The organism is Arthrobacter sp. fls2-241-R2A-172, from assembly GCF_030208885.1.
Lineage (GTDB): Bacteria > Actinomycetota > Actinomycetes > Actinomycetales > Micrococcaceae > Arthrobacter.
Genome location: NZ_JARVTB010000001.1, coordinates 1 through 55,687 on the forward strand (window position 1 = coordinate 1; position 55,687 = coordinate 55,687).

At 63.4% G+C, this 55,687-nt stretch carries 57 protein-coding genes (1 of these 57 cut by a window edge); 30 read left to right on the forward strand and 27 right to left on the reverse strand.

Annotated elements, in window-relative coordinates:
* Positions 1-5,624: CLIPPER-2 domain-containing protein (locus QRM57_RS00005; RefSeq protein ID WP_502868605.1), on the forward strand; the 5,624-nt coding region annotated here is incomplete at its 5' end.
* Positions 5,625-5,714: 90 nt separating this feature from the next.
* On the forward strand, positions 5,715-6,143 hold the full coding sequence (locus QRM57_RS00010; RefSeq protein WP_235520278.1) for a hypothetical protein: 429 nt from the start codon (positions 5,715-5,717) through the stop codon (positions 6,141-6,143).
* A 39-nt stretch (positions 6,144-6,182) separates the two neighbouring features.
* Here the strand turns inward: QRM57_RS00010 and QRM57_RS00015 are convergent, their stop codons facing one another.
* A complete protein-coding gene (locus QRM57_RS00015) occupies positions 6,183-6,548 on the reverse strand; it encodes a hypothetical protein (RefSeq protein ID WP_284985082.1) in 366 nt (121 codons plus the stop codon).
* 285 nt (positions 6,549-6,833) lie between these two features.
* On the opposite strand from QRM57_RS00015, the gene QRM57_RS00020 reads away from it, so the two are divergent.
* The 5 genes from QRM57_RS00020 to QRM57_RS00040 all read left to right on the forward strand — a co-directional run bounded on the left by QRM57_RS00020 (position 6,834) and on the right by QRM57_RS00040 (position 13,096).
* Positions 6,834-8,396 (forward strand): pyridoxal phosphate-dependent decarboxylase family protein, encoded by a 1,563-nt coding sequence (locus QRM57_RS00020; protein ID WP_284985083.1) that lies wholly within the window; start codon positions 6,834-6,836, stop codon positions 8,394-8,396.
* Complete coding sequence (locus QRM57_RS00025; protein ID WP_284985084.1) at positions 8,393-9,736, forward strand: lysine N(6)-hydroxylase/L-ornithine N(5)-oxygenase family protein; 1,344 nt, start codon at positions 8,393-8,395, stop codon at positions 9,734-9,736. Before QRM57_RS00020 ends, QRM57_RS00025 begins: the two co-directional genes overlap by 4 nt.
* The gene (locus QRM57_RS00030; RefSeq protein WP_284985085.1) at positions 9,733-10,323 is read left to right on the forward strand and encodes a GNAT family N-acetyltransferase; all 591 of its coding nucleotides are present in this window, start codon (positions 9,733-9,735) and stop codon (positions 10,321-10,323) included. Before QRM57_RS00025 ends, QRM57_RS00030 begins: the two co-directional genes overlap by 4 nt.
* Positions 10,320-12,161 (forward strand): IucA/IucC family protein, encoded by a 1,842-nt coding sequence (locus QRM57_RS00035; RefSeq protein WP_284985086.1) that lies wholly within the window; start codon positions 10,320-10,322, stop codon positions 12,159-12,161. Before QRM57_RS00030 ends, QRM57_RS00035 begins: the two co-directional genes overlap by 4 nt.
* 155 nt (positions 12,162-12,316) lie before the next feature.
* On the forward strand, positions 12,317-13,096 hold the full coding sequence (locus QRM57_RS00040) for an SDR family NAD(P)-dependent oxidoreductase (protein WP_257370242.1): 780 nt from the start codon (positions 12,317-12,319) through the stop codon (positions 13,094-13,096).
* Here QRM57_RS00040 and QRM57_RS00045 read toward each other — a convergent pair.
* Together QRM57_RS00045 and QRM57_RS00050 are read right to left on the reverse strand one after the other, a co-directional pair.
* A complete protein-coding gene (locus tag QRM57_RS00045) occupies positions 13,093-13,647 on the reverse strand; it encodes a TOPRIM nucleotidyl transferase/hydrolase domain-containing protein (RefSeq protein ID WP_284985087.1) in 555 nt (184 codons plus the stop codon). The two genes, QRM57_RS00040 and QRM57_RS00045, sit on opposite strands and share 4 nt — an antisense overlap.
* A 14-nt stretch (positions 13,648-13,661) precedes the next feature.
* Entirely contained in the window at positions 13,662-14,729 is a 1,068-nt protein-coding gene (locus tag QRM57_RS00050; protein ID WP_284985088.1) for an FUSC family protein, read from the reverse strand.
* Between the two features lie 133 nt (positions 14,730-14,862).
* Between QRM57_RS00050 and QRM57_RS00055 the strand changes: the two genes are divergently transcribed.
* Both QRM57_RS00055 and QRM57_RS00060 read left to right on the forward strand, forming a co-directional pair.
* Positions 14,863-15,333, forward strand: coding sequence for an SRPBCC family protein (locus QRM57_RS00055; RefSeq protein WP_284985089.1), 471 nt, complete (start codon positions 14,863-14,865; stop codon positions 15,331-15,333).
* 29 nt (positions 15,334-15,362) lie between these two features.
* Positions 15,363-15,845, forward strand: a complete 483-nt coding sequence (locus QRM57_RS00060) for a GNAT family N-acetyltransferase (RefSeq protein WP_284985090.1) — start codon at positions 15,363-15,365, stop codon at positions 15,843-15,845.
* A 12-nt stretch (positions 15,846-15,857) separates the two neighbouring features.
* On the opposite strand, the gene QRM57_RS00065 is transcribed toward QRM57_RS00060, so the two are convergent.
* From QRM57_RS00065 to QRM57_RS00075, 3 genes are read right to left on the reverse strand one after another with little or no spacing between them, the layout of a single operon-like run.
* Positions 15,858-16,271 (reverse strand): VOC family protein, encoded by a 414-nt coding sequence (locus tag QRM57_RS00065; protein ID WP_284985091.1) that lies wholly within the window; start codon positions 16,269-16,271, stop codon positions 15,858-15,860.
* Between the two features lie 9 nt (positions 16,272-16,280).
* Positions 16,281-16,904 carry an FMN-binding negative transcriptional regulator gene (locus QRM57_RS00070; RefSeq protein WP_284985092.1) on the reverse strand — a complete coding sequence of 208 codons (624 nt, stop codon included), beginning with the start codon at positions 16,902-16,904 and terminating at the stop codon, positions 16,281-16,283.
* A gap of 28 nt (positions 16,905-16,932) precedes the next feature.
* Positions 16,933-17,865, reverse strand: a complete 933-nt coding sequence (locus tag QRM57_RS00075; protein ID WP_284985093.1) for a DMT family transporter — start codon at positions 17,863-17,865, stop codon at positions 16,933-16,935.
* Between QRM57_RS00075 and QRM57_RS00080 the strand changes: the two genes are divergently transcribed.
* A complete protein-coding gene (locus QRM57_RS00080; protein ID WP_284985094.1) occupies positions 17,864-19,279 on the forward strand; it encodes an aminotransferase-like domain-containing protein in 1,416 nt (471 codons plus the stop codon). The genes QRM57_RS00075 and QRM57_RS00080 overlap by 2 nt on opposite strands.
* A gap of 190 nt (positions 19,280-19,469) precedes the next feature.
* Here the strand turns inward: QRM57_RS00080 and QRM57_RS00085 are convergent, their stop codons facing one another.
* From QRM57_RS00085 to QRM57_RS00095, 3 genes are all read right to left on the reverse strand, one after another.
* Positions 19,470-21,113, reverse strand: coding sequence for an MFS transporter (locus QRM57_RS00085; protein WP_284985095.1), 1,644 nt, complete (start codon positions 21,111-21,113; stop codon positions 19,470-19,472).
* 422 nt (positions 21,114-21,535) lie between these two features.
* Positions 21,536-21,982, reverse strand: a complete 447-nt coding sequence (locus tag QRM57_RS00090) for a hypothetical protein (protein WP_284985096.1) — start codon at positions 21,980-21,982, stop codon at positions 21,536-21,538.
* Complete coding sequence (locus QRM57_RS00095; RefSeq protein ID WP_284985097.1) at positions 21,979-22,800, reverse strand: putative protein N(5)-glutamine methyltransferase; 822 nt, start codon at positions 22,798-22,800, stop codon at positions 21,979-21,981. Before QRM57_RS00095 ends, QRM57_RS00090 begins: the two co-directional genes overlap by 4 nt.
* A gap of 236 nt (positions 22,801-23,036) precedes the next feature.
* Between QRM57_RS00095 and QRM57_RS00100 the strand changes: the two genes are divergently transcribed.
* Together QRM57_RS00100 and QRM57_RS00105 are read left to right on the forward strand one after the other, a co-directional pair.
* Positions 23,037-23,237, forward strand: coding sequence for a hypothetical protein (locus QRM57_RS00100; protein WP_211710949.1), 201 nt, complete (start codon positions 23,037-23,039; stop codon positions 23,235-23,237).
* 34 nt (positions 23,238-23,271) lie between these two features.
* Entirely contained in the window at positions 23,272-23,532 is a 261-nt protein-coding gene (locus QRM57_RS00105) for a hypothetical protein (RefSeq protein ID WP_284985098.1), read from the forward strand.
* Positions 23,533-23,569: 37 nt separating this feature from the next.
* Here QRM57_RS00105 and QRM57_RS00110 read toward each other — a convergent pair whose 3' ends face one another.
* Positions 23,570-26,086 carry an ATP-dependent DNA ligase gene (locus tag QRM57_RS00110; RefSeq protein WP_284985099.1) on the reverse strand — a complete coding sequence of 839 codons (2,517 nt, stop codon included), beginning with the start codon at positions 26,084-26,086 and terminating at the stop codon, positions 23,570-23,572.
* A 38-nt stretch (positions 26,087-26,124) separates the two neighbouring features.
* On the opposite strand from QRM57_RS00110, the gene ku reads away from it, so the two are divergent.
* Positions 26,125-26,991, forward strand: a complete 867-nt coding sequence (gene ku, locus QRM57_RS00115; RefSeq protein WP_284985101.1) for a non-homologous end joining protein Ku — start codon at positions 26,125-26,127, stop codon at positions 26,989-26,991.
* A gap of 75 nt (positions 26,992-27,066) precedes the next feature.
* Here ku and QRM57_RS00120 read toward each other — a convergent pair whose 3' ends face one another.
* From QRM57_RS00120 to QRM57_RS00130, 3 genes are all read right to left on the reverse strand, one after another.
* Positions 27,067-27,333 carry a DUF7218 family protein gene (locus QRM57_RS00120; protein WP_257370227.1) on the reverse strand — a complete coding sequence of 89 codons (267 nt, stop codon included), beginning with the start codon at positions 27,331-27,333 and terminating at the stop codon, positions 27,067-27,069.
* A gap of 86 nt (positions 27,334-27,419) precedes the next feature.
* Positions 27,420-27,932: a DUF6328 family protein gene (locus tag QRM57_RS00125; protein WP_257370226.1), complete on the reverse strand. Its 513-nt coding sequence runs from the start codon at positions 27,930-27,932 to the stop codon at positions 27,420-27,422.
* A gap of 100 nt (positions 27,933-28,032) precedes the next feature.
* On the reverse strand, positions 28,033-28,203 hold the full coding sequence (locus QRM57_RS00130) for a hypothetical protein (RefSeq protein ID WP_235520254.1): 171 nt from the start codon (positions 28,201-28,203) through the stop codon (positions 28,033-28,035).
* A gap of 296 nt (positions 28,204-28,499) precedes the next feature.
* On the opposite strand from QRM57_RS00130, the gene QRM57_RS00135 reads away from it, so the two are divergent.
* From QRM57_RS00135 to QRM57_RS00150, 4 genes are all read left to right on the forward strand, one after another.
* Positions 28,500-28,979 carry a Dps family protein gene (locus tag QRM57_RS00135; RefSeq protein ID WP_257370225.1) on the forward strand — a complete coding sequence of 160 codons (480 nt, stop codon included), beginning with the start codon at positions 28,500-28,502 and terminating at the stop codon, positions 28,977-28,979.
* A gap of 42 nt (positions 28,980-29,021) precedes the next feature.
* A complete protein-coding gene (locus tag QRM57_RS00140) occupies positions 29,022-29,978 on the forward strand; it encodes a DNA topoisomerase IB (RefSeq protein ID WP_284985102.1) in 957 nt (318 codons plus the stop codon).
* 110 nt (positions 29,979-30,088) lie between these two features.
* Positions 30,089-30,646 (forward strand): hypothetical protein, encoded by a 558-nt coding sequence (locus QRM57_RS00145; RefSeq protein ID WP_257370223.1) that lies wholly within the window; start codon positions 30,089-30,091, stop codon positions 30,644-30,646.
* Positions 30,647-30,650: 4 nt separating this feature from the next.
* Positions 30,651-31,238 (forward strand): TetR/AcrR family transcriptional regulator, encoded by a 588-nt coding sequence (locus QRM57_RS00150; RefSeq protein ID WP_284985103.1) that lies wholly within the window; start codon positions 30,651-30,653, stop codon positions 31,236-31,238.
* Positions 31,239-31,322: 84 nt separating this feature from the next.
* Here QRM57_RS00150 and QRM57_RS00155 read toward each other — a convergent pair whose 3' ends face one another.
* The 6 genes from QRM57_RS00155 to QRM57_RS00180 form a co-directional block, all read right to left on the reverse strand.
* Complete coding sequence (locus tag QRM57_RS00155) at positions 31,323-31,598, reverse strand: HPr family phosphocarrier protein (RefSeq protein ID WP_257370221.1); 276 nt, start codon at positions 31,596-31,598, stop codon at positions 31,323-31,325.
* 37 nt (positions 31,599-31,635) lie between these two features.
* Entirely contained in the window at positions 31,636-33,711 is a 2,076-nt protein-coding gene (locus tag QRM57_RS00160; RefSeq protein WP_235520248.1) for a PTS fructose transporter subunit IIABC, read from the reverse strand.
* Positions 33,712-33,713: 2 nt separating this feature from the next.
* The gene (locus tag QRM57_RS00165) at positions 33,714-34,700 is read right to left on the reverse strand and encodes a 1-phosphofructokinase family hexose kinase (protein WP_284985104.1); all 987 of its coding nucleotides are present in this window, start codon (positions 34,698-34,700) and stop codon (positions 33,714-33,716) included.
* On the reverse strand, positions 34,697-35,488 hold the full coding sequence (locus QRM57_RS00170; protein ID WP_235520246.1) for a DeoR/GlpR family DNA-binding transcription regulator: 792 nt from the start codon (positions 35,486-35,488) through the stop codon (positions 34,697-34,699). The genes QRM57_RS00165 and QRM57_RS00170 overlap by 4 nt, the downstream gene beginning before the upstream one ends.
* 461 nt (positions 35,489-35,949) lie before the next feature.
* Positions 35,950-36,153 carry a hypothetical protein gene (locus QRM57_RS00175; RefSeq protein WP_284985105.1) on the reverse strand — a complete coding sequence of 68 codons (204 nt, stop codon included), beginning with the start codon at positions 36,151-36,153 and terminating at the stop codon, positions 35,950-35,952.
* A gap of 74 nt (positions 36,154-36,227) precedes the next feature.
* Positions 36,228-36,659 carry a hypothetical protein gene (locus tag QRM57_RS00180; RefSeq protein ID WP_284985106.1) on the reverse strand — a complete coding sequence of 144 codons (432 nt, stop codon included), beginning with the start codon at positions 36,657-36,659 and terminating at the stop codon, positions 36,228-36,230.
* A gap of 177 nt (positions 36,660-36,836) precedes the next feature.
* Here QRM57_RS00180 and QRM57_RS00185 point away from each other — a divergent pair, with 177 nt between their 5' ends.
* From QRM57_RS00185 to QRM57_RS00195, 3 genes are all read left to right on the forward strand, one after another.
* Positions 36,837-37,610 carry a GAF and ANTAR domain-containing protein gene (locus tag QRM57_RS00185; RefSeq protein WP_257370216.1) on the forward strand — a complete coding sequence of 258 codons (774 nt, stop codon included), beginning with the start codon at positions 36,837-36,839 and terminating at the stop codon, positions 37,608-37,610.
* Between the two features lie 216 nt (positions 37,611-37,826).
* Positions 37,827-38,285: a hypothetical protein gene (locus QRM57_RS00190; RefSeq protein WP_235520243.1), complete on the forward strand. Its 459-nt coding sequence runs from the start codon at positions 37,827-37,829 to the stop codon at positions 38,283-38,285.
* Positions 38,286-38,324: 39 nt separating this feature from the next.
* Positions 38,325-39,464 carry a glutamate--cysteine ligase 2 gene (locus QRM57_RS00195; RefSeq protein WP_284985107.1) on the forward strand — a complete coding sequence of 380 codons (1,140 nt, stop codon included), beginning with the start codon at positions 38,325-38,327 and terminating at the stop codon, positions 39,462-39,464.
* An 89-nt stretch (positions 39,465-39,553) separates the two neighbouring features.
* Here the strand turns inward: QRM57_RS00195 and QRM57_RS00200 are convergent, their stop codons facing one another.
* Together QRM57_RS00200 and QRM57_RS00205 are read right to left on the reverse strand one after the other, a co-directional pair.
* Positions 39,554-39,955: a VOC family protein gene (locus tag QRM57_RS00200; RefSeq protein ID WP_235520241.1), complete on the reverse strand. Its 402-nt coding sequence runs from the start codon at positions 39,953-39,955 to the stop codon at positions 39,554-39,556.
* 19 nt (positions 39,956-39,974) lie between these two features.
* Positions 39,975-40,415, reverse strand: coding sequence for a helix-turn-helix transcriptional regulator (locus QRM57_RS00205; RefSeq protein WP_235520240.1), 441 nt, complete (start codon positions 40,413-40,415; stop codon positions 39,975-39,977).
* A 26-nt stretch (positions 40,416-40,441) separates the two neighbouring features.
* Between QRM57_RS00205 and QRM57_RS00210 the strand changes: the two genes are divergently transcribed.
* The 3 genes from QRM57_RS00210 to QRM57_RS00220 all read left to right on the forward strand — a co-directional run bounded on the left by QRM57_RS00210 (position 40,442) and on the right by QRM57_RS00220 (position 44,553).
* Positions 40,442-41,059, forward strand: coding sequence for an alpha/beta hydrolase (locus QRM57_RS00210; protein ID WP_284985108.1), 618 nt, complete (start codon positions 40,442-40,444; stop codon positions 41,057-41,059).
* A gap of 383 nt (positions 41,060-41,442) precedes the next feature.
* Positions 41,443-42,168: an HAD family hydrolase gene (locus tag QRM57_RS00215; protein ID WP_416403582.1), complete on the forward strand. Its 726-nt coding sequence runs from the start codon at positions 41,443-41,445 to the stop codon at positions 42,166-42,168.
* Between the two features lie 30 nt (positions 42,169-42,198).
* Positions 42,199-44,553, forward strand: a complete 2,355-nt coding sequence (locus tag QRM57_RS00220; RefSeq protein WP_284985110.1) for a glycoside hydrolase family 65 protein — start codon at positions 42,199-42,201, stop codon at positions 44,551-44,553.
* Between the two features lie 17 nt (positions 44,554-44,570).
* On the opposite strand, the gene QRM57_RS00225 is transcribed toward QRM57_RS00220, so the two are convergent.
* Complete coding sequence (locus QRM57_RS00225; protein WP_284985111.1) at positions 44,571-46,220, reverse strand: PucR family transcriptional regulator; 1,650 nt, start codon at positions 46,218-46,220, stop codon at positions 44,571-44,573.
* A gap of 128 nt (positions 46,221-46,348) precedes the next feature.
* Between QRM57_RS00225 and QRM57_RS00230 the strand changes: the two genes are divergently transcribed.
* Genes QRM57_RS00230 through QRM57_RS00250 form a run of 5 tightly spaced genes read left to right on the forward strand, consistent with a single transcriptional unit; the run spans position 46,349 to position 50,707 of the window.
* Positions 46,349-47,635 carry an alpha-hydroxy acid oxidase gene (locus QRM57_RS00230; protein ID WP_284985112.1) on the forward strand — a complete coding sequence of 429 codons (1,287 nt, stop codon included), beginning with the start codon at positions 46,349-46,351 and terminating at the stop codon, positions 47,633-47,635.
* Positions 47,636-47,645: 10 nt separating this feature from the next.
* Positions 47,646-48,587: an ABC transporter substrate-binding protein gene (locus tag QRM57_RS00235; protein WP_257370210.1), complete on the forward strand. Its 942-nt coding sequence runs from the start codon at positions 47,646-47,648 to the stop codon at positions 48,585-48,587.
* A 26-nt stretch (positions 48,588-48,613) separates the two neighbouring features.
* Entirely contained in the window at positions 48,614-49,534 is a 921-nt protein-coding gene (locus tag QRM57_RS00240) for an amino acid ABC transporter permease (protein ID WP_284985113.1), read from the forward strand.
* Complete coding sequence (locus QRM57_RS00245) at positions 49,534-50,298, forward strand: amino acid ABC transporter ATP-binding protein (protein ID WP_284985517.1); 765 nt, start codon at positions 49,534-49,536, stop codon at positions 50,296-50,298. Before QRM57_RS00240 ends, QRM57_RS00245 begins: the two co-directional genes overlap by 1 nt.
* 28 nt (positions 50,299-50,326) lie before the next feature.
* Complete coding sequence (locus QRM57_RS00250; protein WP_284985114.1) at positions 50,327-50,707, forward strand: RidA family protein; 381 nt, start codon at positions 50,327-50,329, stop codon at positions 50,705-50,707.
* Here QRM57_RS00250 and QRM57_RS00255 read toward each other — a convergent pair whose 3' ends face one another.
* Entirely contained in the window at positions 50,708-51,064 is a 357-nt protein-coding gene (locus QRM57_RS00255; protein WP_257370207.1) for a hypothetical protein, read from the reverse strand.
* A gap of 336 nt (positions 51,065-51,400) precedes the next feature.
* Here QRM57_RS00255 and srmL point away from each other — a divergent pair, with 336 nt between their 5' ends.
* A complete protein-coding gene (srmL, locus tag QRM57_RS00260) occupies positions 51,401-52,435 on the forward strand; it encodes a PheS-related mystery ligase SrmL (protein WP_284985115.1) in 1,035 nt (344 codons plus the stop codon).
* Positions 52,436-52,504: 69 nt separating this feature from the next.
* Here the strand turns inward: srmL and QRM57_RS00265 are convergent, their stop codons facing one another.
* Positions 52,505-53,296, reverse strand: coding sequence for a TspO-related membrane protein (locus QRM57_RS00265; protein ID WP_284985116.1), 792 nt, complete (start codon positions 53,294-53,296; stop codon positions 52,505-52,507).
* A gap of 111 nt (positions 53,297-53,407) precedes the next feature.
* On the opposite strand from QRM57_RS00265, the gene QRM57_RS00270 reads away from it, so the two are divergent.
* The gene (locus QRM57_RS00270; protein ID WP_257370204.1) at positions 53,408-53,923 is read left to right on the forward strand and encodes a MarR family winged helix-turn-helix transcriptional regulator; all 516 of its coding nucleotides are present in this window, start codon (positions 53,408-53,410) and stop codon (positions 53,921-53,923) included.
* Here QRM57_RS00270 and QRM57_RS00275 read toward each other — a convergent pair.
* The 3 genes in view from QRM57_RS00275 to crtI are tightly spaced (each overlapping or abutting the next) and all read right to left on the reverse strand, a layout consistent with a single transcriptional unit that may run on beyond the window.
* Positions 53,918-55,147, reverse strand: coding sequence for a prenyltransferase (locus QRM57_RS00275; RefSeq protein WP_284985117.1), 1,230 nt, complete (start codon positions 55,145-55,147; stop codon positions 53,918-53,920). The genes QRM57_RS00270 and QRM57_RS00275 overlap by 6 nt on opposite strands.
* On the reverse strand, positions 55,144-55,494 hold the full coding sequence (locus QRM57_RS00280; RefSeq protein ID WP_284985118.1) for a lycopene cyclase domain-containing protein: 351 nt from the start codon (positions 55,492-55,494) through the stop codon (positions 55,144-55,146). Before QRM57_RS00280 ends, QRM57_RS00275 begins: the two co-directional genes overlap by 4 nt.
* Positions 55,494-55,687: the 3' portion of a phytoene desaturase family protein gene (gene crtI, locus QRM57_RS00285; RefSeq protein ID WP_284985119.1), read on the reverse strand. 1,459 nt of this gene lie beyond the right edge of the window; 194 of the gene's 1,653 nt are visible here — the last part of the coding sequence; the start codon falls outside the window, past its right edge; it ends in the stop codon at positions 55,494-55,496. The genes QRM57_RS00280 and crtI overlap by 1 nt, the downstream gene beginning before the upstream one ends.

Consider the following 55,687-nt stretch of genomic DNA (forward strand, 5'->3'; position numbering starts at 1 on the left):
CGGGTGCTGCGGGCGAACTGCTTCCGGGCCAATCGGTGACGGCTACGGCAACGTATGCCATCACGCAAGCTGATATCGACGCCGGTCACGTAGCGAACGTTGCTACGACCACTGGTACTCCGCCCACCGGTCCCGCGGTAACCCCGCCCCCGGCTGGTACGGACACTCCGTTGACGGCCGGTCCGGCCATGGAGTTGACCAAGTCTGCTGATGCCTCGGCCATCCAGTCGCCGTCGGTTGTTGGTGACAAGATCACTTACACCTTCACGTCGAAGAACACGGGTAACGTGAAGCTCACCGGTGTGGTCATCAACGATCCCTTGGCGGGTCTGTCGGCATTGACCTGCACCTGGCCGGGTGCTGCGGGCGAACTGCTTCCGGGCCAATCGGTGACGGCTACGGCAACGTACGCCATCACGCAGGCTGATATCGACGCCGGTCACGTCGCCAACACGGCGACTACCACTGGTACTCCGCCCACCGGTCCTGCGGTAACCCCGCCTCCGGCCGGCACGGACACTCCGTTGACTCCTGGCCCTGCCTTGACGTTCACCAAGTCCGCCGACGCTTCGGCAATCCAGGATCCTTCGCAGGTTGGTGACGTCATTACGTACACCTTCACCTCGAAAAACACGGGCAATGTGAAGCTCACCGGTGTGGTCATCAACGACCCGCTTCCGGGCCTCTCGGCATTGACCTACACCTGGCCGGGTGCTGCGGGCGAACTGCTTCCCGGCCAGACGGTGACGGCTACGGCAACATACGCGGTTACACAGGCTGATATCGACGCAGGTCACGTGGCCAACAGTGCTACGACAACCGGAACGCCGCCCACTGGCCCTCCGGTAACGCCTCCTCCGGGAACGACGGATACCCCGTTGATTCCGGCTCCGGCGATGAAGTTCACCAAGTCCGCTGATGCTTCGGCTATCCAGTCGCCGTCGGTTGTGGGTGACCAGATCACCTACACGTTTACGTCCAGGAACATAGGCAACGTCAAGCTCACCGGTGTGGTGATTGATGATCCACTGGCTGGCCTGTCTGCACTGACGTACAGCTGGCCCGGAACTCCAGGGGAGCTGCTGCCCGGCGAGACTGTGACGGCTACGGCAACGTACGCAGTGACACAGGCTGATATCGACGCCGGTCACGTCGCCAATGGCGCGACCACCACAGGCACTCCGCCGGTTGGTCCGCCTGTCACGCCTCCTCCGGGAACCACGGATACTCCGTTGACCCCGGCTCCGGTCATGGAGTTCAGCAAGACTGCTGACGCTTCAGCCATCCAGGATCCGTCTGTTGTGGGTGACCAGATCACCTACACGTTCACCTCGAAGAACACGGGCAATGTGAAGCTCACCGGTGTGGTCATCAATGACCCGCTTCCGGGCCTTTCGGCATTGACCTACAGCTGGCCGGGCACGCCCGGCGAGTTGCTTCCGGGCCAGACGGTCAGCGCTACGGCAACGTACGCGATCACTCAGGCTGACGTCAATGCAGGCCACGTTGCCAACACCGCAACCACCACGGGAACCCCGCCAACTGGGCCCGCAGTGACGCCTCCTCCGGCTGGCACGGATACTCCGTTGACCCCGGCTCCGGCCATGGAGTTCAGTAAGACCGCTGATGCCTCGGCTGTCCAGGATCCTTCCAAGGTTGGTGACGTCATTACGTACACCTTCACCTCGAAGAACTCCGGCAATGTGAAGCTCACCGGTGTGGTCATCAACGACCCGCTTCCGGGCCTCTCGGCATTGACCTACACCTGGCCGGGTACCCCGGGCGAGTTGCTGCCCGGTCAGACGGTGACGGCTACGGCAACGTATTCCATCACCCAAGCTGATATCGACGCAGGCCACGTTGCCAACGCGGCGACCACCACAGGAACCCCGCCCACGGGGCCCGCAGTGACGCCTCCTCCGGGAACCACGGATACTCCGTTGACCCCGGCTCCGGCCATGGAGTTCAGCAAGACGGCTGATGCTTCGGCTGTTCAGGATCCTTCAAAGGTTGGTGACGTGATTACGTACACCTTCACTTCGAAGAACTCCGGCAACGTGAAGCTCACCAACGTCTCCATCACGGATCCGCTGGCTGGCCTCTCGGCACTGACCTACACCTGGCCCGGTACCCCGGGCGAGTTGCTGCCCGGTCAGACGGTGACGGCTACGGCGACGTACGCGATTACGCAGGCTGATATCGACGCCGGACATGTTGCGAACAGCGCCACGACCACCGGTACGCCTCCCACGGGGACGCCTGTCACGCCTCCTCCGGGAACCACGGATACCCCGTTGACCCCGGCTCCGGCCATGGCATTCACCAAGACAGCAGACGCTTCCGGTATTCAGAACCCGTCGGTTGTAGGCGATCGCATCGTCTATACCTTCACGGCCAAGAACACGGGAAACGTCACGCTGACTAACGTGTCGGTCACCGACCCGCTGGCTGGTCTCTCGGCTCTGACGTACACCTGGCCTGGAGCGGCAGGAACACTCCTGCCCGGTCAGACCGTGACGGCTACGGCAACGTATGCCATCACGCAGGCCGACATTGATGCTGGCCATGTTGCCAACAGCGCTACGACCACTGGTACTCCGCCGGTTGGACCGCCCGTAACGCCTCCTCCGGGAACCACGGATACCCCGTTGACCCCGGCTCCGGCGATGCAGTTCACCAAGAGCTCGGATGCTTCCGCCGTTCAGAACCCTGCGGTTGTGGGCGACACCATCACCTACAACTTCACGGCCAAGAACACGGGCAATGTGAAGCTCACCAACGTTTCCATCACGGATCCGCTGGCTGGTCTCTCGGCCCTGACGTACATCTGGCCGGGTACTCCGGGCGAGTTGCAGCCAGGCCAAACGGTGACGGCTACGGCAACCTACGCGATTACCCAAGCTGACATCAACGCAGGCCACGTGGTTAACGCTGCGACCACTACAGGCACTCCGCCGGTTGGTCCGCCTGTCACGCCTCCTCCGGGAACCACGGACACCCCGTTGACCCCGGCTCCGGCGATGCAGTTCACCAAGACGGCTGATGCCTCAGCCGTTCAGGACCCGTCTGTTGCAGGCGACAAAATCACCTACACGTTCACGGCCAAGAACTCCGGCAATGTGAAGCTCACCAACGTTTCCATCACGGATCCGCTGGCTGGTCTCTCGGCCCTGACGTACACCTGGCCGGGTACTCCGGGCGAGTTGCAGCCAGGCCAGACGGTGACGGCCACGGCAACGTACGCGATCACGCAGGCTGATATCGACGCCGGTCACGTCGCCAATGCGGCGACCACCATAGGCACTCCGCCCACCGGTCCGCCGGTGACGCCTCCTCCGGGAACCACGGACACCCCGTTGACCCCGAAGCCGGCCATGGAGTTCAGCAAGACTGCTGATGCCTCGGCTGTTCAGAACCCGACTGTTGCAGGCGACAAGATCACCTACAACTTCACGGCGAAGAACACCGGCAACGTGACCCTGACCAACGTATCCATCACGGATCCGCTGGCTGGCCTCTCGGCACTGACCTACACCTGGCCCGGCGTTGCAGGAACACTGCTTCCCGGAGAGACCGTGACGGCTACGGCAACGTACGCGATCACGCAGGCTGATATCGACGCCGGTCACGTGGCGAACGCGGCGACCACTACAGGTACTCCGCCCACCGGTCCGCCGGTGACGCCTCCTCCGGGAACGACGGATACCCCGTTGACCCCGGCTCCGGCCATGGAGTTCAGCAAGACTGCTGATGCCTCGGCTGTTCAGAACCCGTCCGTTGCAGGCGACAAGATCACCTACACCTTCACGGCCAAGAACACCGGCAACGTCACGCTGAAGGACGTCGCCATCATTGATCCGATGGCTGGCCTCTCGGCACTGACCTACACCTGGCCCGGCGTTGCAGGAACACTGCTTCCCGGAGAGACCGTGACGGCTACGGCAACGTATGCCATCACCCAGGCTGATATCGACGCCGGTCACGTGGCGAACGCTGCGACCACCACAGGCACTCCGCCTGTTGGGCCGCCGGTGACGCCTCCTCCGGGAACGACGGATACCCCGTTGACCCCGGCTCCGGCCATGGAGTTCAGCAAGACTGCTGATGCCTCGGCTGTTCATGACCCGTCCGTTGCAGGCGACAAGATCACCTACAACTTCACGGCGAAGAATACGGGCAACGTCACGCTGAAGAACGTCTCCATCACGGATCCGATGTCGGGGTTGTCTGCCCTGGCGTACACCTGGCCGGGCACTCCTGGCGAGTTGCTTCCGGGCCAGTCGGTGACGGCGACGGCGACGTACAGCATCACGCTGGCTGATATCGACGCCGGCCACGTGGCAAACGCTGCCACCACAACAGGTACTCCGCCCACCGGTCCGCCGGTAACGCCTCCTCCGGGAACAACGGACACCCCGTTGACCCCGGCTCCGGCCATGGAGTTCACCAAGTCGGCGGACAGCTCGGCTGTTCAGAACCCGACTGTTGCAGGCGACAAGATCACCTACAACTTCACGGCGAAGAACACCGGCAACGTGACCCTGACCAACGTATCCATCACGGATCCGCTGGCTGGCCTCTCGGCACTGACCTACACCTGGCCCGGCGTTGCAGGAACACTGCTTCAAGGAGAGACCGTGACGGCTACGGCAACGTATGCCATCACCCAGGCTGATATCGACGCTGGGCATGTCGCGAACAGCGCCACGACCACCGGTACTCCGCCGGTCGGACCCCCTGTGACGCCTCCTCCGGGCGAGACGGACACCCCGTTGACCCCGGCTCCGGCGATGACCTTCACGAAGACGGCAGACGCTTCGGCGGTTCAGTCGCCGTCAAAGGTTGGGGATCGGATCACCTACAACTTCACGGCCAAGAACACCGGCAACGTGAAGCTCACCAAGGTATCCATCACGGATCCGTTGGCTGGTCTCTCGGCTCTGACGTACACCTGGCCAGGTACTCCGGGCGAGTTGCTGCCCGGACAAACGGTGACGGCTACGGCGACGTATGCAATTACCCAGGCCGACATCAACGCTGGTCATGTTGCGAACAGCGCCACCACCACCGGTACGCCTCCGACGGGAACGCCCGTTACTCCTCCTCCGGGAGAGACGGACACACCGCTAACGCCAAACTCGGGCTTGGAGTTCTCCAAGACGGCCGACGCTTCAGGGGTGGGGGACCCCACCCACGTTGGAGACGTGATCATCTACAAGTTCACGATCAAGAACACCGGGAATGTGCCGTTGACGGGTGTCGCTGTCAACGATCCCATGGTGGGCCTCTCAGCCTTGACCTACGCCTGGCCAGGGGTGGCAGGAACACTGCTTCCCGGGGAAACGGTGACGGCTACGGCGACGTACGCGATCACCCAGGCCGACATCAACGCCGGTGAAGTTGCCAACACGGCAACCGCATCGGGTAGGCCCCCGGTGGGACCCCCTGTCACCACACCACCTGCAAGTGTTGTTGTGACCTTCCCGCCGGTGGTTCCGAGCCAACCCGGAGGTTCGCTGGCCAGCACGGGAGTTGTCCTCACCGTGTTGCCCATCAGCCTGCTGGTTGTTGGCGCGGGGCTGTTCCTGTTCCTTGTTGGACGCCGCAGGCGTTCCGAGGCATAGGACAAAAAGTGCGCGGCAATCGGGGCCCCAACCCCGGTTGCCGCGCATTTCATGAACGAATAAAACCCAGAAGAACCAGGAAGCCAGACCATGAAGAAGACAGTCGCATGCATTGCGGGTTTGCTGGTTTCGGCGGCCGCACTCGCTGGTTGCTCGTCGTCCCCGAGCAACGAAGCGGGCACATCGCCGTCGTCAACCACAACCCAAGCCGCCACCACAGGTGAGGCGAAACCTGCCAACCCGGGCGTCGGGATTATCGAGGCCACCACGATGACGTCCTGCGATACCGCGCCGGGAAAGGTGACAGCCAAAGGGACCGTCACACCTCCCGAGGGAACCAAGGGCGCGGTGAAGATCACCGTTAGCTGGGTGGATCCGTCCACCTCGGCGGTTCTGGCCCGCGGCGAGCAGACCTTCAAGGACGCGCAGCCAGGCAAGGCCCTCGACTGGGTTACCAGCAGCGAAGTGACCAAGCCTGCCGCCGCGATCAAGTGTGTTTTGGGCGCCACAGTGGTGTAGTTGGCCCCATTTATTGGGGGGCGGCCGATCAGGTACTTGTTACCTGGTCGGCCGTTTCTTTTGCCACTGCGCCGCGTGCCAGAACAGGAGGGCGGCAGTGAGCAGGACCGCAGCCAGAAGCGCATACGGCGCGTTGGAAAGCATCAGGAAGTTCAGTTGGGCGGACTCGGGCTCCTGGCTGGGTGTCGGGCTGATGATCGCTGAGGTGGCCGTGGTCAACGCCCACGCTCCGAACCACGCCAGGCCTACATTCAAAACCCACAGCGCAACGACGAATGGATTGATGGATGGGCGGGACCTCTCCGGGTCAACAGGCTCAGGTGCGTGTGGACTGATCGCCGTGACGGCGTTGCCGTGCTCGTAAATCTCGCGGAAGCCGATGCGCTCGTGAATGTGGTCCTTCATGGATCCCCCAGCCCGTGGCCGTTGATGTTCTCTGCACTCTACCCCGTCTGATCGCACTCAGGGTGGTGATCCCTCCGCGCTTCCACGTCAACAAAATCGGCCAACATTGTGCACTTCGGGTGGTGCCAAACAAAGTCAATGACGTACCCGCACGGCAAAAAACCGCAAAAAACCTCTAGAAACAGCCTTCCAAGCGAAATAGGTCACAAAAGTTTGACGGAAAGGCATACCTAAGTAAGGCTTACCTTGCTAACAAGCGCCCCAAAGCAATGGAAGGAAGCTGACGTGACGTCACCAAGTGTCGAAGAGCGGATCGCTCAGGAGCAGGATTTTGGCTCCAAAGTGGAACTGGCCCTCGCCGCCACCAACCAGCTGTTCAACGCAAGAAATTCGCCCAGTTACGTCGCGCAGGTTCTGCAAGGAGTCAACGCTGTCTCCACCAAAGTGCAGCGGACCGCCAAGCCGTTCACCGGCGTCGGGCATGCTGAGCTGAAAGCGAAGGTTGGCGCCGTCGACCTCGAACGCCCACTGCCTGATACGGCAGCGGCCCTTGAGGAACTCGACGAGCTGTACCTCAAGGACGCCATCTACTTCCACGACGCCCGCTATGCGGCCCACCTCAACTGCCCGGTCGTCATCCCGGCGCTGGTTGGTGAGGCTGTTCTCTCGGCAGTGAACTCCTCCATGGACACCTGGGACCAGAGTGCGGGTGCCACCATGATCGAGCGCCGCCTGATCGACTGGACCGCTGAGCGCATCGGCTTCACCGCCGACGCCGATGGCGTGTTCACCTCGGGAGGCAGCCAGTCCAACTTCCAGGCGCTGCTGATGGCGCGCAACCACGCGGTGGCCACGCTGCGTGTCGGTAACTCCGAGGCCCGTCTGCCGCACTTGCTTGACCGCCTCCGGATCTTCACCTCTGCCGACAGCCACTTCAGCATTCAGAAGTCCGCGTCCATGCTGGGGCTCGGCTTCGACGCCGTTGTTGCCATACCCACTGCCGAAGACCACCGCATGGACTCCACCGCCCTCGCGGCTGCTTTGGCTGAAGCACACGACGCCGGGCTGGTGCCGATGGCGGTTGTGGCCACCGCCGGGACCACGGACTTCGGTTCGGTTGATCCGCTTACCGAGCTCGCCGCATTGGTGCGGGCTTACGGTTCGTGGCTGCACGTTGACGCCGCCTATGGGGGAGGGCTCATTGTTTCGGGTCGCCACCGGCACCTCCTGGACGGGATCCACCTGGCCGACTCCGTCACGGTGGACTTCCACAAGACGTTCTTCCAGCCGGTCAGCTCAAGCGCGGTGCTGGTCCGCAATGGCTCCATGCTGGGACACGTCACCTACTACGCGGACTACCTCAATCCTGAGAGCGCCGCCAAGGCCGAGATCCCCAACCAAGTGGACAAGAGCATCCAGACCACGCGACGCTTCGACGCCCTCAAGCTCTGGCTGACCTTGCGGATCATGGGTGCCGACGCAATCGGAGCGCTTTTCGATGAAGCGATCGACCTCACCGCCCGGGTGGGTACGTTGCTGGCCGACGATGACGAGTTCGAGCTCGCTGCCCCACCGCAGTTAAGCACTCTGGTCTTCCGTTACCGCCCGGTGGTTGACGGTCTCGTCATCAATGAAGACGCAGCCGATGCGATCAATCCCGCGATCCGCGCAGCGATTTTCGCCTCGGGTGACGCTGTGGTGGCGGGCACCAAGGTGGCTGGCCGCCACTACCTCAAGTTCACCCTCCTCAACGCTGAGGCCTCCCTGCAGGACATCCAGGAAATCATCGAACTCATTCGCAGGACGGGCGCCAGCCTCCTCGCAAACACCACGGAGGCCGCCGCATGAGCACCCCAAACAACGGCAGGATTTACGACGTCGCAGGTATCGGCGTCGGGCCCTTCAACCTGGGCCTGGCGGCACTTAGCGAGCCGGTGGCGGATCTCGATTGCGTGTTCCTGGACCGCCGCGATTCCTTCGACTGGCACCCGGGCATGATGCTGGAGCCGGCACACCTGCAGGTTCCCTTCATGGCGGACCTCGTGACCCTCGCCGATCCGACGTCGCCTTTCTCTTTCCTGAATTTCCTGAAGCAGACCGGACGCTTGTACCGCTTCTATATCCGTGAGAACTTCTACCCCCTGCGCGCGGAGTACAACCAGTACTGCCAGTGGGTGGCGGGTCAGCTGGAGTCTGTCCGTTTTAGCACAGATGTGCTGGATGTGACCTACGACGACGGCGTGTACCACCTTTCCGTTCAGGGTCCCCAGGGCGTTGAGATGCTTCGCGCCCGGAAACTGGTCCTTGGCACAGGCACATCGCCCTATGTACCGGACGCCTGTGCAGGAATAGTGGACGCCGGGGGACTGGTCCTCCACAACGCCGACTACCTGTCGAGGAAGAGTGAGTTGCAGTCCAAGCGCAGCATCACGATCGTGGGCAGCGGCCAGAGTGCGGCCGAGCTGTACTACGAACTCCTTCAGGAAATTGATGTCTACGGCTACCAGCTCAACTGGGTAACCCGTTCCGGCCGCTTCTTCCCGCTCGAATACACCAAACTCACGCTGGAGATGACCTCGCCGGAGTACGTGGACTACTTCCATTCGCTCCCCGGCGAGCAGCGCGACCACCTGATCAAGAACCAGAAGAACCTGTACAAGGGCATCAACTCGGACCTGATTGACGACATCTACGATCTCCTCTACACCAAGAGTCTCTCCGGCATGGTGGACACCCAGCTGCACACGCACTCGTCGTTGACTGCAGCCGAGTGGGACGGCTCCACCGGCACCCACACACTCCAGCTTCACCATGAAGAACACGGGCGGGACTACCCCCTGGAGTCTGAAGCCGTAGTGCTCGCCACCGGCTACAGCTACAAGGAACCCGCCTTCCTGGCAGGGATCCAGGATCGAATCCGCCGCGACTCCAAAGGCCGTTTCGACGTCGAGCGCAACTACGGAACCGGCGTCGAACCCGGCGAAATCTTCGTCCAGAACGCCGAGCTCCACACGCACGGTTTCGTCACCCCGGACCTGGGCATGGCCGCCTACCGCAACTCCTGCATTCTGCGCGAAATCACGGGTCGCGAGGTCTACCCAATCGAGCGCAGCATCGCATTCCAGCAATTTGGCGCACCGGCTCCCGTGGTGGCCAGCCTGCCGGAAACAACTGGAGCAACCGTATGAGTTTCACATTTCGGCCCGTGGATCCCGTGGCCGATGCACCTGTCCTCCACAGCTGGGTCAGCCAGGAGTACGCCCGCTTTTGGGGCATGGTGTCGGCCACCGAACGGGACGTTGTGGAGGAGTACTCGCGAATAGCCGGATCGGACCACCACCAGGCGTTCTTAGGGCTCGACGACGGCGCCCCCGCCTTCCTGATGGAACGGTACCGCCCGGAATCGTCGCCTTTGGCGGACGCCTACGAAGTCCAAGCCGGCGACGTCGGAATGCACCTGCTCGTGTCCCCACCCAGCCGGGAACCGCTGCCGGGCTACACCACCGCCGTTATGCAGTCCGTCATGACGGAACTGTTCGATGACCCTGCAACCCAGCGGGTCGTCGTCGAGCCTGACGCCCGGAACCACAAGATCCACGTGCTTAACGAAAAAGTCGGTTTCCGGCCGTACGGCGTGGTGACGCTGCCCGCCGTCGATCCTGCCGAAGACCACAAAATGGGGCTCCTGAGCTTCTGCACCCGCGAGGATTTCCTCGCAACCCTGACCCCGATCCTGGCCGCGACTGCCGCGCCAACCAGAGGAGAATCCCTGTGACCACCACTGCCGATAACGTGACCACCGCGGCCGCTGCCTCGGTGTCCCACCTGACGCCCGAGCGTTGGGCCATTGCCAACCGGCACGTGGTACGCAAGGCGATTGCCGAGTTTTCACACGAACGGATCCTGGTCCCGGAGTTCATCCGGGAGGACGGCGCCGGCGTCGGCCTGTACAAGGTGGTGAGCGACGACGACACCGTCGAGTACCGCTTCCGGGCGCGCGTCCTGCAGTTGGAGCACTGGTCTGTTGCCGCGGACTCCATCGTTCGGTTGCGGGATGGCCAGGAGGTTCCGGTGGACGCCTTGGATTTCATTGCCGAATTCCACGAAGCACTGGCCATCCGCCAGGAGATGCTGCCCGTGTACCTTGAGGAAATCAGCAGCACGCTGGCCAGCCACGCGTACAAGCAAGGCAAGCCGTTCTCCTCCGCGCAATTGGCGGCAGGCGTCACCGGAGGCGCGGATCGTGCCGTTGACTTCCAAGCCATCGAGCACAGCATGACTGAGGGTCACCCCTGCTTCGTGGCCAACAATGGCCGGCTGGGATTCGGGATCGCGGACTACCATGCGTTCGCGCCGGAAACCGGCGCCACTGTGAAGCTGCAGTGGATCGCCGTGCATCGCAGCAAGGCAGTATTTACCTCGAGCGCCGGGCTGGATTACCGCACGCACTTCGAAGCTGAACTCGGGCCGGCCACGGTGGCTTGGTTCAACGCGGAGCTTTCCGCGTCAGGGCTGGATCCGGAGGACTACCTCCTCATGCCCGTCCACCCATGGCAGTGGGACAACAAGCTCACCGTGACGTTCGCGGCAGAAATCGCCCAGCGCCACATCGTGAACCTTGGCACCGGTGAGGATTCCTACCAGGCACAGCAGTCCATCCGGACGTTCTTCAATACCGACCACCCAGAGAAGGCCTACGTCAAAACGGCCATGTCCGTGCTGAACATGGGCTTCATGCGTGGGCTCTCGCCGCAGTACATGAAGGCAACGCCGGCCATCAACGATTGGTTGCAGGAATTGATCGGCAATGACCAGGAGCTCCAGAACCGGGGCCTGGCCATGATCCGTGAAACAGCGGCCATCGGCTATCACAACCACTACTACGAGGCAGCGTCGGCCAAGGGTTCGCCCTACCGAAAGATGCTCTCGGCCCTGTGGAGGGAAAGTCCGCTGCCGTTGCTCAAGGACGGACACCAGCTGGCCACCATGGCGTCGCTGCTGCATGTTGATGGCACTGGCCAGTCCATGGTTTCCGCCCTCATTGCGCGATCTGGACTGGCTCCCACCGAGTGGCTGCGCCGCTACTTCGAGGCGTATCTTGTGCCGTTGCTTCACTGCCTCTACCAGTACGAACTCGCGTTCATGCCGCACGGCGAAAACGTCATCCTGATCCTTGAGGACGGTGTGCCGGTCCGGGCGATCATGAAGGACATTGCCGAGGAAATCGTGGTGATGGGGGACCGGCTGGAACTGCCGGAAGAGGTTTCGCGCATCAAGGCCGAAATCCCGGCTGAGGAAATGGTCCTTGCCATATTCACCGATGTTTTCGACTGCATCTTCCGCTTCCTGGGAGCAATCCTTGTGGAGGACGGGACGCTGGGGGAGGACGGGTTCTGGGGCACTGCCGCAACTGTTGTGAAGGAATACCAGGAGCGTCACCCGGAGCTCGCGGACCAGTTCGCCATGCATGATTTGTTCGCTCCGGACTTCGAACTCTCCTGCCTCAACCGGCTCCAACTGCGGAACAACCAGCAAATGCTGGACATCTCGGATCCATCGGGCGGGCTGCAGATGGCGGGGCGCCTGGCCAACCCCTTGGCGAAGTTCGCCTGACACCCTGCGAGGGGTTAGGTCTCGGCACTCTCGGCGTGGGCAAGGGGGTGGGAGCTAACCCCTCGGCGTGGGCAAGGGGGTGGGAGCTAACCCCTCGGCGTGGGTAAAGGGGGTGGGAGCTAACCCCTCGGCGTGGTGGCGGCTAGTCTTGGCCCATGACGACTCGAGCCAATGAACTCACCGCCCTGGTCACCGGTGCGACGGCGGGGATCGGTGCTGAATTCGCCCGCCAACTCGCCGAATCGGGGCACCACCTGGTGCTGGTGGCCCGTGACGAGCAGCGCCTGAAGGACAAAGCCGCGGAGCTCGAACGCGACTTCAGTATCTCGGCGGAGGTCCTGCCCGCAGACCTGACAACCGACGTCGGCGTTTCGGCAGTAGCGGATCGTCTCAGGGATGCCGAAAGGCCCGTGGACGTGCTGGTGAACAACGCCGGACTGGGGCTCCTGAAGTCGTTCGAGCGCAACGATTTGGAGGAAGAACGCCGGCATCTGAGACTGCATGTCCAGACGCCCATGGAGTTGTGCCACGCTGCCTTGGAGGTGATGTTGCCACGCGGAAGGGGCAGGATCATCAACGTTGCCAGCGTTGCCGCGTTCGCTAACCGGGGCACGTACTCGGCCGCCAAGGCATGGCAGGTGACTTTCAGTCGCTGGGCCAACCTCAGCTATGCGAAGTCCGGAGTCCAGGTCACTGCCGTGTGTCCGGGTTTTACTCATACCGAATTCCACGACCGCATGGGCATGGACAAATCCGTGGCTCCACGGTTCTTGTGGCTGACCGCTGAACGCGTGGTCCGTGTGGGGCTGGAAGACAACGCAAAGGGCAAAGGCGTTTCCATCCCCACCAAACGCTACAAAGTGGTCAGCTTCTTCGCGCGCATCTTGCCGGCAAGGCTGACGTCCGGCCCACCGCGGAAGCCGCTGGAGCCCTAACTTTCACGCGTGAAGGCTTCAACGAGCTGCGCGAGCGGTTCGGGCGCTTGCCCCGCAGGTAAAGCGTCCACCAGTAACGGCGCGTATCGGATCTTGTTGCCGCTCCGGCCGCCGAAGAACCGGCGCAACTGTGCAGGCTCCGGTTGCCCGCGCTGCGATGGTTGGCGTTGGAGGAGCCGGAACGACGCAAGCTCGCCCTGGGCGTCAATGACGTCCAGCACGGCGTCGACGCCGAGGCTGCGAATGAGTTCATCCTCCAGATCGGCCCGGCAAACATGGAACCCGAGCTCGTCCAGTGGCCCGGATCCGATCCCGGCCTTTTCCAGCGCGCGGGCGATGCCCCACGATTCACGTTCATCACACAGGCCCAAGAGCCGGTGGTTAGCCCCACGCGGACCGTAACGGTCCAGGAAGTGGACGATGCTGGTGGCGCCTCCCATGGGAACCACCGTGACCCGCTCTGAGGCCAGGTCATGACCGCAGCGACGAGCGAGCGACTCGACCGCGAGCCGGTCACTTTCGCCTTCGACCAACACCGTTGTCGCCTGCATGGAACCAGTATGTCTTATGTCCCCTGCGCGGCGGGCTTGGCCTGGGGCGCCCGCACAAGGACGGCGACGGCGATGCCCACCACGGCCCCGACGAACGTTTCGATGGCACGCTCCATCACCAGGACGCCCGGATCCATGGGCGACGCGAGTTGGGCGATCAGCAGGATCACCGGGGTGAAGAACACCATCGCCCAGCCATAATGCCGGGCCATGAACAGCTCCGTGGGGAACTGGCACAGGACCACCACCGCCGCCAGGACCAGGGTGGCGTGGCCGGGAAAGTACTGCAGGGGCGACAGCGGACTGGGGAAAAGTACGACGGCGACCACCACCAAACCGAGGAACGTCCCCACGATGCGGTGGATGCCCCGGTGGACGCGGCTGGGGAGATCGGCCCCGGCGAGCGGCACCGCCGCCGCAGCCATGGCCCAGTGGGGGTGGCCACTCACGCTCACCACACCGATGGCCCCAGCCGCGCCAACCGCCAGCATGTAGCGGGTGGCGTGCACGAGTGCCGCTTGGCGCAGGGGCCCACTGAGCATTGGAACGTCGCGCGTAGCGCCGGCCACCCAGGCCCGGTGCCGGAACCAGCCGGCAAAGCCGACCACCAGGGAGAAGGCGGCGGACGCGGCTCCGATGAGTATCGCCGTCGTGAACGGGACGCTGGTTGGCACCGAAGCGCAGGCGCCCAAGGCGAGGATGCCAAAGAACGGACCAATTGGCTTCAGCCGCACGGCATCGGCATACAACGAGCCGAACCCTGCGAAGAGGGTAGCCACGAGCACCAACCACCACGAGTGGATGTGGTTCACGGACAGGACGACGCCGATGCTCAGCCCGCCCACCAGGATCAGCGCAGCCTGTGCTTGGTGCTTGAGCCGTAGCTGGTGGGTTTCGTTGCGGCCGTACATTCCGGTCAGCGCACCGAAGACTGCGTACATCATGAGGTCGGGACGTCCGATGAGGACCAGGACCAGCGCAGGCACGGCAACGCTGAGCGCAACGCGAACGGCTGAGAGGCGATCGTTGTTGGCCGGGCCAAGGCGGTGGAGTTCACGGGCGTGCGTCAAAAATGCGGGCACAGGGGAACACCACCAATCTTCCACGGTTTGCTTTCGAAATTATCAGGGCGGGCAAGCGTACCGCTATAAGCGCGGTCACAACACGTGGTGAGCTGGCGCGCTCTGAGGCGGAAAGGTCTGGGAAGATCAACGTATGCCTGTTGCTTTCGTTTGCCGCACCCGATCCACCATGCCGCCGCAGGAGCTGTTCGATCTTTCGCGGAACATCGACGCCCACGTGGAGTCGATGACCAAGAGCCGCGAGAAGGCCGTTGCAGGCGTCACGACGGGTCTGATCTCGGAAGGCCAGACCGTCACGTGGCAGGCATGGCACCTCGGAGTCCGGTTCCGCATGACCAGCCGTATTGTGCGGATGGAGGCCCCGGCGTCGTTCTCTGACGAACAGGTGAAGGGCCCCTTCAAGTACCTCCGCCACACCCACCAGTTCCGCCCGGACGGCAGCGGAACACTGATGGTGGACACGATCGAATTCGCTGCGCCTTTCGGCCCGTTGGGCCGCTTGGCGGAAAAACTGGTCCTCGCCCGGTACATGCAGAACCTCATTGAAAAGCGCAACGAATTCCTGGTGGCACAGGCACCGCCCGCGCTGGACGCACGGCAATGATCCGGCTCGCCCACGCCGATGACCTGCTAATGATGCAGGATATTGAGCGCGCCGCGGGGGAAGTTTTCCGGCAGCTTGGCATGGACCCGATAGCTGATGATGAGCCGTTTCCCGTGGAGGTATTGGGCGCCTACGCCGCTGCCGGGCGGGCGTGGGTGTACGTTGACGGGCTCGATTACCCGGTGGCGTATCTCCTGGCTGATGTCGTGGACGGCGAGGGCCACGTTGAACAGGTCAGCGTCCACCCCGACCAAGCCCACCAGGGCATTGGCCGCGAGCTCCTCCACGCCGCCCGCGTCTGGGCCAGGGGCCACGGAATGCATCGGCAGACCCTCAGTACGTTTCGGGATGTGCCCTGGAACGCTCCGTATTACCGGCGGCTCGGTTTTGAAATGCTCGACACCGGTAGCTGGGGTCCGGAGCTCACCCGCCTTATGGAACACGAGGCGGAGTTAGGCCTGACCCGCTGGCCGCGGGTTGCCATGTGGCGCCCGGTGGTCCCGCCCACCTAGCCGGCAGTACACCTAGTCGGCGGCCACCAGCTCAACCTCGTAGCTGTCGGTGTTGATCAGGTAAGCGGCGTAGTGGTCCGGGCCGCCTGCGTGCGGGTACTTGGATTCGAACATTTCGTACCAACCCGCGTCCGCTCCGAGCTCGCGGATGCGGTCCACGTTTTTCCGCGTGCCAGCGTGGAAGGCGACGTGGTTCACCCCCGGATCGGTGCGGCGGTGAGCGGTGCCGGTGATGGCATCGGAGCACTCCACCACGACGTAGGTCCCACCAAGTTTCCAGCTGCAACCAGTGGGCCACTCCTGGAACGGCTCATAACCGAGCTCGCCCAGCAGCCACCCCCACTCTGCCCGTGCACGGTCCAGGAACGGCACCCAGATTTCGAGATGGTGAACGGCCCCCATGGACCCAGCTGCAACCTCACGCATGCGCCGAGTCTACGAGGTCCGGGCCCTTTCCACATCGGCGGCGCTCGCAGAATCTCCACGGGCCCGAAGCCCGGCGACGACGCCATCCACGTCGTCGGCCGAACGGTCTTGGCTGAGTTTCGTTTTAGCCTCCACCCGGCTGATGACAAGTTCGACGCCGACGATCGCCCGCAGTTGCCCGGCAATGAACCGCTCGGGTGCTTCGTCCACTGTCCAGGGTTTGGGCATGCCGGCCTCGTTCCGGTCGGACAGGCGACGGACATGCATTGCCAGCCAGTCGGCGTCGTCATGGATGATCAACTGGCCGTAAACATGCGCAGTGGAGTAGTTCCAGGTGGGTACCACCCGGCCGTGTTCGGCCTTGGAGGCGTACCAGGACGGCGAGATGTAGGCGTCGGCGCCCTGCACGATCATCAAAGCCTCACCGGTGACAGGCAAGGACCACTGCGGATTGTTCCTGGCCATATGGGCTTGCAGCGCACCATGCTCCCCGACTGAGGGGTCGTACACAAAAGGCAGGAGGGTTGCCTGCAGTCCCTCCGGGGACATGGTGACCAGGTTGGCGGCGCTGGTCTGCGTGAGCAACGAGTCAAGTGCTTCAGGTGATGCGGCGAAATGCGCGGGGGTGTACATGCGAGGTGTCCTTTCGGGGTGGCGGGTCTTAGGAAGCCGACGGCGGGTTGAGCCTGACGCGGACTGCAGCACCTGCGCAGAGAATCACCGCAAGGCCGCCCACCACGGTGGTCCAGTTCAGGGATTCGCCCAGTAACAGTGCAGCCCATGCGATGCTCATGACAGGCTGGACCAGTTGGATTTGGCTGACCTGGGCCATGGGGCCGATCGCGAGCCCCCGGTACCAGGCGAAGAAGCCGAGGAACATGCTCACAACGCCAAGGTATGCGAAGCCCAGCCATTGAACGGGCGTGGCTGAGGGCAGTCCTGATCCCACGGACAGGGCCGTCAGCAGGATCATCACGGGCGATGCCACAACCAAAGCCCAGGAGATGGTCTGCCAGGCTCCGAGTTCGCGGGCCAACAAGCCGCCCTCCGCGTAGCCCACAGCCGCGGCCAGCACTGCGCCAAGAAGCAGCAGGTCGGCCCAGTGCAGTGAACCGAAACCGCCGGACTGGACCAGTGCGAAAGCGAGGGCCGCGATCACGCCTACTGCGGTGAGGACCCAGAACAGGAGGCGGGGCCGCTCCCGTCCCCGAGTGACCGCTACCGTGGCGGTGGCTGCCGGAAGGAGTGCAATGACCACCGCTCCGTGGCTGGCGGACGTGCTGGTAAGGGCGAAGGTGGTGAGCAACGGGAACCCCGCAACGATGCCTCCGGCTACTACGGCCAACCTGAACCATTGCCGGCCCCGGGGAAAGCGCTGCCGGGTCACGGCCAAGGCCAGTGCCGCCAGAAGGGCTGCCACTACGGCCCGGCCGGCACCAATGAACAGGGGCGAAAGTCCCTCAACGGCCACGCGGGTGAAGGGGACGGTAAAGGAGAAAGCGACGACTCCCAGGAGGCCCCACCAGATGCCGGTTGAGGTCTTGGGGGATATCACTGGCCGCGAAAGAGTAGTAGCGCTACTATGTTGACTCATGAATAACGATAGCAGTTCCCGCATCGCTGTGGGACTGAAAGAGTGGATTTCGGAAGCCGCTCCGGGATCGAAGCTGCCATCAACCCGCCACCTCGTGGCCGAATACCAAGCCAGTCCGGTCACGGTCCAGAAGGCCTTGAGAACGCTGACTTCCCAAGGCTTGATCGAGAGTCGTCCGGGCGTGGGAACATTCGTCCGGGCGTACCGCACGGCGAGGCCATCGGACTACGGCTGGCAGACGGCTGCCCTCAGGTCGGCCCAGGCCCCGCGGCCCCTGAACTCGGCTGCCATGCGCAGCGCTTCCAACAATGCCATCGCTTTTCATTCTGGATATCCCGACCGCGAGCTTCTCCCGGAGCGGCTGGTCCGCGCCGCCCTCACGCGGGCTGCCAGGGGAGAAGCCGCCCTCTCAAGGCCGCCGGCGCAGGGCATCCCTGAGCTGCAATCATGGTTCGCGCAGGAACTGGGCGCCTCCACGCCGGTTGGCGTCACGCCGCCCCAGCCGAGCGACGTCGTCGTTCTTCCCGGGAGCCAAAGCGGACTCAGCTCCATTTTTCGCGGACTTGTGGGCCACGGCCAACCACTGCTGGTGGAATCGCCCAGCTACTGGGGCGCGTTGCTGGCCGCGGGTCAGGCCGGCGTGAACATCATCCCCGTACCGAGCGGCCCCGAAGGTCCCGATCCCGACGAGCTGGACAGGGCCTTCGAGGAATCCGGGGCCCGGCTCTTCTACGCGCAGCCAAACTTCGCCAATCCCACGGGAGCGCAGTGGTCGGCAAAGCGTGGGGAAGAGGTGCTGCGGATCGTGCAGCACCATGGCGCTTTCCTTGTGGAGGATGACTGGGCCCACGATTTCGGGATCACGGCGCCTTCCGCGCCGGTAGCTGCCAAGGACGATTCCGGCCACGTGGTCTACATCCGCTCGTTGACCAAAAGCGTGTCGCCGGCCGTTCGGGTAGCGGCGATTATTGCACGCGGACCCGCCCGGGAACGGATCATGGGCGCACAGGCCGCCGAGTCGATGTACGTCAGCGGATTGCTGCAGGCGGCAGCGCTCGACGTCGTCACGCAGCCCGGGTGGCAAACCCACCTTCGCGGACTCAGCCATCAGCTGCAGTCACGCCGCGACCTCCTGGTCTCCAGCCTCGCGGAACACGTCCCAGAAGCCCACCTCAGCAACCTGCCCAAAGGCGGCTTGAACCTGTGGCTGCGGATGCCGGACGGGTTCGACGTCGAGCAGCTCACCAAGGATTGCGAAGCGGCGGGGGTGCTCATCGCAGCAGGGACCGAGTGGTTCCCAGCAGAGCCGGAAGGGCCGCACATCAGGCTCAACTACGCCGGCCCCAACCCCGGCGCGTTCCCGGAAGGTGCGCGGATCATCGGGGAAGCGGTGCGGAGGTTGCTGTCGTCCTAAGGGCCCGTTGCAGGCCCGCAGTTCCGTCGTTGGCCAACAACGAAACAGCGGGTGAGCAACGTGCAGGTGGTGCCTTAACGACCGTAGCCACCAACCTCAAGGAGAGCGCCTTGGGGTTGGTGGCTACGTTGGGCGGCGCTTGGCCGCGAACTATCCGTGTCGCGTTGCAGAAGTTGCAGGCAAAGAGTTCCTAAGCGGGGGTCAGGTCCTTGTTGCCTTTGCCGAACACTGCGTCATCAATGGGCTGGCCGTCGAACGGCATCTCGTCCAGGTTGATGAGCGGGTTGGTGTCCTGCGTTGCGACGAGCTCGCGCGCTTCAGCCTGGGTGTCCACGCTGGGCATGGAACCCGGCAGCGGCCGCTGGGCGGATTCACGCAGGAAGAAGATGGCAATCGCACCGACGATGGACGTGGCCATCAGGTAGTACGCCGGCATCATGTCATCGCCGGTGCCCTCGATCAGGCCCTGCACGATGAACGGCGTGGTTCCGCCGAAGATCGCTACCGAGAAGTTGTAGGCGATACCCATGCCGCCATAACGGCTGGACGTCGGGAACAACGCGGGGAGGGCCGAGGCCAGGTTGGCGATGTAGAACGTCACTGGGAAAGCGATCAGTGCCAGGCCGGCCAGCGTGGACCAGATCTCACCGATGCCGATCAGCATGAAGGCCGGAACCGAGAAGACGATGGTGCTGCCAGCGCCGATCCACAGGACGGGACGGCGACCGATGCGGTCCGAGAGCTTACCGGTCAGCGGGATGCACACGGCCATGATCATCAGGACCGGAATGGTCAGCAGGGTGCCGTGGACGGGGTCGTAGCCCTTGGAATCCGTGAGGTACGTGGGCATGTAGGAGGTCAGTGCGTAGCCAACGGTGTTGGCTGCGGCTGCGAGGATCATGGCCAGCACGATCTGGCGCCAGTAGGCCTTGACGATGCCGATGGGTCCCTTGGCGACGGCAGCATCCTGCGAGGCTGCATCCTTGGCGGAGGCTTCCTGGGCGTCCAGGGTTGCCTGGAACTGCGGGGATTCCTCGATCTTGCTACGGAAGTACACGGCAATCAGGCCCAGCGGGCCAGCGATCAGGAACGGAATCCTCCAACCCCAGTCCTCCATGGCTGCCTGTCCCAGCGTGAGCTGCAGGACTGAAACCAGGGCGGCGCCGAGGGCGAAGCCGATGTAGCTGCCCATGTCCAGGAAGCTGGCAAAGTAGCCGCGTCGCTTGTCAGGGGCGTACTCGCTGACGAAGGTAGTGGCACCGGCGTACTCGCCACCGGTGGAGAAGCCCTGGATGAGCTTCAGGATCACCAGCAACGCGGCGGCCCAGATGCCGATCTGCGCGTAGCCGGGAAGGAGGCCGACGGCGAACGTACTTGCCGCCATGATCATCAGTGTTGCTGCAAGTACCTTCTGGCGGCCCACCTTGTCGCCGAGCCAACCGAACACGACGCCGCCGAGGGGGCGCGCGATGAAGGTTGCGGCGAAGGTGCCCAGCAGGAAGAGTGTCTGGACGGACTTGTCCGCTTCAGGGAGGAACACAGGTCCCATGGTGGTGATGAGGTAGCCGAAAACGCCAACGTCGTACCATTCCATAGTGTTTCCGACGATGGTGCCGCCGAGAGCTTTCCTCAGCATGGGCTTGTCCACCACGTTGACGTCGGACTCCTTGAGCCGGCGCTTCGGGCGAAGCTTTGTTTTCTTCGCCGCGTTCTTTACTGCGTTCATTGCGTTTGCTGCGTTTGCGGCGGCCGGGTTGCGGCCTGCCGGTACCTGCTGTCCGGTGGCGTTCCTTGCGCCATCCGGAGAGACGGTGTTGCTTTGGTCTGTGGGCATTTGGGCTTCTCCTAGGGAGGTCATTTGCTTGCGACTTCTGCTGCCCCGCTCTGGGCAGGCCTTCAATTTTACGCGGTTTTGGCCCAAAACCCGAGTTGAGATCCGATTTTTGGACCGTCTGGGGGTGCAAATTGCCTAGTTGTGTTGCATCTCATTGCCCGCTCTTGCCCCGCAAACACGCGGATTTCGGCCCGGTTTTGCCCACAAAGCACGTTGTTACCAAATTGTTTAGCCAAGCCCACCAAAAGGGGCGGAAACGGAGTCAAAAACTGACGGATTGCTTGGTCATCGTGGTGCTCATTGCGTGGCGGAATGGCGCTAGCCACCCTCTCAGAAATGGGGGTGAAAGCGACCGCCGATCGAGCGGGCGTCATCGACAGCTGCAGCCGCCCCTCCTACACGGTGGCCGATCATCTGATCATTCAGACTTCGGCACAGGCACCTCTGGATACGGAGGGGTGCCCGAAGAGGACGAAGTGGGTTCCATCCTTTTCTTTCACTGCTACATAGCTGGGCTGGTAGAGCTGAACTGCGGACTCGCAAATTGCTATGGCAGTCTTCGCTGCATCACTGTCCGCTGCTCCGCGTGGGTCAATGAGTGTGGTGTCGATGCTGAGCCTGCCTGGTTCCGTCTCGGTCACGGCGGTGATGCTACCTGCCCAAGCCGCAGAGGCGTTTGCCGTCTTAAAGTCTGCAGTCTTGTCGACCTCGCCAGATGCGGTCGGGACAGCCTCAGTGGCTACTGCCGGCTGGCTGGCCTCCGTCTTTGTTACAGGCGCGCTGGGCGCGGATCCGGCTTGGGTCGCGGCTGATGAACATCCCGCGAGCAGAAAGCCGGCAACGGCGAGTGGGATGAGTTTCTTGTTCATTGTTGTCCAATGTCCGAAGGCCCCAGGTGAAGTGAACCCAGCACCACGGTTGCCCCGAGCGACTCATCCGAAACCACTGTGGCCGCGAGCCCCGCACCCACCATGATCGCGGCCGTTTCGGATGCCTGTGCCGTGGAGGTCTCGATCAGCAGGGCACCACCCGGTGCCAGCCACTCAAGTGCCCCGGACGCCACCCGACGCTGCACCGCCAAACCGTCAGCTCCGCCGTCGAGCGCCACCATCGGCTCGTGCAGCCGGGCCTCCGGCGGCATCATCCCGATGGACCCGGTGGGCACGTAGGGTGCGTTGGCCAGGAGCACATTGACTCGGCCCCGGAGCCTGCGGGGGAGTGCCTGGTAGAGGTCACCTTGGTGGACGTGGCCGCCGCGGGGTTCCACATTGCGCCGGGCACACTGGACCGCGGCCGGATCGATGTCGGCAGCGTGCAGCTCGAGCCCACCCATCAGTTCAGATAAAGCTGCGCCTATCGCGCCGGAGCCACAGCAGAGGTCGACGACGACGGCGCGGCGCCCCTCGGTTGACGGCCGGACGATGGCCGCTGCCTGCCGGACCAGGAACTCCGTACGACGCCGCGGAACGAATACGCCGGGTCCCACAGCCATCCGCTGCCCGCAGAAATCGACCCACCCCACGATGTGTTCGAGCGGGAGTCCACGGACCCTGTGATCAATCATTCGGGCCAGCTCGTCCGGGGTACTGGCCGCGCGGATCAGGAGCTGGGCTTCGTCTTCGGCGAAGACGCAGCCCGCAGCCCGCAAGGTGGTGACGATCGAAGCGATGCTGGTCACGGGAGCCATGCTAGCTGAGGGGTTCACAAATGTGGCGGAACTTGGTTAGGGTATGACGCATGGGAACACTGATTTTTGAGTAGACCGGCAGTGCCCGCCATGGTGCACCTGCTGCGTTTCAGAAGACAAAAATCCACGCCTGTTGAGGCTTGCCTCCATGCCGTTCCCGTTGTCGACGCCCTTTTCTTGAACCGCAACACACGGGATACGTGTCTCTTCAGGACTCACACACTTTAGGAGTCCATATGACCGCCAACCCTTCAGACAACAAGAACCAAGCCGCATCGGGCGGTATCAAATCCAAGCTCACGGACGCCCAGCGGGCGATGCTCGCCAGCAAGTCCGGTGGCGGAGCGCCAGCAGGATGGCAGAGCACTGGCAAAGGCCACAAGCCCACGTCCGCCAGCGGTAAGCAAGCCAAGACCGAGAAGAAGGTCCGCTGGTAAATCCATCGGACAGGCACACTGAAAGGGAAGAACCATGACTGCGAAGCATTCAGCAGAAAACATCAATCCTGAGGTTGCGAGCCACTTGGTGGAGTCCATGGACATGGCCCCGATGCCCGAACCTGCTGCCATAGCGTTGGCGCTGGGCGCGGATCAAAGCCAGCAGTGGCCGGACGGTTACGGCAAGCGCCGTCACCCGAAGGACCGCGACCAAGCCCACGGGCGCATGGGCCAGGGGGCCGCAGTGTCTGCGATCCACCGGACCAGCCGTCCGCAGATGCCACACTCCTCCTAGCCGCACTGCTCCGACGCGAAGCCAGCCCAACTGCCATTCAGTTGGGCTGGCTCACGTCCGAGGGGGACTTATCCGGGCGCCAACCACGCCACACCGGATGGCGCAGCCGGCCAGGGCCGGTCCAGTTGCCGAAAGTTACCTCAGCCACCAGGTCCGGGCGCACCCAGTGGGCGCCGGCCGCGTCCTCACGAGGGATGTCCGCGAACGGGGATTCGCTGGTGGCCCGTGATTCCAGTTGCCCGATAATGTCCCGCAGTTGCCAATCCTTGAACCCGGTCCCCACCCTGCCCACATAGTGCAGCTGGTCCCCGTCGGGGATGCCCAAGAGCAGCGCCCCGAAGGTTCCGCTCCGCGCGCCGGCCCCTGGCCGCCAACCGCCCACCACGACTTCCTGGCTTTGCTCCAGTTTGAGCTTGAGCCAGGCCCTGCTGCGGCGTCCCACGGCGTACCGGCTGTCCGCCTTCTTGGCCATGACCCCTTCGAGGCCCAACTCGGCGGCGCTGGACATGAGGTCTTCGACATCGTGGTCCAGTACGGCCGACAGATGCAGCGGACATCCTGCCTTCAGGCGTCCGGCGAACGCCGACAGCCTTTCGCGGCGCTCAACGTAAGGCAGTCCGATGAGGTCCGTGCCGTCGTCGTACATCAGGTCGAAAAGCATGAGCTGCACCGGAACCGAGGCCCGGGCGCGTTCAATGTCGGCAGCCTTGACCAGGTTCATCCGGAGTTGCAGCCGCCCGAAGTCAGGCCTTGAGCCCTTGCCGAGTGCCACGATTTCCCCGTCGGCAACAAAGTCGCCTTCCGGCCAGCAGGAGCGGTCGGTGAGCTCCGGATAGGTGGCTGTGAGGTCGTTGCCGTTGCGGCTCATGAGCCGGATGTTGCCCTCGGTTCCGGTGATGACGGCACGGATGCCGTCCCATTTGAGCTCGTACAGCCAGTCATCCCCGCTCAGGTCCGCAGTGGTCCCTGACGTGGCCAGCATGGGGGCGTAATCGCGGAGGGGCTGCTTGGCCGGGGGAGCGGCGGCCTTCGGGTCCTTCACCGGCGGAGTTCGGCGCGCTCCCGGCTGCTCCTTCATCAGGTGGATCAGCCAACGGTCGCCCGTATTGATTAACGCGAAACGCTTGGTGCCGCCCAGTCCACCGCCCGGTTGTCCGGTCAGGGTGGCAATGACTTCCTTGCCGTCGCGCCATTTCTCGCAGGTGTACTCGCCGCGGTCCCAAATGGTCATGGTTCCCGCCCCGTACTCGCCCTTCGGAATGATCCCGGCGAACGTTGCGTACTCCATGGGGTGGTCTTCGGTATGGACGGCCAGATTGTTCCGCTCGGGTGTTTCCGGAACACCTCGGGGCAATGCCCAGGACGCCAGGACACCGTTGTGCTCCAAACGCAGGTCCAGGTGGTAGCGCCTGGCGTGATGCTCCTGGATGACGAAGATGCCGCCGGGCGGCGGAGGGTCGCCCGGTTTTGGCTGTTCGGAGGATGTCGCGCTGGGCGCCTTCGCGGCAGCGGCCGACGACGACGGAAACGGCTCCGGGGTTTTCTCCGGATCGCGCATCCCAACATATTTGGCGAGACGGTTCTCCACCGTCACCACCCTGCCGCGCGAACCGCCCGAAGCAGCCTCGCCGTCGTCGGTGTCGTCGCCGTGCGGCGGCAGGTGCCGGTCCGAGATGGGGGCGAAATGGTCCTTGCCGGTCCGGACCCGTTCCATCACGGCGGTGTAGTCCAGATGGTCGAGCGTCGGGGAATCCAGTTCCCGCCAGGTGCGGGGCGCGGCAACCGTGGGGTGGGCTTTGCCGCGCAGGGAGTACGGCACGATGGTGGTCTTGTTGCCGCTGTTCTGGCTCCAATCCACCAGGACCTTGCCTGCGCGCAGGGACTTCTTCATGTCGCTGACCACCAGCCCCGGGTGGTCGGACTCCAAAGCGCGGGCAAGTTCATGGGCGAAGGCCGCAACCTGCTCCGACTTGAGGGTCCCGTCCAAACCTGTGTAAAGGTGGATGCCCTTGCTTCCACTGGTGACGGGAACGGGGTCCATGCCCATGTCCTGGAGGATGGAGCGGGCCAGTCTGGCCACCTCGACGCATTCAGGCAGCCCCGCGCCCGGGCCGGGATCGAGGTCCAGCACAAAACGGTCGGGGCGGAGCGGGTTGCCTGCGGCGTCAACCTGCCACTGTGGAACGTGGATCTCCAGCGAGGCGATCTGGGCCATCCATGTGAGCGTGGCCAGGTTGTTCACCATGGGGTAGTCGTTGGTGTGGTCCGAATGGTGGATGGTGGCGCGCGGTATCCATTTGGGCGCGGAGTCCTCCAGGTTCTTCTGGAAGAAAACCTGGCCCGGATGCTCGGCAGTGCCCACTCCGTTGACCCAGCGTTTGCGGGTGACGGGCCTGTTGGCCGCCGCGGGGATGAGGAACGGCGCCACGGCAGCGTAGTACTCCAGCACCTCGGCCTTGGTGGTGCCGGTTTCGGGGTAGATGATTTTGCCCAGGTTGGTGAGGGTGAGCTCGTGGCCCTCCACCACGACACGCTCCTTCTGCTTGCCTGCCACCTCTTCTCCTCTGCGTGCTTGTGCTGTTGACTGGGTTCATGAGGGCCATATGGAAGGGATCTATCGCGTTCGGTCTGGTCAACGTACCAGTGAAGCTCTACAGTGCCACGGAGGATCACGATATAAGCCTTCACCAGGTCCACAATAAGGACGGCGGCCGCATCAGGTACCAGCGAAAATGTGAAGTCTGCGGTGAAGTGGTGGCGTATGAGGACATTGATAAGGCCTACGAAGAGGAAGGCCAGACTGTAGTCCTGACGGCGGCCGAGTTGAAGTCCCTCCCGGAAGAGAGCAGCCGGGAAATCGAGGTAGTGGAGTTCATCCCTGCCGAGCAACTGGACCCCATCATGTACGAGCGCAGCTATTTCCTTGAACCTGACTCCAAGTCACCCAAGGCCTACATGCTGCTGCGACAGACCCTGGAAGACACGGACAGGATTGCCATAGTCCAGTACGCCCTGCGCCAAAAAACCCGACTGGGGGCGCTCCGGGTGCGCGGGGACGTGCTCCTGCTGCAGGCGTTGTTGTGGGGGGACGAGGTCCGGGAAGCTAAGTTCCCGTCCTTGGAGACCGACGTCAAGATTTCGGACAAGGAACTCGAAATGTCCTCAGCCCTGGTGGACTCCATGGCCCACGACTTCGATCCCGACGAATACACCGACGACTACCAGGCACAGCTGAAGACGCTGATCGAGGCCAAGCTGGAGAAGGGCGAAGCCCTGGACACGGAGGCCACCTTTGGCGTCGTGGAAGGCGAAGGCGAAGGTGGCGACGTCATCGACCTCATGGAAGCGCTCAAGCGCAGCCTCGACAAGAAACGCGGCAAGGAAAAGGCGTCCGACGACGACGCTGCCGCGACCAAGACTGCCAGCAAGCCTAAGGCGCGGGCCAAGAAAAAGGCGTGACCCGGCGTCGTCGTTCCGCACAAAAGCGGAGGCTGCCCCGCCAGGTGGCCACCGCTTTTTGTTTGCGCCTCTGAACTAGTGGTTCCGCAACATGGAGATGAGTTCAGCCTTCTTTTTTCCGGAATAGCCTTTGATGCCCAGTTCCTTGGCGCGGGCTTTCAATTTGTCCACGGTCCAATCGTCATAGTCGCCCGACTTTCCACCTTTACGGCCCACGGCCTTGCGCCCCTGCGCAGCAGCGGCGTTTGAGATGCGGGCGGCCTTTTCCTTGGATGCGCCATCCTCGCGAAGTTCTTTATACAGTTCGGGATCTTTGATGCTGGGATTCTTCTTTTCCGGCATGGTTCGTTTCCTTTCCCTGGTTAGGCGCCTGTCTTGTAGTGGGGTTCGGCAACGGACTTGCCGCGTTCGCTGAGGTACACGGAGGCTCAGCCCTCCTTTGAAGTGCCGTTGGTTGTCCCGGCCTGTTGTTGCAGCCACAGCGGCATGCCCACCACAAAAACCAGCAGGACCAGGATGATGCCGCCGCCGGCCACCAACCCCGCAGTCCTGCCGGCTGTCACGTCGAAGACCAGGGAGGCGGAGCCGGTAATCAGAAGGGCAACTCCTGCCAGGGCAAATTTGGTGATGACGTCAGCGCTGGAGACAAGGGTGGCTTTGAGCCCCCGCCGGAACAGCCGGCGGTGCACGCTCACCGGGACGACGATGAGCACAGTCGTCAAAGCTGCGGTCATGACGTTGAAGAGGTAAAGGTTCTGCTGCCAGTCGTCCAGTTCACTGAACCGGGCCTGGAAAGGGAGTGTCAGCAGGAAGCCCCCCAGGATCTGGACTCCCGTTTGGAGCACGCGCAGCTCCTGGATCAATTCCATCCAGTTCCGGTCCATCCGCTCTTCGGTGGACTCGTTACGTCCTACCCGCGGAATGTGATCCGGCTCCGTCATTGATGCACCTCGCAACTCTTGCTGGCCAATGGAAGCGACCGAGGACTGCTCCGACGCGCAGTTCCGCGCAGCGGGGCAGTCCTCAGCGGGGAACCTGGCTTCAGACCGTATGACCCCTGCGCCCTGACATGAAGCTCAGGAGCCAGCCAATGGCCGCCACTACGAGGAGGACGATTCCCACCCACAGCAGCCAGCTAAGGGCCTGGGAGAAGCCGCCCACAAGGAGAAGGACAATTGCCACTACACCAGCAATGATCAGAAGCGTATTCATGGTCAGCACATTCCTTTCTGGGGGAATCAACGGATTCCCAACTATGCATTCCGGTTTACTTCGATTTAGTTATGCCGGTACTTAGGGGCGTTCCGCCGCCCTCAAGTGCCTTTCCGCTATCCCCAACAGGTCCTCACCGTAGGATGAAGTTCGCCAGTTGTGAACAGCAACACTCCTCATTGTACTACTAAGCAACCTTATGAAAGGCTTGTTGAAGTCGTCACTTGATGATTGGGCAGTGCCGCGATAAACAGGTGGCACGTATTGGCTCGGATGAACGTCCACGAGAGGAACACATGAAAGCGTCACAGCAGCTTGCAGACAACCTTCAGATCGTCCTGACAGACCTTATCGAGCTGCAGCTCCAGGGCAAGCAGGCCCACTGGAACATTGTGGGGCCCAACTTCCGGGACCTTCACCTCCAGCTGGATGAGCTGGTGGTGGCAACGCGCGAATTCGCCGACGACACCGCGGAGCGGATGAGGGCCCTTCACGCACTCCCCGATGGCCGCAGCGCCACCGTCGCCAAGGGCACGCGGCTTGAGGAATTCCCCGCCGGCCTGGTCAACACCAAGAACGCCGTCAAGCTGGTGACCGACCGCGTGGAGCGCGCAGTCCAGACCATGCGCGACGTCCATGATGAAGTGGATGAGGAAGATCCCACGACGGCGGACCTCCTGCACGCATTCATCTCCAGGCTCGAGCAGCTCGTGTGGATGATCAACGCCGAAATCATGAACGCGGGCGCATCCGTCACGGACCCGGACGAGGCCTAGCAAGCGCCCGGACCAGGCTGATCGCGGACAAAGGAGCCCGGCATGCCACGGCTTAAGCGAAGCGACCTTTCCAAGCCCGGTATTGTCCGCCGCAAGGTGGGCAAGGGTTTCAGCTACCGCTACCCCGATGGGAGCCTGGTCAGTAAGGAGGATCGCCAGCGCATCAACGCGCTGGCGATCCCGCCCGCCTGGACTGAGGTGTGGATTTGTTCTTACGACAACGGACACATCCAAGCCACCGGCGTGGACGCGGCCGGCCGCAGCCAGTACATGTACCACCCGCGCTGGCGTGAACGTAAGGACACCGAGAAGTTCCAGCGCGCAGCGGAGTTAGGCTCAGTGTTCCCCGCAGTCCGCCGGGCCGTCACGCTTCACCTCAAGGACACCTCCTCACCCAAGCAGCAAACCATCGCAGCAGCGGTGCGGTTGATGGACCTCGGTGCTTTGCGCGTAGGCTCCGAAAGTTACATGCGCCAGAACGGCTCCTATGGGCTCACTACTCTCCGCTGCCGGCATGCCCGGGTCAAGGGCGATGTTGTGGCGCTGAAGTTCCCCGGCAAGAGTGGGCAGCTGTGGGACACCTCCATTAATGACCCCGCCCTGGCTGCGTTCCTGGAGCCTCTGTCCCGACGACCGGGCAAGGAACGCCTGCTGGCCTACAAGGTGGATGGTTCCTGGGTCTCCCTGGATGCCTCCATGATCAACGAGTACCTTCGCACCATTGCCGGGGCGGCTTACACGTCCAAGGATTTCCGGACTTGGAAGGGTACCGCGGCTGCCGCCCTCAGCCTGTTGAGTTCCGATGGCACCATGACGCGCCCCCAGGCGCTGGTAAAAGCCATGAAGGATGCGGCGGCCCTCCTGGGCAACACTCCAACAGTGGCGCGTACATCGTATGTTGACCCTCGGATCGTGGAGGCCTACTTGTCCGGGGAACTGCAGGAAGTCAAAGCCACGGAACCTTCCATTGCTGCATTCCTGATCGAAAAACAGAGCTAGCGCAACCGCGGCGGGCGGCTCCCGTTTCGTCGTCGCGTTTTATTAGTACACTCGTACTAATAAAACCCTAGGGCCGCGGCTCTTTGGAGTGCGGCGTTGAGGAGCGGTGAATGATTCTGGTTGCAATCGTGGTCTGCGAAGTGGCTTTCTGGTTGGCGATTCTCGCCGGCCTTACAGCGCGGTATGTACTGCAGCGCCGCCGCCTGGGCGGAGCCCTCTTGCTCATGGCTCCTTTGATCGATGCCGTCCTGCTGGCTCTGGTGGCCGTCGATCTGTTGGGCGGGGCAACGGCCTCCTGGCACCACGGGCTGGCGGCAATCTACATTGGCGTCTCCATCGCCTACGGCAAACGCATGGTGGCGTGGGCCGACGCGCACTTCCAGCACCGGTTCGCCGGCGGACCCGCTCCGGAACGCCTCAGCGGGACCGCCTACACGGTCAAGTGCTGGCGCGACGTACTCCTCACCGCGTTGGCGATGACCATCGCCGCTGCGACGTTGGGGGCGGTCATCCTCCTGGTGAACGATGCAGAACGAACCGCCGCCCTCTCGGAGTTCTTTCGCATCCTGGGCATCATCTTCGCCATCGACTTCCTCTGGGCTGTGAGCTACACGATCTGGCCCAAGAAGCCCGCCAGGGCATTGCCGGCCGCTACTGCCTCGCGCTGAGACCATGCCGCGGAGAATAGACACTGAGGCACGTACCGCCGCGATTGCGGAAGCTTCCCTTCGAGTCCTGGAGCGTGATGGACTGGCCGGCCTGTCCGTGCGCGGGGTCGCGGCGGAAGCCGGCATCGCCGCTGCCTCGCTGCGGAGGGCCTTTGCCACGCAGCATGCCCTTCGGGAGTATTGCCTGCAACTCATCGAGGACCGGGTCACGGCCAGGGTGGCCGCGCTTGAGCTCACCGGGCGGGCCCTTGTTGATGGTTTGCTGATGCAATTGCTCCCCCTTGACAACGAGCGACGCCTGGAATTGGTGGCGCAAGTACAGCTTGGCGTCCTTTCCCTCACTGACAGCGGACTGCGACCTGCGGCGGTCCGGCTTAGCGAGGCCGTTGATCGCGCATGCCATGCTGCCCTGCAGATCCTGGCGGAAGCAGGGCAGCTCCACCGGGAACGCGACCCGGAGTATGAAGCACAGCGGCTGCGCGCGCTGCTGGACGGAATTGCGATGAACGGACTATGGAGCGGGGAGTTGCCGGCGGAAAGTCCCATGCTCAGCATGCTGGCGCGTCACCTCGACACGCTCGCCAAGCCATAGCGGGACGCGAAAAGAGCCTGGTGCCGCCCTCTTCCGGGGTGGCACCAGGCTCTTCTTCAGTATTGGGGAGCTTGCGCGTCCCTGCTACGCGTCGTGGTCCGTTTCGAGGATCTTGACCAGGCTGTCCAGGGCCGCGTCAGCGCCCTCGCCCTCGGCGCGCAGGACCACCACGTCGCCGTGGGCGGCACCCAGGCTCATCAGGGACAGGATGCTGGCCGCATCCATGGCGTCGTCAGCCGGATCGCCCTGGCGGGCAATGGTGACATCGAGGTCAAGGTCGCCGGCGGCCTCCGCGAAGATGGCTGCAGGGCGGGCGTGGAGGCCGACGCGGCTTGCGATGGTGGCTGTACGTTCAGGCATTGGTGCTCCTTTAGGTGTGGGTGGCTTTGTGGGAAGTCTAGACGCTGGCGGTGGCCGTAGCGGGGACTGGCTCTGCTTCAACCGGCTTCCGAACGGCCCAACGCTTGAGGGCAATGACCAACAGTGCCGTGATGACTACGCCGACTGCGATCGAGAGGAAGAACAACACGAAGTTGTCGATCGCGAAGAAGACGAAGAGGCCGCCGTGGGGAGCCTTGGACGTGACTCCAAAGGCCATGGACAGGGCGCCGGTTACAGCACCGCCCACCATGCTGGCCGGGATGACCCGCAGGGGATCTGCGGCTGCGAAGGGAATGGCACCTTCGGAGATGAAGGAAGCGCCCAAGAGCCACGCGGCCTTGCCGTTTTCACGCTCGGCCAGGGAGAAGAGCTTCTTGTCCAAAACGGTGGCCAGGGCCATTGCCAGCGGGGGAACCATGCCTGCAGCCATGACTGCGGCCATGATCTGCCAAGGAGCCTGGTTGGTAACACTCGCGGCACCGAGGCCCGCAACGGCGAAGGCGTAAGCAACCTTGTTGACGGGACCGCCCAGGTCGAAGCACATCATGAGGCCCAGGATGATGCCCAGGACGACTGCGCCGGCGCCGGTCAGGCTGGAGAGTCCGGTGTTCAGGGCGTTGGTGAGGGCAACGATGGGAGCGCCCAGGATCAGGAACATCAAGCCGGACGCCACCAAGGACGCGATCAGCGGGATGATGACCACTGGCATCAGGCCGCGAAGCCAACGCGGGACATCCAACTTGCCGATTTGGTAGGCAACATAGCCCGCCAGGAGACCGCCGACGATACCGCCAAGGAAGCCTGCGCCCATGAACCCGGACACGGCGCCGGCCACGAAACCGGGGGCGATGCCAGGGCGGTCAGCGATGGCGTAGGCGATATAGCCGGCCAGCGCGGGAACCAGGAACCCGAGGGACAGGGCGCCGATCTTGAACAGCACCGCTCCGATGTAGGCACCCAGCGGCCCCCAGGCATTGTCCGGGAATTCGGTGGGCAGGTTGAAGATGCTGTTTTCGACAACGATCTTGTCCGCGAAGCTGGTGATGAGGTAGCCGCCCATGAGGAACCCGAGGGCAATCAGCAGGCCACCACCGGCAACAAACGGGATCATGTAACTGACACCGGTGAGGAGTGCGCGCTTCAGCTTCTGGCCGATGTGCTCGCCCTTCTCCTCCTCGGCACGCTCAGCCTGCTCTTCGGCACCGAAGTGCGGAACCCGGCGTGCATGCGGGTCTTCCGCAGCAGCCAGGGCTTCCTGGACCATCTTGGTGGGTTCGTCGATGCCCCGCTTGACTGGAGCATTGATGACGGGCTTACCGGCAAAGCGCTCCTTGCCGCGAACATCGACATCGACGGCGAAGATGACCGCGTCAGCTGCAGCGATCACGGCCGGGTCCAGCGGCTTGGCGCCGGAGGAACCCTGGGTCTCGACCTGGAGGTCCACGCCCATTTCCTTGGCTGCAGCCACGAGTGAGTCGGCCGCCATGTAGGTGTGCGCGATGCCCGTGGGGCAAGCGGTGACTGCAACGATGCGCTTGGCTGCCGGCGCGTTCGAGGCTTCGCCGGCGATGGGGGTCGTGCCCGCTTCGCGATGCCCAACCACTCCGCGACCCCCATCCCCGGCTTCGCTCGTCTTTGGAGCGTCACCAATGGCGCCGTCCACCAGGTCCACGATTTCCTGTTCGGACGAAGCCGCACGCAGCGCTGCCGTGAAGTCCTTCTTGATGAGTGAGCGGGCCAACTTGGAGAGCAGCTTCAGGTGTTCCTGGTCGGCCCCGTCCGGTGCCGCGATGAAGAAGATCAGGTCCGCCGGACCGTCCTTGGCGCCGAAGTCCACCTTGTGGGACAGGCGCGCCATGGCCAGGGCAGGCTCCGTAACCGCGGCTGAACGGCAGTGCGGGATGGCGATCCCGCCGGGGACGCCGGTGGCGGTCTTCTGCTCGCGGGCAAAGGCATCCGTGAAGAGCCCTTCAACCTCGGAAGCACGGCCGGCCGCGGCGACTTTGCCGGCCAGGACGCGGATGACGTCGGCGGGGGAGTCGCCCAGGTTCTGGTCAAGGGTGACCAATTGGGGTGTGATCAGCTGGGTCACTGTTAGTCCTTCTGGAGGGCCGTGATGGTTACGGCGTCGGGGGTTGTCTGGTGGACTGCCGGGACAGTGGAGCCCGGCAGCGAAGCAGCAGCGGCACCATGTGCCACGGCTTGACGAAGGCAGTCCTGAGCGGAACCACCCTGGGTTGCGGCCAACAGGTAGCCGGCCAAGGATGAATCCCCTGCGCCCACTGTGCTGACGGCCTTGATGGGCGGATGCGTGGCGAACCATGCTCCGTCCGTGGTCACCAGGACTGCGCCCTTGGACCCGAGTGTTGCGAGAACGGTGCCTACACCGCTGGCGACGACGGCGGCAGCAGCTTGGGCGGCTTTGGCCGGGTCTGCTTCCAGTTGCTCAGCTGTGTAGACGTTGGTGAAACCTGCAGCGGCTGCAAGCTCGGCGAGCTCTTCCGCGTTCGGCTTGAGGAGGTCCGGCTTTCCTGCGGCATCACCCACCAGGGCTGCCGCAAGCGGCGCCCCGGAGGAGTCGATGGCGATGCCTGGGGCTACCGTCCCATCTGCGTTCGACCGGAGCCGACGCGCGATTGTGGCGTAGAAGTCCGCGGGAACTCCTGGTGGGAGCGAGCCCGCGAGAACCACCCAGCTGGCGCCACGGGAACGGTCCAGCAGCAGCCCGATCAGGGCTTCCTGCTGTTCACCGCTCAGCTCCGGGCCGGGTTCGTTGATCTTGGTGGTGATGCCATCCGGTTCGGTGAGCGTGACATTGCTGCGCAGCGCCTGGCCGATGGGGAGCGCCGCAAACGGCACGCCGCCGTCGTGCAGTCCGGAAAGGACGGGGTCCGAGTCGGCGCCCGGAAGGACGGCCAACGTTTCGAGGCCGGATGCTACAAGGGCCCGGGAGACATTGACGCCCTTGCCGCCGGATTCCTGGTGGACGGCCACGGCGCGCTGGACTTCCCCGCGGGCCAGTGCGCCGGGGAGTTCCACCGTCCTGTCCAGGCTGGGGTTTGCTGTCAGTGTGACGATCATGCGATCACCACGTCGACGCCGGCATCGGCCAGGGCGGCCGCGAGTTCCGCGGACGGTTCGTTGTCTGTTATCAACGTGTCAACATCCTTCAACGTGGCGAACTGGACCAGCGTTTCAGCGTCCAGTTTGGAAGAATCGGCCAGGGCAACAACTCGCCGGGCAGACTTGACGAAGGCGGCCTTGACCGCTGCTTCCTCGGGGTCGGGTGTGCTCAGGCCGAAGTCGGCGTGGATCCCGTTGGTCCCGACAAAAGCGATGTCCGGACGGAGCCGGTACGCGGCCTCAACGGTGGATTGCCCGACCGCCGCCTGGGTCAGGCCGCGGACACGGCCGCCCAGGATCTGGAGTGCAATTCCGGGAGTGGAAGAGAGCTTGCCGGCGATGGGGATGGCATGCGTGATGACGACGAGTTCGTCGCTTCCGTGGGCAGCCGGCGTCCGCTGGGCCAGCAGGTCCGCGAGGGTTTCCGTGGTTGATCCGGCGTCGAGGAGGATGCTGCCGCTGGTGAGTTCCGGAATCAGTGCGAGTGCTGCGTTGGCGATGCGTAGTTTTTGGGACTGGCGCTGAACTGCACGCTCAAGGATGCTCTCTTCCCTGGTGCTCAGCCGGTCCGAAGGAACCGCGCCGCCATGCACCCGCCGCAGGTTTCCGGAAACTTCGAGGGCTGCGAGGTCGCGGCGAATGGTCTCAGTGGTGATGCTGAAACGGTCGGCGAGGTCAGTGACGCTCACCCGTCCGCGCTCGACGACGAGGGCGGAGATCAGTTGTTGGCGCTCTTCTGCGAACACTTACCCTCCATTGCGGTAAAGCCAAGAATTCAGTTCAGCCACGTCCGTGACTGCTGTCACAACGATGTGGAATTGCTTGACTCTATCTTTGTTTATGTGGGTACGTCAAGAGAAAACCAACATAAACAAAGATGGGCGTGTAGGTGCGCCGGGCGCGCCTGGACACGCCAAAGGGCATGCCGCACTCCCTGTAGTGCGGCATGCCCTACTTAGGATCCTGACTGGGGGATTTGCCAGGATCCGGTCCATGGGGTGGAGGTGCCAACGGACCGCTTAGGGTCGGGGCTCGCCTCCCGGTGCAGGCGTCGGTGGTGCGGCCGGCCCCGGCGTGGGTTCCGGAACCGGCGGTGGCCCGGGCTCGGGAAGGGGGACGGGCTCGGGGGTCGGACGCGGTTCGCGACTGGGATCCGTACCGGGACTGCGGCTGGGATCAGGATGCGGAGTGCCCTGCGGATCCATGGTCACACGCTCTTGTGGTGGGCCGCATGCCGGGGCCGAAGCGCTGGAGGCACATGGCTGGGGTAGCTGCCCGAATCCCACCCGGAGCCCGGATAATCGATGGGCAGGTTGTCCGGATCGGGCGGATCAGGAAGCTTCCGCTTCTTGCTTTGGCCGCTCTTCCCGCCGGTCACTGCGGACTCTCTTCTGGGTGGTTCTGCGTGCATGGTGTTCCTTCCGGTCGCCAGAGGGCTATGTCGCTCCGGGGCTGTGTTGTGGGGCCGAAGCCAAATGGTCGGGTTCAGTCCGGAATCTCCATGCGGAAGCCGCAGTGACATCCGAGAATCCGGGTGTTGATCAACACCTCGTACATCCGTAGCTGTCCCTTGGGCTTCAACACCAGGGGAGTCTGTATCCTGCGCAATTCGCAGCTCTTGGTCTTCATTGGTTCACCGCAGTGGAGATACTGGCCGCCGAACTGCAGCACACCCTGGGTGATGCCCGGGCGGTTGAGCACCGCAGCCACTTTCTGGACTGAGGCAGTCTGCGTGTAGGAATATCTGCAACTGCAGCATTCGTACGCGACATCGACCGTATTGGGGGCCGGTGGGTAGTGGGACTGGATGGAATTGACCAGGAGATTCCTGTCCGTGTTGCAGCGCTTGCACCACAGTGGTTCATCAGGAGGTTGGTGGGCTTCGTCCGGGACTCGGGACGCTGGCTGGGCCGGCATGGGTCTGTACCTTTGCATCAAAAAATGCGGGACGCCCGTCTGCATGAGCTGGAAAGCCTTCATCCCTCGATGGGGACGTAGCAGAATTGTGCACATAGGTGCACCGCATATGCAAGGATTTTGTTGTCATTCATTAAGGGGTGGCGGTGCAGTACCACCCCGACCCTAAACTAAGGCATGGACGAAATGAACGTAGATCTGGCGCGGCTGGAAGCCGACCCGGCGCCCGACGAAGTTTCGGTCCCCGAGCAATTGCAGGACCTCGTGATCGACAGCGAGGACGTGGGTGGATTCCTCAATGAACTCGCGGCGTTCTCGGCGTCCGCGGTCTCCCAAGCTGTGGGAGTCGATGTCCTCTGCGGCATCACCTTGAGCCGTCGTCGACGCACCGCCACCGTGGCCGGCAGTACCCACGAGGCGCGCCTGATTGACGAAGTCCAGCAGGCCTATGGCGACGGCCCCTGCCTGGAAGCCATGCGAAGCCACAAGACGGTGCACGTTCCCGACACATCCACCGAAGAGCGGTGGTCCGAGTACTGCACGGTCATCGCTGAGCGCGGCCACCGTTCAGCCCTTTGCGTGCCGCTCGAACTGGACGAGGGCGCTACCGCGGCACTGAACTTCTTCGCCCCGCAGGCACACGTCTACGATGACGCCACCATCCGCAGTTGCGAGCTCTACGCAAGCCAGGCCGAACGGTCGCTCAGGCTTGCCGTACGGATCGGCGCCAAGCAGCAGCATGCCGAGGACCTCCAGGAAGCAATGCACTCACGTACAGTGATCGACCTCGCCTGTGGCGTCATCATGGGCCAGAACCGCTGCTCGCAGGACGAGGCATTCCAAATCCTCAAGAAGGCATCCAGCACCCGGAACCAGAAGCTCCGGGACGTCGCGGAGTCCTTGGTAAAGTCCGTGGCGAACCATGCGCCCGTGGCCCACTTCGAGCCCTAAGCGCAGGCTGGCAGCCGGTCCTTGGGCTTCCCATCCCTTGTGACCCCCGCCACTGGTGAACTACATTCATACATGGGTTAAGCAGATAGCCCTTGGAGCCTCATGCCGATCGCCATCAAGGATGGTCCAAGAACTGCACTGAAGCCGTGGCCTCTATCGGCCGGCCCTCCGCGTGCATGCATGCAGGCTCCTTGAAGGAGCAAAAGGAGAATGGCAATGACGCTTGGATCCCCGATTCCCGCCCCGAAACCCCTCTCGGGGCCGGTGCCCGCAGTCGCTGATACCGACGCACGCCCATGGTGCACTGTCTGCGACACGGATTCGTACGTTTTCGTCGAAACGGTCGTAGAGTCTGCCCCCAACCAGTCCCAGTTGGTGGACGTCAGCTACACATGCAGCGAGTGCGATACCTTCTACGCCCACACCGTCCGCCTGGACGCGCTGGTGCCGGAGATCCAAAGGGAGTTCCTGTCAACGTCCGCTGCTGGGCTCTGGTTCAGCTGCACCCACTGTGGCGAGCCCATGACGTTGGGACGCCCCACGGAGCGCGTGATTGAGGCACCCCGGACCACGGACGGTCCCGGGACCCCCAACCTTCTTGAGGTGTACCTGCAGACCCAGGTGCTCCACTGCCGTTGCGGATTCCAAATGGAGGTTCCGCGGCACGTCGGCTGACCGCCGTTCCTGAATAACTCGTCGTGGGGAGGGGTGGCCATGCGCACCTTTGGTGTCGAGGAAGAGTTGCTGATTGCCGACCCTTCGGATGGGACGCCTTTGGCTTTGGCCGCCGGGATCCTGGATGTGGCAGGCACTCCGGCTGAGGAGGCCGGCGACGACGCACCATCCTTGAAGTCGGAGTTCAAGCAGGAACAGATTGAAGTCAATTCGCTCCCTTGCCGGACAGCGTACGAACTCCGGGCCGAAATCCGCGCGGGGCGAGCCCTCGCGGATAAGGCCGCGAGGGCTGTCGGGGCCAGGGTGGCAGCACTGGCAACGCCGCCGGTCTTCCATGCGACGCCCACCGGCGGCAACCAGCGGTACGCGGCCATGGGCAATGAGTTCGGCCTCATTTCGCGCGAACAGCTGACCTGCGGTTTCCATGTCCATGTTTCCATCGAGTCGCCGGAGGAGGGCGTAGCCGTCCTGGACCGGACGCGGCACTGGCTTCCCGTGCTTCTGGCGCTGAGCGCCAACTCGCCGTTCTGGATGGGCGCCGACACCGGGTTCGCCAGCTATCGAACCCAGATCTGGAACCGTTGGCCTACGGCTGGTCCCATGGATGTCTTCGGATCCGCCGAGGGCTACCATGCCATGGCCTCAAGCCTCCTCGCCACGGGTGTACCCCTTGATGAGGGCATGATCTATTTTGATGCGCGTCTTTCCAGGGGGCATCCCACCGTTGAGTTCCGGGTTGCCGATGTTTGCCTTTACGCCGAGGATGCGTTGACCATTGCGCTGATCGCGCGGGCCCTGGTGGAGACCTCGGTGGGCGAGTGGCGCGAGGGGGTCCCGCCGTCGGGCGTTTCCACCCCGGTCCTGCGAATGGCCAACTGGAAAGCCAGCCGCTTCGGCGTTGACCAGCAGTTGCTGCACCCGCTGGAACAGACGCCCTATCCCGTGGCCGACGTCGTGGCTGCCCTCCTACGGCACGTCCGCCGGGCCCTGGTGGAGGCCGGGGACCTGACCGCTGCACGCGCGGGGGTGGCAAACATCCTTCGCCGGGGAACGGGCGAACGGTTGCAGCGCGAGGCCTACCGTCGTCGGCACCGCTTGTCCGACGTCGTTTCCGCGGCCATCGCCTCCACTCATCAGGACGGCGATTTGTCGGACGCCAAGTACCTGCTTGGCCGCTGACAGGACGCGGTACACAGCAGGAGAAGTACGACGGCGAATGGTCACCGTGGGTGCCCAAGGTAGCCTCCCGCCGTCGTACTCCAGGGGCCTTAGCCCTGGTTGATGCGGATCATGTTGCCCGAAGGGTCGCGGAAAGCGCAGTCGCGCGGACCCCATGGCTGGACGATCGGCTCCTGCAGGACCTCGGCACCGGTGGCGCGGAGCTTTTCGAAAGTTTCGTCGAGGTCGTCGGTGCTGAACACGAGCATGGGCATGACGCCCTTGGTGAGGAGTTCCTGGATGGCGTCGCCGTCTGCCTGGGAGCGGCCGGCATGCGGTGGGGACAGGACCAGTTCAAGATCCGGCTGGGCATCGCTGCCGAGCGTGACCCAGCGTTGGCCGTCCGAGCCGACATCGTTACGGACCTGCAAGCCCAGGCCATCACGGTAGAAGGCCAGGGATTCATCGACATCGTTGACAGTGACGTGTGCGTACTTCAGTGAAATGTTCATAACGCCCACGCTATTTCAGCTACGTGGCGGGCGCTTCTTCGATCCTGCTCAGGTTGTTGCCACCCTTGCGGTCGGGGCGGGTGTGTTGCTTGGCGATGCACGTGGGCATGGCTTTCACGGCGTGGTGTTCGCGGGAGCGGTACTCGCTGGGAGTTATGCCCACGATCTCGGTGAAGCGTGAGCTGAACGAACCCAACGATGTACAGCCAACCTCCATGCAGGCATCCGTGACGCTGGTTCCTGACCGAAGCAATGCCATGGCCCGCTCGATCCGCCTGGTCATGAGGTAGTTGTAGGGCGATTCACCGTACGCAGCCTTGAATTGCCGGGAGAAGTGCGCCGGGGACATGAGCGCGCCGGCGGCCATGGTGGGAACGTCCAGCGGGCGGGCGTACTCACGGTCAATGAAGTCGCGCGCTCGCCGCAGATGGGCCAGGTTGGCCAGTTCCTGCGGAGTCATGCGGCAAGTCTACTAGTCTCAGTTCCATGGAATCAGTGGTTTGGTCGAAGCCTGAAAACGAGCGAGCAGGCACCCCGTTGCTGGTGATGTTGCACGGTTATGGGACAAGCGAGCAGCGCATGGAGAAGCTGTTCCCGCATTTGCCTGCCGACTTCAGCTGCGCTGCGCTGCGCGGGCCTAAAGTCATTGGCGACGACTACGGTTGGTTCCTGCTGGACTACTTCCTCACCAACGACTTTGCGGATGTCATTGCCTCCACCAACCGGGTGTTCGACTGGATCAACTCCGTCAAAGGGAACCACAGCAGCGTCAGCCTGCTGGGCTACTCCCAGGGCATGGCGATGGCCAGCACGCTCCTGCGGTTGCGTCCCCAGGAGTTTACGGCCACGGTGGGCCTGTCCGGATTCGTGCTGGACAACGACCTCCTTGCCCTCAGCGAGTCCTTCGACAGTCCGCCCCCGTTCTTTTGGGGCAGGGACAAAGCCGATCCGGTCATCAACGAGGACGCGATCGCGCACACCGAGGATTGGCTGGAGGCGAACGTCGCGCTGACAGCGCGGACCTATCCGGGGATGGGGCACCGGATTGAGCCGCAGGAACTGGTGGATGTCAGCGCGTTCCTTAAGTACTACGTGTTGCGGTAGTTCGCCGGATTAGAAACCATCCAAGGTCCAAAATCAAGACGCCGGTGAGAGTCGCGTCACAATTTCGAGTTCGGCTGTACTCTCTTGAATGACAAAATTGTAAGCGCTTACACTTTGGGCTGTTGGCCGACGTGGGCTTGCGAAATGTTCCGTGGGACAATGGAGGTATCGATGGCGAACACGTGGCCTGGCAGGCAACCCAACACCTGCGGCGCCCCGCCCACGGCAGTGTTCGCCCGTAACGACCAAGCGGCTCCGGGGCGTTGGCTACGCTCCGCGACGACGGGCCCGTCTGTCTCCCAGTACGTGGCCGGAACTGGCCCCATACCCAGCTCATCGAACGCAAAACCACGCGCTACAAGCGCTGAAACGGAATGACGCACATGACTGATCTTCGTAATGCCTGGAGCGGCGCCTCGGCGCTGCTGTTCGACCTCGACGGCGTGCTGACGCCAACTGCCGTGGTGCACGAGCATGCGTGGCAGGAACTGTTCGACGACTACCTCGCTCGGACGGGCCATTCCCAGGGCTACCAGGAAAGCGATTACTTCGATCACATCGATGGCAAGCCGCGATTCGATGGAGTCCGGGATTTCCTGGCCTCGCGCGGCATCACCCTGCCTGAAGGTCCTGTCCACGACCACCCGGACAACCAAACCGTGCAGGGCCTGGGCAACAGGAAGAACGCCATCTTCAACGAGATCGTGAACTCCCGTGGCGTCGAGCCCTACCCGGGATCAGTCAAGTTCATCAACGCCGCGGTGGAGCTGGGACTGAAGGTCGCCGTCGTGTCTTCATCCCGCAACGCACCCGCCGTGCTCAAGGCCGCCGGCCTCGACCACCACTTCGAGGTGGTGGTGGACGGCCAGGTGGCTGCCGGCGTCGGACTTCCCGGTAAGCCGGACCCGGCAACCTACGTTTACGCGGCAGGCCTGCTGGGCGTGCCGGTTGAGGAATGCATCGTGGTGGAGGACGCCGTTTCCGGCGTGCAGGCCGGCGCGGGGGCCGACTTTTACGCCGTGATCGGCGTGGACCGCGGAGCGGGCCGCCAAACCCTGCTGGACGCCGGGGCCACGCTGGTGGTCGACGACCTCAACGATCTTCTCTGACCCTACTTTTTCGAAGGACCTCTTTAGCCCATGGCACTCATCAGCTCCGATCGGCTGCGCTTCCCCTGCGAGCCCTGGAAGCTCGTGGAAAACATCCACGTCCCCGGCGACGAGGGGACCCTGGAGACACTGTTCGCGCTCGGCAACGGCCACCTGGGCATCCGCGGCTCACATTCGACCGCGGGCGACAGTGAGCTCCCTGGTACGTTCATCAACGGTTTCCACGAGATCTGGGACATCAAGCACGCCGAGAATGCCTACGGTTTTGCGCGTACCGGCCAACGGATCGTCTACGTGCCGGACGCCAACAACTTCACTGTTTCCATCGACGGCGAGGCGCTGAGCCTGGCCGAGTCCACAGTGTTGGACTACTACCGCTCCGTGGACTTTTCCACCGGCGTCTACGAGGAAAGCACCACGTATGCCTGCCGGTCCGGCGCGACTGTCACCACGGTTGAGCGCCGCGCAGTGGGGTTCGACAACCGCGGATGCCTTGGCCTGGAGCTGTCCGTTTCGGCTGACCGCGACGTTTCCGCGGACATTATCTCCGGCGTCGTCAACCGCCAGGACCAGCCTGTGGAGGACCACTCGGTCCACGACCCGCGCCGATCCGGCCGCCACGCCGGGCGCGTACTCCTGCCGCTGCACCTCCAAGGTGCCGACGGATCGCTCCGCATGGCATGGGAGACTTCCGAATCGCGCCAGCGCGTTGCCATGGCCGTGGATCACTGGATCTCCGCCGAAGGCCAGCCGTTTGAAACGCTGGTGGCGGAAGACGAATCGTCCGTCCGTTACGTTTTGGCGATTCACGCCGGCGAGGCTTTCCGTGTGGAGAAGGCGGTCAGTTACCTGGTGGCCGGTTCCAGCGACGCCGAGGACCGTGGCGAGAGCCTGGCCGCCGATGCCGAAGCCAACCTTGTGTCGTTCTCCGAAATCCTTGCCCAGAGCAAAGCCCACTACGAGCAGTACTGGACCACGGCGGATATCTCGATCGGCGGCCAGCCCGAGATGCAGCAGGCCGTCCGGTGGGGACTCTTCCAGCTGGCGCAAGCCACTGCCCGCGCCGGGGTGGCCGGCATCCCCGCCAAGGGCGTCAGCGGATCCGGTTATGAGGGCCACTATTTCTGGGACCAGGAGATCTACCTCCTGCCGTACCTGACGTACACCAACCCGTGCGGTGCCCGAAAAGTGCTGGAATCCCGCCACGCCATGCTGCCGGATGCCCGTGTCCGGGCAAAGGAGCTCAGCGTTGACGGAGCACTGTTCCCGTGGCGGACCATCAACGGCCTGGAAGCCAGCGCCTACTACGCCGCAGGGACGGCCCAGTTCCACATTGCTGCCGCCATCGCTTTCGCCGCAAACCGCTACCAGTGGGCCAGCGGGGATGACTCGTTCCGGGCAGAACTGGGGGCGGACCTGCTCATTGAAACAGCCCGGATGTGGGCGTCGCTGGGCTTCTTCGGCAAGGACGGCATGTTCCACATCCACGGCGTGACGGGCCCCGACGAGTACACAGCCGTGGTCAACGACAACCTGTACACCAACGTCATGGCGCGCTTCAACCTGCGGGCTGCCGCAGCGCTGGAGCACGAGGGGATCGCCGATACCGAGCGGATGGTGTGGCGGCAGGCAGCCGAGCGCATGTCACTCCCGTACGATCCCCACCTTGAAGTTTTCAGTCAGGACAACGACTTCATGACGCTGGAACCGTGGGACTGGAACACCCCCAAGTCCAAATACCCTTTGCTGCTGAACTTCCACCCCTTGGTGATCTACCGGCACCAGGTCCTCAAGCAAGCCGATACGGTGCTGGCCATGTTCCTCCAATGGCAGGACTTCACAGCCGAACAGAAGCAGCGGGCGTTCGACTTCTACGACCCCATCACCACCGGCGACTCCACCCTCTCCGCGTGCGTGCAGGGCATCATGGCGGCCGAAGTCGGCTACGGCGATGTTGCGCTGCAACACTTCACCGACGCCCTGTTTATCGACCTGGACAACTCGCACGGCAACACGATCGACGGCGTCCACATCGCCTCCACCGGCGGTATTTGGAGCTCCCTGGTCTGCGGTTTCGCGGGTATGCGCGACCAAGGCGACGTGCTGCGCTTCGACCCGCGCCTGCCTGGCGAATGGGAAAACCTGTCCTTCAAGCTCAAGGTGCAAGGCCGACTCCTGTCCGTGGAACTCGCACAGGGCTCCATCGTGTTGGCCCTCGAATCCGGGCCGGATTACAGCGACGAACCGTTGCGCATCACGGTGCGCGACTACGACGTCACCGTCGGGACGGAAACGGTCACGGCGCCGCTGGACAGCGTTCCCGTGCCGCCGCCGTCGATCTTCCCCAGCGTCTTCCCGACGGCGGGACTTCCCATCATCCGTTAGGGCGCGTTTGGGCGGGGCTACTTAGCGGCCAGTTCCATGGTGGTTACCCGCAGCCACAACCACAGCCGTTTCTGCGGGTCCGCCAGGTCAAGGTTGAAGTCCTCGGCCAGGCGGGCCACGCGGTACCGGACGGTGTTGTTGTGGACATGCAGTTGGGCGGCCATGGTGGAAATGTTGCCGTTGAAGGCCAAGTAAGCCCGGAGGGTCTCCAGGTATTCCGTTTGCTGCTCGGCGTCCCTGGCCTGGATCCGGGAAATCTCGTCAGCTCCGGCAAGGCCGTTGTCCTCGATGAACTCCCCAATCCTCAGCAGGTTCAGCGGAACCTGGAAGTCCTCGAAGAGCGCAACGCCCGGCACTTTGTTGTTGCCCGGGGACTTGCCCTGGCGTGCCTGCAGGTTCAAAAGATGGTGCAGCGTGCGCATGGCTTCGGACCGGGACCGCGGCAGCTCGTCGATGGTCGCTGCGATTCCACCCACTGTCGCAATGACCGGGAACGAACTGATGGTGTGCGAATAGGCCTCGATCTCCTGGATGATCCGGGCATGCAGGGCCCGCGGGGACGGGCCATTGCCGGGCAGGAGTGCGTAGACCACTGAGCCGATCAGGGCGCTGTGGCCGGAGCCGAACTGGACGTTGCACACGGTGGTCACCAAGTGCAGAAGCCGGTGGATTTCCCGGACGGACTCCAGGCTTCCCGTCTCCGGGCGGACAATCGAGAAGGCTGCCACGGCCAGCCCGTTGGCGGTATCGAGGCCCAGCTGCGCGGCGGCGAAGGAGGCGTGGGGAGTGTCATCCATGAGCGTGCGGATGAGGTCTGCATTTCGTCGCTCCCCGAAGTCTGAGGCCGAGCGGGCATGGAGCATGTGCAGCCCTGCCAGGGGCGCCATCCGATCCAGCGCGTTCAATGCCGTGGCGCGCTTTTCTTCGCCGGGATCGATGATCCAGATGGACCCGAGCAGTTCTCCGCCTGCCCGTACGGCCAAGGCGAGGCGGGCCATTCCGTCGTCGGGCGCCGGGACCAGCACAGCGCCCGGCGCAGCGTAAACCGCCTTGAAGTCCTGGTCGAATGCCGGCTGGATCGTTTCCTGCAGGGTCAGGGTTGTGATGCGCCGGAGTTCGTCGATGGGCTGGCCCGGAAGGGTGGAATAGCCAAGGATGCGGCCCAGTGGGTCCACAATGCTGGCTGCGCCGTTGGTGATGGACGCTGCGGCGTTGGCAAACGCGTAAAGGTCCCCCAGCCGCACACCTGACACCGAGTCCGCGGCAGCGCCCACAACCGATGCCCGTGCCAGGGCAACCAGTTGCGTCCAGTCCGCGTCATCCGGGGCCACGAGGACCGAGAGGGTATGCCGAACCGCCGCGGAACGCAGTTGTTCCATCTGGGCGCCATGGGCTTTGACGATCACCGCTGCGGCGTTGCTGTTCGCTGCCCGGTGGAGGAGCTGGTCGAAGTCCGGTGAACCGTATGTGCACCCGACCGCGAGGATGATCCGGTTGTCCACGCTGGACCAGGTATCCAGGGGGTCGTACATGAGGACGTCCGATACCAGGTGGCCCAGGTTCTCGGGAGTGGGGTTGGCGTGCACCAGGTCGGCCTGCATCAACTGGATGCAGTCCGAAAGGCGGACGGCCGATTGCTGTATCCCTGACTGCGCCACGGTATCCATGGTTGGACGTTATCACAGGCGTATAAGCGATCTTGTGGAGGATTTTACATATGGAGCGAAGGAGATCTGCGTCACTATTGGGAGTGACGCCGGGCAGGTGAGCCCGTCAGGAACACAGAGGACACACCATGAAAATCAAGGACATCAGGGCGCTTGCCTCGGTGCAGGGACCAGCCCGATCCACCGCTGAGCGGCTCTCCCGGAAGTGCTACAGCGTTGAGGACATGCGGAAGCTGGCAGCCAAAAGGCTCCCCAAGAGCATTTTCGAATACATCGAAGGCGGCGGTGAGGATGAGGTCTCGCTGCGCCGGAACCGGTCCTCCTTCGATGACTGGTCATTCCTTCCCAAATGGGGATCAGTGGACAACCTGGACCTCAGAACCACCATCCTTGGCGGCCCGTCGGCGATGCCGGTGACGCTCTCGCCGACGGGCGGAACCCGGCTGTTCCACCCCGAGGGTGAGTCCGCCGTCGCCCGCGCAGCGCTCGCCGCCGGTATCCCCTACGGACTGGCGCACCTGAGCACCACCACCATGGAAGCGGTCAGCGCTGCGGCGCCGGGACTTCGCCGCTGGTTCAACCTGGAACCGACCTCGGACAAAGGGCTCCTGCAGGCTGTTCTGGACCGGGTGTCCAAGGCTGGTTACGAAGCCCTCCTGGTCAACGTCGACTGCAGGGCCATCGGGCACCGCGAGCGCGATTACCGCAACGGCTTCACCGCCCCACCGTCCATCAAGCCAAAGACGGTGGTTGAGGGGATGTTGCACCCCGCATGGGCCCTGGGATTCCTGGCCAACGACGCGATCGCTTTCCCCAACCTCGATGCCCAAATTCCCGATGGTCCGCTGGCCAGCTCGCCCGATATGTGGCGGACGCTGCTGGCCGGTTCCTACGAACCTACCGACTGGGACGACATCCGGGACCTGCGGGAACGCTGGAACGGTCCGATCGTGCTGAAGGGCGTGGTGAACGTGAACGACGCCGCGCTGGCAGCTTCCATGGGTATCGATGCGCTCCAGGTCAGCAACCACGGCGGACGGCAGCTGGACCATATGGCGGCACCCCTTGATGTCTTGCCTGAGATCGTTGCGAAGACCGCCGGTCGGATGGAAATCATCGTCGACGGCGGCATCCGCCGGGGTTCCGACGTGGTCAAGGCGCTGGCCCTCGGCGCGGACGCCTGCTCCATCGGACGCCCCTACCTGTACGGCCTTGCTGCCGCCGGCCAAGCCGGCGTGGAGCACGTGCTGAAAATGTTCACAGCCGAAATGACCCGCACCATGATGCTCCTCGGAGTCTCAACCATCGAAGAACTGCGGGCGGAAGGCCGGGACCTGATCCGGCACCGCAACGAAGCATTCGTCCGCAACCAACCAACCCGTATCCCCGAGGCCCCTTTGGCCTTGCAGAAATGAGGAATCCGACATGAACAATCCAACAGCGGTCCTCCGCGCGAAACCCGTCTTATCGGCCGTCGTCGCCACTGCTGCGCTGATGTTGGCGGTGACGGCGTGCAGCCCAACTGGGAACGCATCGGCGTCGAACCCGTCCGGCGACGCTGCCGCAGCGGGAACCGGCGTCCCCGCGCTGGCAGTCAACCAGGCCGCCGTCGACCTTCTGCCCGAATCCATCAAGGCTTCCAAGGTGCTGCGCGTGGCCATCCCCACCAACGAACCTCCTACGCAGTTCTACCGCGAAGGCACGCAGGAAATGACCGGAACCAACCCGGACGTGGCCCGTCTCATCGGTGAGGCATTGGGTGTCAAAGTGGACATCCAGGTGGCCAACTTCGACTCCATCATTCCCGGCCTCGCAGCCAACCGCTACGACATGACCGTCTCCTCAATGACACCCACGCAAAAGCGCATGGAAGTGCTGGACTTCGTGGACTACATGCAGATCGGCAACGCCATTGCCGTCCCCAAGGGAAACCCCGGCGGCATCAAGGACGAGAACGCGCTCTGCGGCAAGAAGGTGGGGCTCCTGACGGGTTCGTACCAGCTGACGGTGAACGTGCCTTCCTATGACGAGGCCTGCACAGCCGCCGGCAAGGAAACCATCCAAAGGAGTGAATTCCAGGACACCCGGCAAGCCATATCCGCGCTGACAAGTGGTCGGTTGGATACCGTGCTGGCTGACTCGCCCATCCTGAACTTCGCGGCTACCCAAAACCCCGGCATCGAGGTGGCCCGGACGTACGAGTTCGCGCCGGTTGGTGTGGGCGTGCCCAAGCAGTCCGGGTTGGTGAAGTCGGTCTCCGCTGCCCTGGACGCTGTGATCAAGAGTGAGTCCTACACCAAGGTCCTCGCGAAGTACGGTCTTGAGACCAGCGCCATCACCGATGCCCGCGTCAACTTCGCCCAGTAATGCATTCGAGTAGAGAGGTGACGGCTGTGCAGAAGCAACCCTCAGTCCCCGGCACCCGGGAGCCGGCCACAGCGTCCGGTGATTCCATTCCCGTGGTACCGCTGAAGCACCCGGTCCGGCTGGTCCTTGCAGTGGTGCTCATCCTGGTAGCACTCAGTGCCGCGTGGGACGTGGCGGTGAACCAGCGCTACCACTGGGATGTTGTGGTGTCCTACCTGTTCGCACCGCAGATCCTGGCCGGCGCGGGTTTGACGCTGGTTTTGACCGTGGTTTCCATGACTGTGGGCATCGCGCTGGGCACACTGCTGGCGATCATGAGGCTCTCAGACAACCCGATCCTCAGCACCATCAGCCGCGCGTACATCTGGTTCTTCCGGGGAACGCCGCTCCTGGTCCAGCTGATCTTTTGGTACAACATTGCGGCGCTCTACCCGGTGATCGCGTTCGGACTGCCCTTTGGGGGGCCGTCGGTGGTGCTGGGATCAGCGAATGTGTTGATCTCCCCGTTGGGTGCAGCGCTCCTGGGCTTGTCGCTGAACGAGGCCGCGTACATGGCCGAGATCATCCGTGGTGGCATCGGTTCGGTAGACAAGGGCCAGTACGACGCTGCCCGGGCCCTGGGAATGAGCGGTGGCAAGCTCATGAACCGGGTGATCCTGCCCCAGGCGATGCGCGTGGTTTTGCCGCCCACCGGCAACCAGGTCATTTCGATGCTGAAAGGCACGTCCCTGGTGAGCGTCCTCGCGATCTCGGATCTGCTCTACTCGGCGCAGATCATCTATGCGAACAACTACCAGACCATTCCACTGCTGATTGTGGCCAGCCTCTGGTACCTGCTCATGACCACCGTCCTGAGCTTCTTCCAAAACAAACTCGAACGCCGGTACGGCCGCGGTTTTGACTCAGCGCCGCGACGGATCCGCAAGCCCAAGACAAGGACAGCATGATGACTACTGCCATGGTGGAAGCCCGGGGAGTCCGGAAGAACTTCGGCGTTATCGAAATCCTCAAAGGCATCGACCTCAGGGTTGAGAAGGGTTCCGTGACCTGCCTGATCGGCCCGTCCGGTTCCGGCAAAACCACCTTCCTGCGCTGCATCAACCACTTGGAGAAGGTGGACGCTGGCCGGCTTTACGTGGACGAGCACCTGGTGGGCTATGCCGAACGCAACGGGAAGCTCTATGAAATGAAGGAACGCCAAACAGCACGCTCGCGGCTCAACGCAGGCATGGTGTTCCAACGCTTCAACCTTTTCCCGCACATGACAGTGCTGGAGAACATCATCGAGGCGCCCGTGCATGTGCTCGGCCGGCCCCGGCGTGAGTTGGTGGTGGAAGCGCAGGCACTCCTGGACCGGGTGGGCCTGGGCAACCGCGGACACTCCTACCCCCAGGAGCTCTCGGGCGGGCAGCAGCAGCGCATCGCGATTGCACGGGCGCTGGCCATGAAGCCCAAGCTGATGCTGTTCGATGAGCCCACGTCGGCGTTGGACCCCGAATTGGTGGGTGAAGTCCTGGACGTCATGAAATCCCTCGCAGAAGCGGGGATGACCATGGTGGTGGTGACGCACGAGCTCGGCTTTGCCCGGCAGGTCGCTGACCAGGTGGTGTTCATGGACGGCGGCGTGGTGGTCGAAAGCGGCCCTCCGGAGGACGTCCTGGACAACCCGCAGCAGGAGCGCACAAAAGCTTTCCTCTCCAAGGTCCTTTAGCAATTTCCATCGCAACGAAAGGCATTACATGTCCCGCCATCAAGTCGTCACCAGCCTCGCCCCCAGCCCGGCCGGTCCCTATTCCCAGGCCATCGTGGCCAACGGGTTCCTCTTCACCGCAGGCCAGACGCCCCACGATCCCGTGACCGATGAACGGGTTGGCATCACCATTGAGGAACAGACCATCCAGGCCATGACCAACCTCGGTGAAGTCCTGGGCGCGCACGGACTGGATTTCTCTCACGTGGTCAAAGCCACCGTCCACCTGCACCACCCCGGGCGTGACTTCGACGGCTTCAACAGCATCTACGAAAAATATGTTGTAGCCCCGTACCCCGCACGAACCACCGTGGGATCGTTCCTGGGCGACTTCCTGGTGGAGATCGATGTGGTTGCGGCTCTCCCGTAGTCAGTTGCTGCTGGCGCTTTCCTGCCCGGATTTTGCCAGTAAACGACGCCGTTCCAACTCGCAGTTGATCAGCTCCAGCAGCGCTTGGGCCGGCTCTGACAGATGGTGGGTGTCCGGGGAGCCCAGCTGATCGCAGTGCAAGAGGACGTGGCGGATCCGTTCCAATTCCCGTGATGGCACCAAAGGCCAGCGGTGGAACAGCTGCCGGACGGCTATCGCTCCAAGCAGGGCGTCGGGTTTGTTGGCCGCGCCATGCGTGCCATGGTTCGCGGCTGCTCTTCGTCGAGCAACGCTGGCCGCGGAAGGAGGGACACCGTGGGCCATGAGGATCTCGGCCTTCAGCGGATTGGGGGCCATGGGGACCTCCCTGTGTAGAGCAAGGTAAGCCGTCTGCGTGACTTGGAATTCAGCTTACAGAATGTGAGTTATGTCATGTCAATCGATTCGCGAGTAAACCGCCGTCGTGATTAATAGTCTCGACCCAAAGCGCAAAGGCGCCGTACACCCGCGCGGGTGTACGGCGCCTTTGCGTCTCCTGTATCCAGGGGTATAGTCGGCCCATGCTCTCCCTGCGTCGATTTACCTGCCCCCGACCGGCCTCCGGTCGCGAGGGCTGTTTGGCGCGCGCCTAGGTCCTGGCACGGAGTGAGTCGGGGGAGGAAACCCACTCATTCCAACCCTTAAGGACCAGCCATGCCCTCTTATCCCAGCCCCGACGAGCTTCACGACGCTCTGACAGTCCGTGACCTGTCCAACCCGGACCACGGTCCCCACGCAATGCAAACACTCCTTCGCGACGTGATGGACGCCCTCCATGCACTGTGGGGAGTGCCCGAACGGACGGTCCGGCACAGTCCTCTGGTGAGTGTCGCTGACAACTACGACCGCCTGGGTTTCAGCGAAATGGACGTCACCCGCGACCAAAAGTACTCCCGCTACGTCAGTCCTACAGTCATGCTGCGCAGCCACACCTCGGCTTCCATCCCGTCACTGTTGCGGAACGTGGTCCCTGGGGAGTCAATGGACGAACTGTGGGCTCTCCCGGGCCTGGTCTACCGACGTGATTCCATCGACCGGACGCACGTGGGGACGCCCCATCAGGTGGACTTGTGGCGGATCAGCTCACGGATATCGCTCGACGCAGGTCATTTGCAGGAAATGATCGGCGTCCTGGTGGCTGCCGTATTGCCTGGTGCTGAGTGGCGGGCGGTGCCTTCAGCACACCCCTATACGCAGGAGGGCTTGCAGATCGATGTCCTCATGGATGGCGAGTGGCTGGAGCTCGCGGAGTGTGGGCTCGTGGCTCCGCACCTGCTGGTGGACGCCGGACTGGACCCCGGGAAGTGGTCGGGCTTGGCGTTGGGGATGGGGCTGGATCGCGCATTGATGCTTCGCAAGGGAATCCCCGACATCAGGTTGCTGCGGTCCTCGGACGCCCGGATCCAGCAACAGATGACCAACCTCGATCCTTGGAAGCCGGTGTCCCAGATGCCACCCATCAGCCGGGACCTCTCGCTTGTGGTTGCAGCAGATATGGATGCTGAATTGCTCGGCGACAAGGTGCGGATGGCACTGGGCGACCGCGCTGAGGACTTGGAAAGCGTGGAGCTGCTCGCCCTCACGCCGGGCGAGTCCCTTCCTCCGGCTGCCCGGCAGCGCCTCCGCATTCTGGCCGGCCAGTCGAACGCCTTGGTTCGTGTGGTGATGCGTCCACTAGCGGAACCATGACGGACCCCCAGGCCAACAAGGTCCGGGATGACATCTACCTGGCCCTGCACGAAGGCCCGGTGAAGGAGCTCATCGCGGGATAGTCACCAGCCGGACCCGCACCGTGATCGCAGCACCGAGCACCAGGGCAGCAGCAACGGCTGCGGCAATCGCCGTCGGGAAGGACTCGGGTGCGTTGGAGCTGCGGCCGACCGTGATCCAAGCGAGGCCCCATGCGATGGCTGCCGCCAGGGCGAGGCGTCCGCGTCCCTTGATGGCCAACGCGATTCCGACGACGGCCACCACGGCCAGCACCGTGACGGACCAGATCTCGGGTCGCAGCCCCCAGCCCGCAAAGCCTGAGGCCTTGAGGGCCGCGGCGATGTTGGCGCAGACGGCCACGCTGGTCCAGCCCAGGTAGAGCCCCAGCGTTCCATCCACCACCACAGACTCAACCCATGAGCCGGCACGGCTTTGGCTGTAGCGCAGGAACGCCAGTACCAGGGTGGCCAGAAGGGCCAGGATCACCAGAACGCTGACCAGGAGCCAACCGGCCTGAACGGACAGGATCCACGCAGCGTTCAGGACCATGGAGGCGGCGACGATCCAACCAAGCGATCGCTGCCGCTCAGTTGAACGTTGGGAGGGCAGCCACTGCCACACGGTGAAAGCAACCAGCCCGGCGTACACCACGGACCAGATGGAGAAGGCCGGTGTCGCTGGAGCGAGGAGAGTGGAGTCGGCGGCCAAGGCACCGCCGGCGGCCTGCGCGATGGGGGTCCCGCCAAAAACTCCAACGCCGATCATTGACCCCACAATGCATATCACCAGGCTCGCGGTAACGGTCGTCTGCCGGGCCAGGTCTGAGCTTCGAGATGCCATGTTTCGAGCCTCTTTCCTTGGGAAATGTGCGGAGTCCTGCATTCGCGGGTCGGGTGACTTAGTATCAAAATGCTAGTGAAACAAGCTTTACGTTTATCAAAGGAACATCGGATGGACTCGGAAGGCCACGCACACGGCTACTGGTACGGGAAAGACCCGGGGCAGAAGGCCATTGCCGTTGACGTCCTGAACGCGCTGCGGGACTACCGTGCCTCCGAACAAGCGATGCGGCGACGGACCCGTTCGTCCATGGGGATGGGTGAGAAGGACCTGCTGGCCCTCCGGTATTTGTTCGAAGCCGAGGCTGCAGGCAAGTTGATGAAGCCCAAGGACCTTGGCGACAAACTCGGCATAACGTCCGCTTCCATGACCACGCTGATCGACCGTCTGGTGGAGTCCGGCCATATCCGCCGTGAGCCGCACCCCACCGACCGTCGGGCATTGATTTTGAAGGCAACCACCGGTTCAGACCAGGAAGTCCGGCATACCTTGGGCGGAATGCATCGTCGTATGCTCGACGCGGCATGCGCATTGAGCCCGGAAGAGTCGCAGATCGTGGTGAACTTTTTGCAGCACATGCGCGAAGCGCTGGACGCCATCGATGAAGAGGAACCGCCCCACTCATGAGGTGAGGCTCCACTGCAGAATGAAGATGAGCGTCACCAGGAATCCTGAACCGTAGTTGAGCCAGATGAACCGGCGCCACGCAACGTTGGTGCGTGCCGCCGTCGTATCCGTGACGTTCCAGTACGGGGCGCAGTTGATGATGTACGGGACGGCGATGATCGCCGCCAGCGGGCCGGGCCACGGCGTGGCCAGCATAGCGAGCCCGGCAACAAGCCACAGTACGACGGCGAGCCGCACCGTTCGGCGCGCACCGATGACTGTTGCTATGGAGCCGATGCCTGCCTGCCGGTCGGGCTCGATGTCCTGGACGGCGCCGAACGCGTGGGCGGCCATGCCCCATAGGAAGAACGCGGCCAGCAGGATCAGCAGCCCGGGCGTCACGTTTGCGCCGGCCAGCGCCAAACCCACGACGGCGGGACTGACGAAGTGCGTGCTGGAGGTCAGTGAGTCCAAGACAGGGCGTTCTTTGAAGCGGAGTCCGGCCACGGAATAGGCCACGACGGCGAAGGCGCTCACCGCCAGGCTGATCCACGCTGCAGGCCCTCCGGCGAAGGCCAGGATCAGCAGGAATGGCACGTTGGTGATCGCCGCCAGCCACAGCATGGGCCGGTGCAGGTGGGGCTGCAGGAGCGCGCCTTCTATCCCGCCTTTTCGCGGGTTTTTGAGGTCCGATTCGTAGTCGAAGACGTCGTTGATGCCGTACATGGCCAGGTTGTAGGGGATCAGGAAGTAGAAGGTGCCCACGATCAGGACCCAGTCGATCTCGCGGGTTGTCAGGAGCATGGCGGCTGCGAAAGGGTAGGCGGTGTTGATCCAGCTGACCGGTCGGGAGGCGAGCAGCGCTTGTGGGACGAGGCCTTTGAGGTTGGGTTGTGGGGCGCGGCTGCGACGACGCGTCAGCCACACCCACAAGCCGGGGAGTGCCACGACGCCGGCCAACGGGTAGGCGAAGTCCTCAATCGGGGCGAGGCCCACCCTGAGCCCCAAAATGTGCGCGGGATCGTAGTGGAAGAGTTCCAGGCCGATCATGACGGAGTCGAATACTGCCGTCAGCACGGCCAGCGCAGCGAAAGCGAGGCCCACGGCTTTCCAATGCCGTCCTCGCTCGCCGGGCCCGCCACCCTTCCCGGCGAACGCTGCCCGTGCGAAGGCTGCCCGTGCGAACGCTGCTCCGGCGATGACGGCGGCGGCGATGAAGAGGAGCGCGAGCACTAAGTAGGTCACGCGTTCTCCTTCTCCCTCTCGCCCTGCCGGGCGGGGATCCGTCCCAGAATGCGCCCGGCGCCTGTGTACAGGACCATCGTGCAGAGCACCAGGAAGAGGAGGAACACCGGCTCCTCTATGGGCAACTCCGGAGCGATCAGCAGGCCAGTGGCTATGGTGCCTTCACCGCGCAGGAAAATCCCCAGCCCGATGCCGGCCAGGTCCCAGGCGAGCAGGAACAAAACCCCGACGGCGGTCACTACGGCCGCCGCTGTGGCGTCCCGCCAAAAGAACAGCCGGAAACGGTGGTCGAGCAGGAGCATGCACCCGATGCCAAACAGTAACGAGCCTAAATAGAGGACACCCATCAGCCAATCCTGCTAGCTACTGGCCTCACAGCGGTAGGGCCCGGGCTATGGTCTCCGCGGATCCGCTTCAGCACCAGCTCGGCACTGATGAGGCACATGGGGACACCTACGCCCGGAGCAGTGGTGGCCCCTGCGTAGTAGAGGCCGCGGACCCGCTTGGAGGCATTCTGGGCCCGGAACATGGCGCTCTGGC

Bases quoted from the DNA above. Each gene is read 5' to 3' on its own strand.
- ku (WP_284985101.1), top strand. From the start codon at position 26,125: ATGAGGGCCATATGGAAGGGATCTATCGCGTTCGGTCTGGTCAACGTA.
- QRM57_RS00165 (WP_284985104.1), bottom strand. From the start codon at position 34,700: ATGATCGTCACACTGACAGCAAACCCCAGCCTGGACAGGACGGTGGAA.
- QRM57_RS00215 (WP_416403582.1), top strand. From the start codon at position 41,443: ATGACTGATCTTCGTAATGCCTGGAGCGGCGCCTCGGCGCTGCTGTTC.
- QRM57_RS00025 (WP_284985084.1), top strand. From the start codon at position 8,393: ATGAGCACCCCAAACAACGGCAGGATTTACGACGTCGCAGGTATCGGC.
- QRM57_RS00210 (WP_284985108.1), top strand. From the start codon at position 40,442: ATGGAATCAGTGGTTTGGTCGAAGCCTGAAAACGAGCGAGCAGGCACC.
- QRM57_RS00055 (WP_284985089.1), top strand. From the start codon at position 14,863: ATGCCTGTTGCTTTCGTTTGCCGCACCCGATCCACCATGCCGCCGCAG.
- QRM57_RS00205 (WP_235520240.1), bottom strand. From the start codon at position 40,415: ATGACTCCGCAGGAACTGGCCAACCTGGCCCATCTGCGGCGAGCGCGC.
- QRM57_RS00280 (WP_284985118.1), bottom strand. From the start codon at position 55,494: ATGGGTGTCCTCTATTTAGGCTCGTTACTGTTTGGCATCGGGTGCATG.
- QRM57_RS00125 (WP_257370226.1), bottom strand. From the start codon at position 27,932: ATGACGGAGCCGGATCACATTCCGCGGGTAGGACGTAACGAGTCCACC.
- QRM57_RS00255 (WP_257370207.1), bottom strand. From the start codon at position 51,064: ATGGCCCCCAATCCGCTGAAGGCCGAGATCCTCATGGCCCACGGTGTC.
- QRM57_RS00220 (WP_284985110.1), top strand. From the start codon at position 42,199: ATGGCACTCATCAGCTCCGATCGGCTGCGCTTCCCCTGCGAGCCCTGG.
- QRM57_RS00225 (WP_284985111.1), bottom strand. From the start codon at position 46,220: ATGGATACCGTGGCGCAGTCAGGGATACAGCAATCGGCCGTCCGCCTT.
- QRM57_RS00175 (WP_284985105.1), bottom strand. From the start codon at position 36,153: ATGCACGCAGAACCACCCAGAAGAGAGTCCGCAGTGACCGGCGGGAAG.
- QRM57_RS00100 (WP_211710949.1), top strand. From the start codon at position 23,037: ATGACCGCCAACCCTTCAGACAACAAGAACCAAGCCGCATCGGGCGGT.
- QRM57_RS00230 (WP_284985112.1), top strand. From the start codon at position 46,349: ATGAAAATCAAGGACATCAGGGCGCTTGCCTCGGTGCAGGGACCAGCC.
- QRM57_RS00270 (WP_257370204.1), top strand. From the start codon at position 53,408: ATGGACTCGGAAGGCCACGCACACGGCTACTGGTACGGGAAAGACCCG.
- QRM57_RS00245 (WP_284985517.1), top strand. From the start codon at position 49,534: ATGACTACTGCCATGGTGGAAGCCCGGGGAGTCCGGAAGAACTTCGGC.
- QRM57_RS00145 (WP_257370223.1), top strand. From the start codon at position 30,089: ATGATTCTGGTTGCAATCGTGGTCTGCGAAGTGGCTTTCTGGTTGGCG.
- QRM57_RS00150 (WP_284985103.1), top strand. From the start codon at position 30,651: ATGCCGCGGAGAATAGACACTGAGGCACGTACCGCCGCGATTGCGGAA.
- QRM57_RS00135 (WP_257370225.1), top strand. From the start codon at position 28,500: ATGAAAGCGTCACAGCAGCTTGCAGACAACCTTCAGATCGTCCTGACA.
- QRM57_RS00010 (WP_235520278.1), top strand. From the start codon at position 5,715: ATGAAGAAGACAGTCGCATGCATTGCGGGTTTGCTGGTTTCGGCGGCC.
- QRM57_RS00120 (WP_257370227.1), bottom strand. From the start codon at position 27,333: ATGCCGGAAAAGAAGAATCCCAGCATCAAAGATCCCGAACTGTATAAA.
- QRM57_RS00155 (WP_257370221.1), bottom strand. From the start codon at position 31,598: ATGCCTGAACGTACAGCCACCATCGCAAGCCGCGTCGGCCTCCACGCC.
- QRM57_RS00040 (WP_257370242.1), top strand. From the start codon at position 12,317: ATGACGACTCGAGCCAATGAACTCACCGCCCTGGTCACCGGTGCGACG.
- QRM57_RS00185 (WP_257370216.1), top strand. From the start codon at position 36,837: ATGGACGAAATGAACGTAGATCTGGCGCGGCTGGAAGCCGACCCGGCG.
- QRM57_RS00250 (WP_284985114.1), top strand. From the start codon at position 50,327: ATGTCCCGCCATCAAGTCGTCACCAGCCTCGCCCCCAGCCCGGCCGGT.
- QRM57_RS00085 (WP_284985095.1), bottom strand. From the start codon at position 21,113: ATGCCCACAGACCAAAGCAACACCGTCTCTCCGGATGGCGCAAGGAAC.
- QRM57_RS00045 (WP_284985087.1), bottom strand. From the start codon at position 13,647: ATGCAGGCGACAACGGTGTTGGTCGAAGGCGAAAGTGACCGGCTCGCG.
- QRM57_RS00080 (WP_284985094.1), top strand. From the start codon at position 17,864: ATGAATAACGATAGCAGTTCCCGCATCGCTGTGGGACTGAAAGAGTGG.
- QRM57_RS00075 (WP_284985093.1), bottom strand. From the start codon at position 17,865: ATGAGTCAACATAGTAGCGCTACTACTCTTTCGCGGCCAGTGATATCC.
- QRM57_RS00070 (WP_284985092.1), bottom strand. From the start codon at position 16,904: ATGTACACCCCCGCGCATTTCGCCGCATCACCTGAAGCACTTGACTCG.
- QRM57_RS00265 (WP_284985116.1), bottom strand. From the start codon at position 53,296: ATGGCATCTCGAAGCTCAGACCTGGCCCGGCAGACGACCGTTACCGCG.
- QRM57_RS00195 (WP_284985107.1), top strand. From the start codon at position 38,325: ATGCGCACCTTTGGTGTCGAGGAAGAGTTGCTGATTGCCGACCCTTCG.
- srmL (WP_284985115.1), top strand. From the start codon at position 51,401: ATGCCCTCTTATCCCAGCCCCGACGAGCTTCACGACGCTCTGACAGTC.
- QRM57_RS00015 (WP_284985082.1), bottom strand. From the start codon at position 6,548: ATGAAGGACCACATTCACGAGCGCATCGGCTTCCGCGAGATTTACGAG.
- QRM57_RS00095 (WP_284985097.1), bottom strand. From the start codon at position 22,800: ATGGCTCCCGTGACCAGCATCGCTTCGATCGTCACCACCTTGCGGGCT.
- QRM57_RS00060 (WP_284985090.1), top strand. From the start codon at position 15,363: ATGATGCAGGATATTGAGCGCGCCGCGGGGGAAGTTTTCCGGCAGCTT.
- QRM57_RS00140 (WP_284985102.1), top strand. From the start codon at position 29,022: ATGCCACGGCTTAAGCGAAGCGACCTTTCCAAGCCCGGTATTGTCCGC.
- QRM57_RS00030 (WP_284985085.1), top strand. From the start codon at position 9,733: ATGAGTTTCACATTTCGGCCCGTGGATCCCGTGGCCGATGCACCTGTC.
- QRM57_RS00190 (WP_235520243.1), top strand. From the start codon at position 37,827: ATGACGCTTGGATCCCCGATTCCCGCCCCGAAACCCCTCTCGGGGCCG.
- QRM57_RS00130 (WP_235520254.1), bottom strand. From the start codon at position 28,203: ATGAATACGCTTCTGATCATTGCTGGTGTAGTGGCAATTGTCCTTCTC.
- QRM57_RS00105 (WP_284985098.1), top strand. From the start codon at position 23,272: ATGACTGCGAAGCATTCAGCAGAAAACATCAATCCTGAGGTTGCGAGC.
- QRM57_RS00200 (WP_235520241.1), bottom strand. From the start codon at position 39,955: ATGAACATTTCACTGAAGTACGCACACGTCACTGTCAACGATGTCGAT.
- QRM57_RS00090 (WP_284985096.1), bottom strand. From the start codon at position 21,982: ATGAACAAGAAACTCATCCCACTCGCCGTTGCCGGCTTTCTGCTCGCG.
- QRM57_RS00180 (WP_284985106.1), bottom strand. From the start codon at position 36,659: ATGCCGGCCCAGCCAGCGTCCCGAGTCCCGGACGAAGCCCACCAACCT.
- QRM57_RS00235 (WP_257370210.1), top strand. From the start codon at position 47,646: ATGAACAATCCAACAGCGGTCCTCCGCGCGAAACCCGTCTTATCGGCC.
- QRM57_RS00065 (WP_284985091.1), bottom strand. From the start codon at position 16,271: ATGCGTGAGGTTGCAGCTGGGTCCATGGGGGCCGTTCACCATCTCGAA.